Source organism: Burkholderia sp. A2, assembly GCF_001729305.1.
GTDB classification, from domain to species: domain Bacteria; phylum Pseudomonadota; class Gammaproteobacteria; order Burkholderiales; family Burkholderiaceae; genus Burkholderia; species Burkholderia sola.
Map to the genome: position 1 here is coordinate 56616 of NZ_LZXX01000002.1, position 57671 is coordinate 114286.

Sequence of the window (57671 nt, forward strand, 5' to 3'; positions counted from 1 at the left end):
CGATCGAACGCATCGAGCACGTCGCGCGACGCGGCGACGCGGATTTCCAGCACCAGCGCCGGCTCGGCTTCGCTCATCCGCCGCAGCAGCATCGGGAGATCGGCGCCGACGACGTGGTGGCTGACGCCGATCACCAGCCGTCGCTGGCTCGTGCCGAACGCGCTGATTGCGCCATGGTGAGCGGCCACCAGTTCGCGCGCCGGCTCCAGGAACGCGGTGCCGTCGGCCGACAGGCGAACCTGCCGCGGCGTGCGTTCCAGCAGGCGGCGGCCGAGCCCGTCTTCCAGCCGCTTGATCTTCAGGCTCACCGCGGACTGCGTGGTGTCCAGCGCTTCCGCGGCTCGCGTGAAGCTCTTGAGGTCGGCGGTCAGCACGAAGGCCTGCACGGCCTCGATGTCGAGCGTTTTCATCGCATCCTCATCCATTTAAAAATCGAATCATTGAAATATTCTGGCATCGTATTTTCAAATGGATCAAGGTCTTCTACGCTGCGTTCATGCCGTCCGTTTCTTTCGCCAGGAGTCGATCATGCTGACCGCGTACTACGTGCACCGCCTGCCGGCGGACTACGACCTCGGCATCATCCGCCAGCGCGTGCGCGAGCGCGGCCGCCTATGGGACGACACGCCGGACCTGCTGTTCAAGGGATTCCTGCTGCGCGAGGCAGGCCGCCACGGCGCGACGGAAAACGGCTACGCGTCGTTTTACCTGTGGCGCAACGAACAGGCGTTCGCGCGGTTCGTGACGGACGGCCGCTATCGGGTCGTGACGGACAGTTTCGGCCGTGCGCCGATCGACACCCGGGTTGCGCTCGACGCGCGCAAGGGCAGTGCGTCGACGGGACGCTTCGCGCGTCTGGAAACGATCGAGATTCCGGCGGATGCCGATCTCGATGCGGCCCTGGCGCGGGAGATCGAACGCAATCGCGAAGCGGCGACACGGCAGGGTGTGGTCGCGGCAGCCGTCAGCCTCGATCCGCTGCGCTGGCGGCTGACGCGTGCGCTCGTGACGGAACATGAGCCGGACGACGGCGGCGCAGGTACGGTGTACCAGGTCCTGCATCTGGCGAGGCCGCTGCTCGACACGCTGGAAGCGGGCGGTGCGTGATGGCCGGCATCGTGTCGCGATTGCCGGCCGGCGTGGTGGTGGCCGCGCATCTGGCGGGTGTGGTGGCCGGCATCGCCGCGATTGCGGCGCTTGCGACGATGCTGGCGCTGCTGTTCAGATAAGGCGCTTCGGCGCAGTGGTGGTTCAGAAGGGGCGCCGCGCATGCGATGCGCGGCGCCCCCGGTCGCTTCATCGTCGCTTGCTCAGTGGCCCTGCAAGCGGATATCGCGCGACGACGCGCCGACATACACGGTCCCGCCCGGGACGACGCGCCAGCCGTTGCGCGCCGTATCCCACACGCTCTGCATCCGCGGCGACACGGTCACGCGCACGCGCCGTGCCTCACCAGGATTCAGCCGGATCTTTTCCCAGCCGACCAGCCGCTTCGGCGGCTCGTCCTTGTACGGCACGCCGAGATAGACCTGAGGTGTTTCCGCGCCGGCCACGCGCCCGTCGTTGCGCACGGTAAACGCGACGCTCAGCGAGCCGTCCCATTGCTTCGACACCGACAGACCCGAATACGCGAAGTGCGTATACGACAGGCCGTAGCCGAACTCGAACATCGGCTTGATGTTGCGTGCGTCATACCAGCGGTAACCCATGTTCAGCTTTTCCGCGTACACCGGGTCGGTGTCGAACGTGCCGTTTTGCCCCCACGTCGGCGAGTCCTGATCGCGCGCCGGGAAAGTCACGGGCAGCTTGCCCGACGGATTGACCGCACCGAACAGCACGTTCGCGATCGCCTTGCCGCCGGCTTCGCCCGGATACCACGCCTCGACGATGGCCGACACGTTGTCCTTCCACGGCATCAGCACCGGGTTGCCGCTCTGGACGACGACGATCGTATGCGGATTCGCGCGCGCGACGGCTTCGACGAGCGCATCCTGGTTCGACGGGTTCGCGAGGCTCAGGCTCTGCAGATCGCCGAAATCCTCGCCGGCCGGCTGCGCGACCACGACGATCGCGACATCCGAGCGGCCCGCGAGCGCCGCGGCCTGATCGATTTCCTGCTGCGTGTACGCGCGGAACGGCGACTGCTGGTCGCTGTTGCCTGCATACGTGACCTGTGCGGCCGGCGCCAGCGCGCGGATCGCCGCGACGATCGGCACGTCGACCTTGAGCCACGGATTGCGCCACCAGCTGCACCCGGTCGACGATCCGAACGTCAGGCCGCCGCAGCCGGCGAACGAACCCGATACGGGATCGCGCGTGTTGCCCGAGCCGCCGCCGGACAGCACGGCCGCATCCGCATGGCCGCCGATCACGGCAATACGCGACAGCGCCGACGCGACCAGCGGCAACTGGTTGCCGTCGTTCTTCAGCAACACGATCGACTGCTCGGCGGCCGCCTGCGCGAACCGGTTGCCGGCCGCGAAATCGATCGTGCCGCCGCCCTGGGCCGGATCGTCCATCACGCCGACACGGATCATCACCGCGAGCTTGCGGCGCACCATGTCGTCGAGGCGCGCGGTCGACACCGAGCCGTTCGCGATCGCCTGCTTGACGGCCGCCGGCGTCAGGTACACGCTCGGCCCGACGTCTTCTTCCTCGTCGAGCCCGGCGTTGATCGCGGCGGCGGTGCTGTGCGTGGCGCCCCAGTCGGACTGCACCTGGCCCTGGAAGCCCCACTCGTTCTTCAGCACGTCGTTCAGCAGGTGAGGGTTCTCGCACGCATAGGTGCCGTTCAGGCGGTTGTAGCTGCACATCACGCTGCCGGGCCGCCCTCGCTTCGCGGCGATCTCGAATGGCAACAGGTACAGCTCGCGCAGCGTACGCTCGTCGATCTGCGTATTGCCGCCCATCCGGCCGTGCTCCTGCTCGTTGCCCGCGTAGTGCTTGATCGTGGCGATGACTTTCTGCCGCTGCGTGGCGAGCGTGCGTTCGGCGAGCAGGTCGCCGGCGAGCAGCGGATCCTCGCCGAGATACTCGAACAGGCGGCCGCCGCGCGGCTCGCGCGCGAGGTTGGTGCCGCCGGCGAGGCCCATGCCGAATCCTTGCGCGCGCAACTGGATCGCGACTTGCTTGCCGAAGTCGTACGACAGCCGCCGATCCCAGCTCGCGGCGACCGCGATCGTGGCCGGAAACGTCGTGCTGGCTTGCGACGTGCTGCCGGAGCCGGTCGCCGAATCGACCATGTTGAGATCGGGAATGCCGAGCCGCGGCACGCCCTGGATGTAGCCGGCGCCGCCGCCCGGCACCTTCGACATTTCGTATTGCGAATGAATGAATTGAAGTTTTTCGTCGAGCGTCATCTTGCGCACGAGCAGGTCGGCGCGCCGTTGCGCGGCGGCCGACGCGAACGTGTCGGTGGCGTCGGCCTGCGCGTTGAAATCGGCGTCGCCGGCGTAGGCGGTGGTGCAGAGGGTCGCTGCCAGCACGACGGCCGGCCAGAGTGTGTCCCGCATGTTGCTCTCCATGATCGTATTGCCGGTTGTTCGAATGATGTCTGGAGCTGCGTACATCCGGTGGATTCGCACCGGACGCATTCGGCTGACGATGCAGGGTGGTTGCGCGTCGGCATGCCAGCCAGGCGGGGAATCGTTACGGCCGGTTGGGCTCGATCGGTGAATGCGGGCGGCGACGCGGACCGCCCGGCACTGTCGAATCGGGTGTAGCGATTCTCTGCTGCGACCAATGGTATGAATGTAGTTTGACTACAGCATCAGTGTTTCTACCGATCCGTGTGATCTTTATTTCGTAGGGGCGCGCGGCGAGGCGGAAAGGCAGTCATCGTTGCCGATCGGGCATGCGCGGCGGAGTAAGAAGTACCTGGGTGCGCGAGCGTGCGGCACGGTTTGTTGCGTCCGCATCGAACGGGACATCGCCGGATGCAAGTCGCCTCGTGGGGAAACTTGGGCGGCACCGACGGTGCGCTAGCTGCGTCGAGCGACGGGACTACCGGGCATCGGAATCCCGGCGCGGTAGACGACGGTTGCGAGTGCCGCGGCGACCACGGCCTCGGCCGTCAGCACGGCGACCGCGGCGCCTTGCTCGGCGAAATACTTGGCGAGCACGGGTACCAGCACGATGTTCAGAATGCCCGATGACATCAGGATTCGCGTGAATGCCGACTTCATCCCGAGCGGCAGCATCGTCTGCACACCGAACAGGTCGGTCATGCCGGCCATGAACGGAATGAAGGCCATCCAGCGCAGCACCTGGACCGTAGGTTCGTACGAAGGGCCATACAGGATGCGCACGGCCAGCGGCGCGCCGAAGAAGATCACGAGCGAGATGCCGAGCACCATCGCGACCTGGACGACGAACAGCTTGCGCAGGAACGAGAACGCATCGTTGCGCGCGTGCCGCATCAGGTAGCTGATGCGCGGATAGGTGGCCGCCTTCAGCGGTTGCAGCATGCTGAGCGCCGCGCGGATCAGCTTGTCGCCGGCGGCGAAGTAGCCCGCCGCGACGTTGCCCGATACGAAGCCGAGCAGCACGGTGTTGGTCGACGCATAGAACGCGATCGACGTGGACGCGAGAAACACCTGCCAGCCGCCTTTCAGCGATTCGGCGATGTCGGTCGCGCCGACGCGCACGAAGTCGATTTCACGGTTGAAGTACAGATAGGCAGCCAGTGCGATCGCGGACAGCGTCGGTACCGCTGCGTTGACGATCATCGCGCGGTCGATGTCCGCCGGGCTGTGCACGAGCGCGAACATGGCCGGCAGGCTCAGGATGCGCCCGATGAACAGGATCATGCTGAGCGCGCGCAGCTTTTCCATTCCCTGGAAATACCAGCCCGGCGTGAACGCCACGCCGGCGACCATCCCGAACCCGATCAGCAGCAGGTCGCGGTCTTCACCGAAGCGCTCGACCGCAAAGGTCAGCGCAACGAGCACGATGAAGCAGATCACCGCGATGCCGATCTGCGCGTATAGCGTCGCCCAGAAGATGCGCGAGCGTTCGGCGCGGTTGTCGCGCGCGAGCGCGATGCGTGGCGTGGCGGTCAGGTCGAAACTGTAGCTCGTGCAGTTGGTGAGATACGCAATGACGGCGAGCGAGAACGCGAGCTGCCCGTAGCCTTCGGGCCCGAGGGCGTGCGTCAGCAGCGGTGCGATCAGGAGCGGCACTGCGTACATCGAAATCTGCAACGTCAGCAGCAGCAGGAAATTCTTCTTGAGGTTTGACATTCGCTCGGTCGGCGCCGTGAGTGTCGCAGTGCGGCGGCATGGGGCCGCGGTGCGCGTGCATCCGGTCGGCGCTGACCCGGGTTGCATGGGTTGGTGGCGCGTCCGGCGTCGCCGGGCACGGCCACATCACATCGTATGGCGGCCATGATACGGGCCGCGCGGGACGACTATGTTCGCGAGCCTACCGTTCGCGGATTCCGTTCGTGCGCGCGGCGTGAAGCGCGGCACGGCGCGCGTCGTGGTGCGTTGTCGTCTCGCGACGGCGATGAATCTATTTGTAAGCTGCCGCACCGAAGGGCGCCCGAACCGAGTGCTTTAATCGATCGCACTGTTTTGGTTCACGGTGCAAACCGCCTGACGATGCCTCGGGCACGCAACATCACCTCCCGTGGGCGTGGGGAGCAGGGCAACGCATGGAACCGGGCGGGCCGCGCAGGGGCGCGGCGGGGGCCGCTGCCGCGCGTTCATCGACGAGCCGCACGAGCGTGGATCGCTCGTTCCGGTGGCGCGGCCCGAACGCGTGTCCGCGTCCGATAAAAATACCGATCCGAGGAGTACCGATTGAAGCCGATTACGTTCGGCAGCTGCGTGGGGTGGCTGCACGAAGGACAGACGACACAAGGTGTGATCCTGTGCGAATCGTTGGGGCACGAGGCATCGTGGACGCACAAGCTCATGCGGGCGATCGCCGAGCGCCTTGCTCGCGACGGCGTCACGGTGTTGCGATTCAACTATCCGTGCACCGGCGATTCCGCGGGCGACGACCGTGACGCCGATCGGCACGCCGCGACCATCGGCAGCATTCACGATGCGATCGATCTGCTGCGCGACCAGGTCGGTGTCGGGTCGCTGACGCTCGTCGGAATTCGTGCGGGCGCGCTGTTCGCGATGCTGGCCGCCGCGGGGGACGGCCGGCACCCGTCGCCGCGCGTCGACGCATTGGTGGCGCTCGCGCCGGTCGTGCGCGGACGCGCTTACCTTCGCGAGATGTCGTTCGTGCATCGCCAGTGGCTCGACGTCACGTCGCCCGCGATTCGCATCGCGCATCGTGACGAGCCCTGCATGAACGTGCTCGGGCACCGCTTTCCGGACGATTTCGTCGCTGCGCTGAAGGCGGTCGATCTGTGCGACGTCGTGCGCGATGCCCCGAGGCTGCCTGATGCGATGCTGCTGATTCAACCCGATCAGGACGGACCTGCGTTGCGCGATGCGCTGCTGGCGCGGGGCGTGAACGTGGCGGCCGATCCGTTTCGCGAATGGCCGACGACGATGCTGGACGGTACGCGCTCGCGCCTGCCGCTCGCAGCCATCGACACGCTCGCGCGCTGGATCGGCGAACGTGTGCCGCGCACGGCCGCGGGCGTCGACCCGATGTGGCGGCATGATCCACCATGGAACGGCGAATCGGCCGCCGCGCTCGACATGACCGACATGACCGAGCAGGTCGTCGCGGTCGGGCCGGACCGTTTGGTCGGCGTACTGTGCCGTCCCGCCGAGACCGGGCCGGCGAATCCCGCCGCTCCGGCGCTCGTGATCGCGAACACGTCGACGAATCCGCGAAGCGGCGAAGGGCGCTTCAGCGTGCGCCTCGCGCGGACGCTTGCACGCGCCGGCGTCACGACGCTGCGGATCGACGTGAACGGCGTCGGCGACAGCGGGGCGGCCGCGCTCGACGACCAGTCGCGCGTCGTGTATTCGGCGCAGTCGAGCGACGACGTGGCGGCCGCCGCCGACTGGCTGCGTGCGCTTGGGCATCCTGACGTGGTCGCGGCCGGCATCTGTTCCGGCGCCTATGCGGCATTGCATGCGGCCGTGAAGACGCCGTCGCTCGGCGGCGTGATCGCGATAAACCTGGCGCGCTTCGTGTGGCCGGCCGGGCTCTCGCTCGATGCGGTGCAGAAGCAGCGGAACAACTCGGTGCGCGGCTACTGGCTGTCGGTGCGCGACTGGCAGAAGTGGAAACGCCTCGTGCGCGAACGGCGCGATTTGCGGCCGATCGTGCGCGCCGTCGCCGCCAATGCGATCGCGCGAGTCAGCGTGCCGGTGAAGGAGGCGGCCGCGCGCGTCGGCTGGAAGCCGCGCGCCGGCACCCCACGCGGCGTGATGCACGTGCTTGCGCAACGCAATGTCCGCACGACGCTGGTATATGGCGCGCTCGATCCCGGCATCGACGATGTCCGGCGCCACTTCGGCGCGATCGAGCATGCGTTCAGGCGCTCGCGTCACGTACGGCTGCACCTCGAGCCGCAGGTCGATCACGCGGTGTACGGCGCGGTCGGCACGGACATCGTGATCGAGCGGTGCTTGCAGGCGCTCGGCCGCGACTTGACGAGGCCGGCCGTGCACGTTGCCGATCCTGTCGTGCACGAAGCGGCTGCGGGATCGTACGCAAACGTGTCGGTCGGCAGGCCGTGATGCGCGCCGTGCCGCATGCGTCGGCGCTTTGGGGCGCGATCCCCCGCGTCGTATGAAGATCGACGTTCGGTGGGGTCGCTCACAGACGCGCCGTTCGCCGTAGTGTCCAATCGCTTATCGATGCATGCACGGTCATGCCGCGGCATGACCGGCAGGGATGGGTCAGTCCCGATCGCCCGGCTCCGCATAGGGTGATTTCGCGTAGGGCGATGCGTACAACGTGTCGCTGCGCCATACGTCGTCGGCGGGTGCATTGGCGACCTGCGCGCGATGTGGCCGCGCCGGCACGAGCGGCCGGCGCAACGTGACGCGGGCCCGCGTGTCGGGCTGGACGGCGGCGCTCGCGGCTGAACCGGCGATCGCGGGTGCTGTCGCCCCGGATGCAGCCGCGGACGCTGTCGCAACGGGTTCGGCGGCCGCACTCGGGCCGACGGCTTGCGCCGAGCGTTGTGGCGGCACCGGCGCAACGAGCGTCGACGACGCGAAGGGCGGTGTGTCGGCAGGACTGCCGGGCAGCGTTTGGGCGCCGGCGGCACAGACGAAGCCGGTCGACACGATGCAGACGAAGGGCGCAAGCGATGAAGAGAAGTTCATGACGGATCGTACGGAGTGACGTGCGGTGAAGAGGCCGGTGCGGCATGCAAGCTGCAATGCAAGCCGCGCTGGGCAAGCGTAATGCCGGAATTCGCCGCGTTCGGCGGGTTACCGCACAGTTTTGGAAGAGCACCATGTCAATCACCACGCAACCGGAATCGACGCGCGGCACGCCGCGGCCTGGCGCCCGTCGCGCGCCGTGGCTGTCGCGCATGGCGATCGTGGCGGCCGCATGCGCGCTGAGCGCATGTGCGCTGTCGCCCGGCATGACTTACCGCGCGCCGGCGGAGCGCGACGCGAATGCGCGCGTGAGCGCCGACGCATCGGGTTCGGGCGGCCTCGACGGCGTGCAGAACGTGTCGAGCGAGGATCTGATCGAGATCACGCCGGCATTCGTCGCGCAGCACCATGCGGGACGGCCGGCCAACGTCGACGCGGAGATCCGCCAACTGTTCGGCAAGCCGACGCCGTACACGATCGGCCCCGGCGACGTGCTGAGCATCATCGTATGGGACCACCCCGAATTGAACCTGCCGACGACGCAGACGGTCGGCGGCGGCGACGGGGTCGGCGCGAGCTCGGTCGCGACGGGCTATACGGTCGATGCGACCGGCAACGTCCAGTTTGCGTACGCCGGCCTCGTGCACGTGGCGGGATTGACCGAGGCACAGGCGCGCGCGCTGCTGACGAAGCGGCTCGGAGAATACGTGCGCAAGCCGCAGCTCGCGCTGCGCGTGCAGAGCTACCGCAGCAAGCGGGTCTATCTCGACGGCGAAGTGCGCACGCCGGGTCTGCAGATCGTCAACGACATGCCGATGACGCTGCCCGAGGCGATCGACCGCGCGGGCGGTTTTACGCCGACGGCGGATCGCTCGCAGGTTTCGGTGACGCGCGGCGACACGACCGTGAACGTGAGCCTGCCGGCACTGATCGCCGCGGGCGTGAACCCGTCGAACATCCTGTTGCGCGACGGCGATCTCGTGCGCGTGCGCGCGGCGAGCGACGCGAAGGTATTCGTGCTCGGCGAGGTATCGCGGCCCGCGACGCTGACGTTGACCGACGGGCGGATGAGCCTCGGCGAAGCGCTCGGCGACACGGGGGGCGTGAGTCAGTACACGTCGGACGCGCGCCAGGTGTTCGTCGTGCGCCGCGGGCCCGACAACCGCCCGCGGGTGTACCACCTCGACGGCAGCTCGCCCGCGTCGTTCGCGCTCGCCGACCAGTTTCCGCTCGAGCGGCGCGACGTCGTGTTCGTCGATGCGTCATCGCTGGTGCGCTGGAGCCGCGTCGTGAACCTGCTGATTCCGTCGTCCGCGCAAGGTGCGCTGACGGCGAAAGCCATTTCGCCGTGATGCCCGAGGCGAATTTCGTGACCGCGACCGTACGTCGCGCCATACGGGACTGATGCTGCATGAACACTTCGACCCTGCCTGACCCGCACAGCGGGCACATTCTGCGGCCGTCCTATCCGGTGCGCCGCTACTGGAGCATGCTGTATGGCGGCCGGCGACTGATCGTTTGCACGGCGCTCGCGGGTGCGCTCGCGGGCGGTCTGTATGCGCTGTTCGCGGCTCCCGTTTACCGCTCCGACATCCTGTTCCAGGTCGAGCAAAGCCAGACCGATTCGAAGCAGACGTCGCCGCCCGGCGATCCGTCGTCGGTGTTCGATCTGAAGACCGATGCATCGACCGAGATCGAGGTGCTCAAATCCCGTGCGGTGCTCGACCGCGCGATCCAGAGCACGAACCTCGCCCTCGACGCACGGCCGCATTACCTGCCGCTGATCGGCTGGCGCTTCGTGAACGCGGCCGACGGGCTGTCGTCGCCGCTGCCGGGGGGATATGTGTATGGCACCGAGCGCATCGACGTGCCGACCTTCGACGTGCCCAAGCGCCTGCTCGGCAAGCGTTTCGCGCTGACCGTCGGCGACGACGGCGCGTACACGCTGCAGCGCACGGGCTTTTTCGGCCGGAAAGGACCGGTATGGCAGGGCCGCATCGGCCAGCCGCTGCACATCGAGACGCCGCAGGGGCCGATCGACGTGTTCGTGCGCGACGTGGCCGGCCAGCCCGGCGCACGCTTCGACCTGACGCGCTACAGCGACGAAGAGGCGACGACGTGGCTGCAGAAGAACGCGCTGATCTCGGAGCGCGGCAAGCAGTCGAACATGATCGGCGTGACGCTCGACGGCATCGATCCCGTGCACGACAGCCGTGTGCTGAACGCGATCGGGGAGGCGTATCTGGCGCAGAACACGCAGCGCAAGTCCGAGGCGGCCGACAAGCTGATCCGATACATGGACGGCCAGCTGCCGCAACTGAAGGCGCAGCTGGAAGCGGCGGAGAGCCGCTTCAACGCATTCCGTGCCTCGCACGGGACGGTCAATACGAGCGATGAGGCGCTGGCATTGCGTCAACAGTCGGTCGACATCGAGACGCGTGTCCAGACGCTGCAGCAGCGGCGCGAGGAACTGCTGACGCGCTTCATGCCGAAGCATCCGGCCATCGTGGCCGTCGATGCGCAGCTCGCCGATGCGCAGCACTCGCTCGACACGACCCGCAAGCAGATCCAGCAACTGCCGACCGTCGAGCAGGGCGTGCTGCAACTGCAGCGCGACGTGGCCGTCGATACCGCGCTGTACACGAACCTGCTCAATACGCGCCAGCAGATGGTCCTCGCGCGCGCCAGCAAGACGGGCACCGTGCGGATCGTCGATACGGCGAAGGTCGCCGAACAACCGATCGGTCCGCATCGCGGGGTCGCGGTGGCCGGCTTGCTGATGATCGGCCTGCTGGCGGGCGCGGCGATCGTGGTCGCCCGGCAGCGTGTCGTCGGCACGATCGGCGACGCGGAGGAAATCGAATGGGCGACGGGTTTGCCGGTGTTCGCGACGGTCCCGCACAGCGCCGTCGCGGCACAAGCGGAACTGCGGTCGAAGGTGCGCCGGCGCGGCCAGCGCATGCTGGCGACGCAGGCCGAGGCTCAGGACGCGGCGCTCGAAAGCCTGCGCAATTTCCGGGCGTCGCTGCAACTGTCGATGCCGACCGCATCGAATCCCGTCGTGCTGATTTCCGGCCCGACGACGGGCGTCGGCAAGTCGTTCGTCGCGGCCAACATCGCGTCGCTCGTTGGCGCCGCGAAACGGCGCGTCCTGCTGATCGATGCCGACTTGCGCAAGGGCTCGCTGCACGACCGTTTCCGCTATAGCCGCGCGCCAGGGCTGTCCGACGTGGTGGCGGGCACCCACACGCTCGACGACGCAATCAAGCGCGGCGTCGCACCGGGCCTGGATTTCATCGCGATGGGCAACGTCGTTCCCGATCCGGGCGAACTGCTGTTGCAGCCCGCGCTCGCGGAACTGATCGAGCGGGTCGCGTCGCGCTACGACATGGTCGTGCTCGACGGCCCGCCGTTGCTCCCGGTTGCCGATGCGCTGGTGCTCGGGCGCCTGGCGGGCACCGTGTTTCTCGTCGCGCGGAGCGGCGTGACGACGTTGACGGAACTCGACGAAAGCGCGCGGCGGCTCGAGCACGCGCATATCGGCGTGCGCGGCGTGATCCTGAACGACTACAAGGGCGCGCCGGGACGGTACGACTACGGCTACAACGACGCGAACACGCATCAGGCCACGTCCGGGTTGACGGGGATGATGGCGTCGCGGCAACGGGCGGAACGCCCGTCATGAACCGGCGAGTGGGCGGGGTTGGGTCCGCCGGGCCTCGGCAAGACCCGGCGACGCTGCGCAGGATGGCGCGCGTGCGCGGTGCGGCGGGCGGTTACACGGGCTACTGGTGGGAAGATCCGGCCCGGCTCGTGCTGATGTTCATCCTGCCGTTGTACGGATTGCTGTCGCTCAGCCTGCTGGGCGACCAGAAGTCGATTGCGCGAATCTATTTCGACGGCTACTACGCGTTCGCCGGCGCGCTGTTCCTGATGGTGGTGACGGCGACGGCGTGGCTCGCGACGACCGAAGCGCGGACGCGGCGCGGGCCGCCGGAAACGCCCGTCGAAGTGCCGCCGCGCGTGCTCGATGTCCTGTTTGCACTCGCGCTGTTCGGCAATCTCGTGATGATGAGTGGGATCATCGCGCGTCCGGCGCTGCTGCTCGAGTTCCTGCACGGACAGGCTACCGCGTACGACATGCTCCAGCAGATCGGTCGCATCACCGGGTTGAGCTCGTTTACGCAGGCGACGTCGCCGTTCGTCGCGCTCTATTTCTACGTGTTCCGGACGCCGGCGAAAGGCCTGAACCGCTACAAGATCTACATGGCCGTGCTCGCGGTGCTGACGCTGCTGCGCAGCTTCCTCTTCGCCGAGCGCCTCGCGTTGATCGAGATGGTGATGCCGCTCGCGCTGATGGTCGTGCGGTTCCGGCTGCACGGCCGGTATGCGCGGCTGCTGACGCTCGGGCCGTACGCGGCGATCCCGCTGTTGTTCGCGCTGTTTATCGCGAACGAGTACAACCGGTCGTGGGAAGCCTATTACGTCAATGTCTACGACAACATCTTCGATTTCGCGCTTGAACGGCTCGGCCTGTACTATTCGACGTCGCTGAACAATGGGGCGGGGATGCTTGCCGTGCTCGGCTGGGGGCAGGGCCATCCGATGTTCACGTTCGACTGGCTGATGCGCTTTCCGGTGATCGGCGCGACGTTCCAGCCGTGGTTCGATTCAAGCGACAGCTTCAACCTGTTTCTGAACAGCTACGCAGACCCGGAATTCAACAATCCGTCCGGGATCTTCGTCCACTTCTATGAATGGGGCTGGTTCGGGCTGCTCGACGCGGCCGTGCTGGGCTGGATCGTTGGCCGAAGCTATGCGGGCTGGCGCAGCGGCAACGGGTTCTGGTGTTGCGCGCACGCGGTGCTCTACGTGTCATTGATGGAAATCATGCGTACGCCAAATCTGTTCAGCGGACGCAATTTCCTGCCGATCGTGCTGCCGATCATCGTGTTCCATTGGTTCGGGAAGCGGCCGGCGAGCGTTGCGCCTTCCGCCACGCGTACCGCATCCGGGCGCGGGACGCGCACCTCGGAAACGAACGGGCGCGACGGCAGTGCAACGGCCTAGCAACGCACAGGGCGTCCGCCCTCAGGATGACCCTGAAGCTCAAGCGGTACGCGTTCGTGCCGCCGTGTCGCGTCCTGGCCACGACGGGAAACCGGCAATGTGCGCGACCCCTGTCCGCAATGCGACCAGATAGACGCCGATCGGGATCGCGACACCGGCCAGCGTGCCGAGTACGAGGTGTGCCGCAAGATCGGTGACGCCGGCGCGTATCAGCACGATCCGTACGGCCGCCATCGCGAAGATATGGGTCAGGTAGATCGGCATCGATGCGCAACCGATCGCCGCCAGCCATGCCGCGCGTGCCGGCTGTGACGCATACCGATGCGCGAGTTGCAGCGCCAGCGCGATGCCCGAGAACGCAGCGGGAAGCGCCCAGATGCTCGTCGCGCTACCGAAGCCGTGAGCGAATACGACCGCCGCGACGAAGGCCGTTGCCGTGGCGGCGCATGCGGTTGGCCCGCTGTTGCGCGCGAGCCAGCCGGGCAATGCCTGCGACGCGAGGACGCCCGCCACGAAGAACGGTGCGTTCATCAGCGTGATCGACAGGATGCCCCACCGCGTCGCCGCGCCGAGCACCAGCCCGAGCACCGCGCATCCGGCGAGCCAGCCGCGCGCCCGCGATGGCATGGGCGAACGTGTCGCATCCGGCACGGCCGCCGCGAAAGCCCGGATGCCGAGCATGCAGAGCATCAGCGCGTACAGGAACCAGAACTGTGCGAACGGTCGCCAGCCGATCGCCAGCAGGTCGTCCAGCGTGAACGGATGATTGGTGCCGTGCGACGCCATTGCAATCTGCACGGCACCCTGCGCAATCGACCACAACAGGTACGGATACACGATCGTCCTGATCTTCGACCACAAGAAACCGTGCGGCGCCCGGCGCAGCGAGCTGCAGACGTGCAGGCCGGACAGGAAGAAGAACAACGGCATGTGGAACGTGTAGATCACGTAGTCGTTCCACGCGAATGCCGTGTCGGCCGCGCCTGCCGGCACAAGGTCGGCGGAAACGGCACCGCGCAGCACGTGTCCGTATACGACAAGAATGATTCCCGCGCCGCGGGCGACATCGAGGCTGGTTTCGCGAGCAGTCATGATGAAGGGGCGGCCGGCCCGTCAGGTTCCGCACCGCCGAGAAATCGGACAGTCGTTCACTGTATGGCGGGCCCGTGCGCAGGACAGTGCGGTGGGCGACAGTGGGTCGTCGTGCAGCCCGACGGATGGCCTACAGCCCCTCGAATATGGCCTTCATCATCTCGGCGCTTCGGCTCCAGCGATACTTCTCCGCGTGCAGGCTTCCCTTGCGTTTGAGTTCGGCCCTGAGTGCGTCGGAATCGAGCAGGCTCCGCAATTTCCGCGCGATGTCGTCCTGCGAGTACGGATCGCAGTACAGCGCCGCATCGGCACAGACTTCCGGCAGGGCCGCCGATTTGCCGACCACCACCGGGCAGCCGTAGCGCATCGCCTCGAGAGGCGGTATGCCGAAGCCTTCGTAGATCGACGGATACAGGAAGCATGCGGCGTTCTGATACAGCGCCTTCAATTGTTCGTCGCTGATATAGCCGACGTACTTGATGTTCGGTTCCGCCGCCGGCATGAGGTCCTGCTGGCCGAACACGGTGGTGTTCTGCATCCCGACGATGACGAGATCGACCGACGGATCGTTGATCTGCCTGAACGCCGCGATCAGCCGGCCGAAGTTCTTGGTGGGATTCATGCTGCTGACCGCGAGCACGAACCGGTTCGGTGTCAGCGCATGCTTGTCGAGCACGCTGGTGTCCGGTTCCAGGGTGTCGAGATGATCCGCACCGAGCGGTACGACGCTGATCTTCTCCGCGGCAACCCCGCAGTGATGCGCGAGGCGATCCCGCGAGAAATAGGAGTTGGTCAGCACGCAGACGGAGGTGCGCGCCAGGATCCAGAACATGATCCGGTACCACACGCGAAACGGGCGCGAGAAATGCGCGGGGGTGTCGAACACGGCCGCGTCATGCATGTAGATGATCTGGTTGCCGATGAAAATGGATGCCGAATTGCTGAGATTGACGATGCGGCCGCGGCGCGCGAACAACGGGAGGACCAGTTGCTCCCAGACCACGCCCTTGTAAAAGCCGACTTTGACCGTCTTCGCTCCGCTTACCTCGATGCCCGGTTGCGGAGGCACCAGCACGGTTACCGGATCCTGCGGCTGAAACTTGACCAGTGCGGCGATCAGCTCGCGTGCGACGCGTTGCACCCCGGTTGTCTTCTGCGTGGTGAATCGGCCGTTGTATACGAGTGGCTTCGGTTTCTTGAACGAGATCATGTCCATAAGGGGATATCGAAATCAGGCTTTGACGTGATCCGCGGCAACCGGCTTGAAGTCGCGCGTGTCGACGCGCGGCTCGTCGGTGCCGAGTCCGTAAAGCGCATGCCATTGCCGGAAGATCGCGCTCATCGAAAATCGCTGAATGGCGCGATTTCGCGCAGCCTGGCCCATCTGCTCGCGAAGCTGGCGATCGTCTCGGAGGGCGGTCACGTACTCGACCATCTCGTCGGGGGTCGACGCGACATAGCCGGTCACACCGTGAATCACCACGTCGCGATTGCCGACGACGTTCGTCACCACGGCCGGGATTCCGGCAACCTGCGCTTCGATCAGCGCGACCGGCATGCCTTCCCAACGCGAGGTCTGGACATAGATGTCGAGTTCCGACGTCAACGCCAGCGCGCGCTCGCGGGTCACCCAGCCGCTGCATGCGACGGCCTCGCGCGCGGCGGAATCCGGGATCTCGGCCGCGTTGCCGCCGATCCACAGAAACTCGACGCCGGCGCCATGCAACGTGTCGGCGAGTCGCACGAATGCTTCATGATTCTTCTGGAACGACGCGCGGCCGCTCATCCCGATCACGATCTTGTGGTCGTCGCGCGTACGGCGGGCCGGAATCTCCGCGACGTTCACGCCGTTTTCCACCAGGACCGCCGATCTCGGCCTGACTTTTCCGTTGATCTCGCCGAGCTCGCTGCCCGAGCACGCGACAATGGTGCCGCCGATGCGCGCCGCGATGCGCTCGAAGCTCAGATAAGCGAACTGCTTGATGGGCGACACGTCGCAGCGCAGGAATGACAGGCCGTGCGGCGAGTAGAGGACCGTTGCATTCGGGGTGGCGATCCGGGCAGCGATGCGTCCCAGCACACCGGCCTTCGACGAGTGCAGATGAATCGCGGTCGGCTTGCAGTCGCGCAGGTTGCGGACGAGGGCATGCACGCTCTGCAGATCCTGCCGGACGTTGACCTCGCGCACCATGTCGACGTAGACCAGCTTCACGTCGGGCCGGAACAGCGTCGAGAAATCGGTCGGCGTTTCCGGCCGGATCGAGTGCAGCACCGTCACGTCGACGCCGGCCGCGGCCGCATGGTTGGCGAGATAGGTGAGCATCGACAGCACGCCGCCGCCGAATGCTTCGGCAATATGAACGATCTTTTCTTGGGTCATCTCTCGGTCTGTCGATTCGGTCGCGCTGTTCGTTACCCAGTGCGACGATGGGGGCGGCGTATCGTCAATCCGTCGGCGGGTTACGCAAACCGGACGTCCGATGCATTACGCATTCCTGATTGATTGATGCGTGATCATCGCCGCCATTGCTTCCCGTCCATCGTGCCTGGTGGCGCGAACACGCCACGCGACCGCGATATCTGCCGCCACGCATGCATCAACTGGTGAGGACCATTGTGGAGCGCATGCCGTACGCACTCGGTGCGATGGCTAACCGAACAAGCGAATCGGCCGCCGCGGTCGCGCTCGGATGGTATTCATCGCACGCCGGCGCGTGGGGCGGGCGACTTGCGAACGCGAGCGAGCGGATTGGACAGATAGCGGATCGCGCGATTGCTCAGCGTTGACGATGGCAGCAAACACGCGAGCGACAACACGGTGACCGCCGCCTTCTTGGCCGGGCGCCAGAACGGGTTGCGCAGCACGGTGTGCCAGTAGCGCCCCGATTCGCACAGGAACCAGCGCCAGCGCCGCGCCAGCGGCGCGCGATACAGCGTGCTCGCAAAGCGTGCCTTCTCGATGGCGAAGTCGAGTGGGGCCATCGGCAGCGCTTCCCGCAACCGCGTGCCGGCGAGCGTGCGCAGGATCGACCAGCGGCGTTCGGCCTTCAGTGCACCGGTTGCCGCGTCTTCCGAGTTGGCGAGCGCGAGGGCCGGGCCGTCGGACGCGCTTGCGTTCGACTGCTGGTGCATGCGATAGCCGCCGAGCGTCGCATCGATCATGTGGACGGCACCGAGCAGCGCGATGCCGTAGATCGCATAGAAATCGGCGCCATGCAGATTGTCGGCAGTGACGGGTACCGGAAAGATGCGTTTGAGCGCAGCGACCTGATACGCATTGCCCGATGCAGGCGGCGACGGGTACAGCCAGCCCGCGCGCAACAGGCGACCGCAATCCGTATCGACTACCGACTGCGGTACGCTCGCGCCGGTTCGCGCGCCGTCGTGCGCGATCACGTCGAGCCGGAAATGGACCTTCACGAAATCGCCGGATGCGAACGCGGCGAGCACGCGTGCCGCGGCGTCGGCATAGAGCAGGTCGTCCGCGTCGAGCAGGATGACGTAGCGCGACGTGACATGCTCCAGCGCCCGGTTGTACGCGGCAACCTGACCGCGATTCTCCTGGAACACCGCGGCAATGCGCTCGCCATACGAGCGAATGATGTCGCGCGAATCGTCGGTCGACCCGTCATCGACGATCAGAACCCGGACGCCGTGCGCGGTCTGCGCGAGTGCCGAGTCGATCGCGTCGCGCAGGTACTTGCCGTGGTTGTAGTTGCAGATTGCGATGGTCAGGTCGGTCATGTGCTGAAGTCGGACGGGCGGCGCGCGGACGATCGGGCTCATGATACGGATCGCGCGGCTGCGCACAGTTCGCGAGCCTACCGTTCGGGAATTCGCGCGCGTGGAATATCGCGTCGTCGATGCGGTGCCGGGGCGCTTGGTCTGATGACGCACCGACGCCGTTCGGAGCCCGTGATCTAATCAACGTTGGAGCGTCGCCGCTTTTGTCGGCTTGGCGGACAGGCCATGCAGTCGGCCTTCAATGCATGCGGTTCGGCGCGCACGAAGACTTGCCAGGGAAACGATACGATATGCATGAGTTGCAACGCCTGTTGCGCATTGTGGTCGCCGGCATGTGCATGGCGGGCGCGCTATCGTGGCCGGAACTCGCCGCGCCCGCGACCTCCGCGACCCAACCGGCCGCACTTGATGCGCCCGTACCGGACGCGTACGTGCGTCCGGATCCCGCCGGGGCCGATCAGGGCGACGCGCTGCAACGTGAGCTTGACGCGCTGCGGCCGGGGCAACGGCTCGTATTCGCACCGGGGCGGTATGTCGTCAGCCGGTCGCTCGTCGTGCGACAGGCACGTGTGGTGCTGTCGGGATTCGGCGCGACGCTGATCGCGACAGCGCCGAACGATCAGACGATCGAGTTGCGCGGCGACGGTACGACGCTCGTCGGGTTCCGGCTCACGGGAACCGGCACCACGCGTCTCACGACGCCGGAGTCGACGAAGATCGAGGTCACGGGGCGCGACGTGCAGGTGCTCGACAACATCGTCGACGGTGGCGCAGGGGCCGGCATTTTCGTGTTCGGCGGCGCGGATGTCGCGATCGTCGGCAACGAGGTGCTGTCGACGCTGGCGGACGGCATTCACATGACGCACGGCTCGCACAACGTGCTGGTGCAGGGCAACGTCGTGCGTGGAACCGGCGACGACATGATCGCCGTCGTGAGCTACCAGGCGGAAGGCGTGCTGACCCGCAACGTGATGATTACCGGCAACTCGCTGGAGGGCAACCCGTGGGGCCGCGGCATCACCGTCGTCGGCGGCGCGAACGTTACGATTTCAAACAACATCGTGCGCAACGTGCAGGTCAGCGCCGGGATTCTCGTCGCGCAGGAGGACAGCAACCGCACTGTCGGTTCGTCTGACGTCCGGGTCGAGCGCAACGTGATTGCCGATATCCAGACCGCGACAGGCCGGACCGATTTGCGTCCGCTCACGCAGCAAGGGGCGATCGAGGTCAGCACGTGGTCCGGTTCGGTATCGCGGGTGACCGTGATCGGCAATCGCGTTTCGAATGCGCGATTCGATGGCATTCGGTTGTGGGGCAACGTGTCGGACGTACGGCTGGCGGACAATCAGCTGTCGGGAATCGGCGGCATGCCGGTGCGGGTCGGGCCTGAACCGGATTGCGCAGCCGGCGCGGCCGCGAGCGCGTCCGCGAACAATCGCGCAAGAAGCGCTCCGTGCGCGCGCGCGCGCCTGTCCCGGCCGGGCGCGCCCGACGCCCTCGGCGCCGATGCGTCGCTCCTCCCGCGCGTGCGCGAATCCGTCAGACGGGTGCGCTGGTCCCAACGCGGCATCGATTGATCGTGCATGCGGTGCGCGGCCAACGCGCCGGCGCGATTCCCATGCACCGGTCGAACGGCATCGCGTTCCGCCGCTTCCTCCCGACGCTCGTCCGATTAGCCCGGTTCGCCGGCCGAGAGCGGTACGACCGGCGTGGGCTGCGCGGAAGCCGCCCTTGTCGATGACTGAGCCGTCCCGACGACTGCCCGCCCATACTGATCGTCGAACCGCACGATATCGTCCTCGCCGAGATAGTTGCCCGATTGCACCTCGATGATTTCGAGCGGAATCCGGCCGGGATTCTCGAGTCGATGCACTTCGCCGACGGCGATATACGTCGATTCGTTCTCGCACAGCAGGAAGGTCTCGGCGCCGCGCGTGACCTTCGCGGTGCCGCGCACGACGATCCAGTGCTCGGCACGGTGATAATGCATCTGCAGCGACAGCTGCCTGCCGGGTTCGACGACGATCCGCTTCACCTGGAAGCGCTCGCCGAAATCGATCGAATCGTAATGGCCCCACGGCCGTTGCACCTTGCGGTGCTCGCTCGCCTGCGGGCGCTGGTCAGTCTTCAGGCGCGCGACGATGTTCTTCACGCGCTGCACGTCGTGCTTGTTCGCGACCAGCACCGCATCGGCCGTCTCGATCACGACGACGTCCTTCATCCCGACGCACGCGATGAGGCGGCCTTCCGAGCGCACGAGGCTGTCCTGCGTATCCTCGAACACGATCGGCCCGCGCGCGACGTTGCCCTGATCGTCCTTCGGCATGATTTCCCAGATCGCATCCCACGTGCCGACGTCCGACCAGCCGGCCGCGAGCGGCACCACGATGCCTTCGATGCCGAGTTCGCCGTGTTGCGCGAGGCGCTCCATCACCGCATAGTCGATCGAATCCGACGGGCACGCGTCGAAGGCCGCCGCATCGATCCGGAAGAACGGATCGTCGGCGACGCCCGCGCGCCATGCGTTCTCGCAGGCGGCGTGGATGTCCGGCGCGAGCGCGCCGATCGCCTTCAGCCAGACCGATGCGCGCGTGACGAAGATCCCGCTGTTCCACCAGTAATCGCCCGATTGCAGATAGCGTTCGGCGAGCGCCGCATCGGGTTTTTCGACGAAACGCCCGATCGCGTAGCCGCCCTGGCTGCCGTGGCGGCCCGAGCGCGGCTCGCCGACCTGGATGTAGCCGTAGCCCGTCTCCGCGCGGCGCGGCAGCACGCCGAGCGTGACGATCGCGCCTTCCTGCGCATAGCGCGCCGCGCGTGCGATCGCGTCCTGGAACGCGCCGACATCGACGATCACGTGATCGGCCGGCATCACGGCGAGCACGGGGTCGTCCGCGAGCGCGCTGGCGTCGAGCGCGGCCAGCGTCAGCGCGGGCGCGGTGTTGCGCGCGGCCGGCTCCAGCAGGATGCGGGCGGGCGCCGAGCGGCCGTGCACCTGCTCGGCGCTCATGAAGCGATGCTGTTCGCCGCAGACGAGCAGCAGCGTGTCGCCGAGCGACGCGTTCGCGATGCCGTTCAGGCGGCGCGCCGTCGCCGACAGCGGCGACTCGTTCGAGACCAGCTCGATCAGTTGCTTCGGATACTGCTCGCGCGACAGCGGCCACAGCCGCGTGCCGGAGCCGCCGGCCAGAATCACCGGCAGGATGCTCGGCAGATCGGGTTCGGGAACGGGGCGAAGGGTGGGGGTCATCGGTTCGCTCCGGTGTCGACGGGTAGTCGGGTGCGCGCGCGGCCGTCGGCGCGTGTGTCGTCGTTGCGCGAGACCGAAACAGCTCGCGACAGCAGGTGACGCAGTGCGCCGGCTGCACGGTCGGCCGACCGTACCAGGCCGACGAACGGCGCACCCTGTTCGAGATACGGGCCGTACGCCTTGCGGAATCCGAACTGTTTGTAGAACGCCTGACGCGGCGCGGGGACGTGCGTGCGCACCGCGGTGTCCGGCCATGCGGCCTGCGCGGCGGTGAGCGCGCGCCCGATCAAGCGTTCGAGCGTGTCGTCGTCGCGGCAGCTTTCGCTCGTCAGCACCTTGTCGATCACGACGTCCGGATCGATGTCGTCGCCAGGCAGGATGCGCGCGTACGCGGCGACTTCCGTGGTGTCGCCGTTGCGCACGCTCGCGTAGACGTGCAGCGCGCCCGCGTCCTTGCCGTCGATGTCGAGATGCGTGTGCGCGTCCTCGACCACCAGCACGGCGTTGCGCGCGCGCAGGATTGCATAGAGATCGACGGCGCTCAGGTGTTCGAATTCACAACAATGCCATTCCATGATGCTGTCCTCGCGTGATGCCTTCGGCACGCCGCGCCGCACGGACGAGATCGTTCCGTGCGGCGCGGCGATCTTCATCATCCGGATGCATGGTGCGGCAGTCTGTTCGAAAGCGTACTCACGCTCCGGATTCGCATGCACGGCGCGGGATACGACGCGACGTGCGCGTTACGGGAGCGTCGCAATGTGCGGTAGCACACACCGTCGGGGCCGGTGCCTTTTCATAATTGCTTCGTCGTGGCGGCCTGCAATGAAGCGTGGCCGGCCGATATCGCGCGCAAACAAGTCACCCGGACGCGGGACCGACGATTGCGGTCGTTCGCGACCGGCCGATCGCGCGCCTGCACCGCCGTGGTGATCTGCCGGTGCGTCTGCTCCGGCCAACGCGTGCGCGGTGGGCGATCGCGCCGGCAGGGCTGTCATGTTGCACCGCACGGCACACGGGCGGGCGTCCGAGGCCCGGGACCCGAGCGTGTCGGCCGGAATTCGCGAAAGGGGGCTGCGCGGCGCGATGCCGGAGATTACGACGTGTAACGGCCGGGCGGCCCGCGCGCCGGCGCAATGCGATGCGGCGGCCGTCCGGCCAGCGCGATTATGTGGGCCGCGCGCGCGGTCCCGCGCACTTTGGGGAGATTTCGGTGAAAATCGCAGGTAATCGTTAGTATCAATGTTGCGGAAAAGTAGTATTTGCCACTGATTGACGGGAATGGTCGGAGATAATCAAATCTCAGTGGTCAAAAGCGCGCAGCGCGGGGCCATGGGCAGCGTAACCGACTGATTCAGGATTATCTTTTGGTAACAAGGTCATCTCGAAACGGGGTGTAGATTCAGGTGCGGATGAAATGGGGCGGTCGATCCGGGCGCGGTTTGGCAGCCCTCCGGTTCAGCATCGGGCGCGAGTGTCGTGTACGACGCGACGCACATGCGGAAGGAATTTCCGTTTGCCGGCGTGCCCCGCCTGACGGCGGATCGCTTCAAAGCCGGAATGTCATGGCTCCCGCAGCCGCGCATTCCGTTCGAGTTTGATGACAACGAGGCCGGATGACATCCGGCTCGACCTCCGGGGGTTTTCGCCGTGTGCAGTTTCGATCTTCGCCAAAGCTGCGGAAACGCAGCGCGGAAGGGCGGCCATGCGCCGCCGGCCGCAGCGCACGCGAACGGTTCGCGGAGTGCAGAGAGTGACGGTTCGTTATGAATATGCCAATAACGCGCGATAAGAGCGCCGGCGCGGGGAGCGGTAACGGGCAGCGTCCGCTGATTTACTGGACGCAGTCGCCGTCCGTGATGCTGCGAAAGGAATTGTCGCGTCGCGACTGGAAAGTGACGGTCGTCGCGCATGCGAACGAGTTGCGCGACACGTCGGGCGAAATTACCTGCGGCATTCTCGACCTGAGCGGCGGCCATGCCGATGCGATCGGCAGCATCGCGTCGACCTGCGCGTCGATGCGCGACGTCGTCTGGGTAGCGCTCGTGGACGTCGGCCAGACGGCCTCGCCGAACGTGCGCGCGCTGCTGCGCGACTACTGCTTCGACTACGTCACGCTGCCGGCGTCGCACCAGCGGATCGCCGATACGGTCGGCCATGCCTACGGCATGGAGTGCCTCTTCGCGCGCGATCGCGAACAGCTCGAATCGGAGGAAAAGGGCATCGTCGGCACCTGCAGCGCGATGTTGCGGCTGTTCGATACGGTGCGGCGTTTCGCGCGCACCGACGCACCGGTGTTCGTGTTCGGCGAAACGGGAACCGGCAAGGAGCTTACGGCCGTCGCGATCCACCGTCATTCGGAGCGACGCAATGGCCCGTTCGTCGCGGTCAACTGCGGCGCGATTCCGCCGCATCTGTTGCAATCCGAACTGTTCGGCTATGAGCGCGGCGCGTTTACCGGCGCGAACGCGCGCAAGATCGGCTACGTCGAGGCCGCGAACGGCGGCACGCTGCTGCTCGACGAAATCGGCGACCTGCCGCATGAAAGCCAGGCGAGCCTGCTGCGGTTTCTGCAGGAACGTTCGATCCATCGTCTTGGCGGCAGCGATCCGGTGCCGGTCGATGTCCGGATCGTGTCGGCGACGCACGTCGACCTGCGCGATGCGATGGAGGAAGGGCGTTTCCGCGCCGACCTGTTCCACCGGCTGTGCGTGATGCGCATCGACCAGCCGCCGCTGCGCGCGCGTGGCAAGGATATCGAACTGCTCGCGCACCACATGCTCGAACGTTTCCGCGGCGATGCGCGCCATCGCGTGCGCGGGTTTTCGACGGATGCGATCACGGCGCTCTACAAGCACGACTGGCCGGGCAATGTCCGCGAACTGATCAATCGGGTGCGCCGTGCGGTCGTGATGACGGAGGGGCGCCTGATCACCGCGCAGGATCTCGAGCTCGAATACTGTCTCGATGCGGCGTCGCCGTCGGTCGCCGACATCCGCAAGTCGATCGAACGCGAGGCGATCGAAACCGCGTTATTGCGGACGCGCGGGCGCGTCGCCGCGTCGGCGCGCGAGCTCGGCGTGTCGCGCGCGACGCTGTATCGCTGGATGGAGGCGTACGGCATCGAGCGACCGCGCGGAACGGGCTCGTCCGACTGATACGCGGCAGCATGACGCTCGCGCCGGTCGCGAGCGTCGTGTCAGCCGGCCTGCGTGGCGCGCACCGCGCGCGCGGCGTTGACGGCCCGGATTTCGACCGTGGGCGGCACGTTGTCGTCCTCCACCGCGGGCTTCCCGTCGGTTCGCAATGGAATGAGCGCGATGCGCGCCGGCGTGCCGGGCGCGAGATGGAACCAGTCGTCGCTCGGCATGAAACCCGGCGCGTCGATCTGCACGTGGCGAACGACGTGTCGCGTGTCGATGTCGACGTGCCACGTCGCGCCGGTGCGCGACACGCATGCCTCGATTCCGGGTTCGCGACGCGCCAGCACGGCCGGATGCGTGCGGGACGGAAAATGGAACGCCTGCGACAGCAGCGTGCCGTCGTCGGCGCGCAGCGTCGCGACGACCGTATCGTGTTCGCAGGGGCCGAAGCGGTACGCGTAGGTCCAGTCGAAGAAGCGGCCGAGCAGTTCGGCCGAGCCGAGCCGTACCGTGTCGTGCGCGGCGATCCGCACCGGGGAGCCGGCCCGTGCGACCGGCGTGCGGCCGTCGCGCAGCGCGACCAGCTCGATCGCGGCCGACAGCGGAGCCGGGCGCTCGTTGACCACATGCACGTCGAGCCCGTTCAAGCCTTCGTCGACGAGCAGCACCTGGATCGGCTGCAGCACCTGACGCAGCGCATACCACGCCGATTTCGGCCGGTGCACGGCGTCGATCACGCCCCATCCGGCGCCCGGCATCACGTCCTGGAACTGCCACACGAGCGCGCCCGCGCAACGCGAACCGGTGCGCCGCCATTCGGAAAACGTTTCGCGCATCACGTCCGCGATCACCGCACGCGACAGCTCGACATAGCGTGCCGGGTCCTCGCGCCGCAGCCGGTCGGGCGCGACGTCGTACAGCGTCTGCAGGTAATGGTCGCGAATATCGTCGAAGTCCCACGACGTGCCAGGGTCGCGTGGCACGGCCGCCTTCCAGCGCGGTTCGTGCACGCCCGGCCAGCCGAGTTCCGCGAGCGTCGCATCGCACGGCACGTTCGCGAACGCGAGGCATTCGCTCGCAAAGCGCACGTCCGCGCGGCGCGCGTCGTCGAGCGGGCGCAGGTACGCGCCGACGCCGTAGTAGTGCGACACGCGTTCGCGCGGCACGAACGGCAGCACGCCGCCGTCGGGCGAATCGGGCACGTACGGGACATCGGGGCGGTGCGCGGCCGCGTGGCCGGCCAGCCGGTCGGCCGTCAGTTCGAGGAAGCGCTGCTTCGGCCCGAGTCCCGACATCGCGGCCTGCTGCGCGATCTCGCTGCCGCCGCACAGCACCGCAAGCGACGGCGAAGCGCCGTGACGCGAGAGGAACTGGCTCGCTTCGCGATCGACGTTGGCCGCGAACGCGGGATCGTCGAGCGCGTAATCGAAGTTCGCGAAACCGAAGTCCTGCCAGACCAGCAGCCCGAGCCGGTCGCACCATGCGTGGAACGCGTCGGCCTCGTAGGTCATCGTGCCGCCGACTCGGATCATGTTGAAGCCGGCGTCGCGCGCGAGCCCCAGCAGGCGGCCGTAGGTCGCGTCGTCCGCGTGCAGCGCGAGCGGCGCGGCGCTGCTCCAGCAGGCGCCGCGCGCGAATACAGGCACGCCGTTGATGCGCAGTCCGAAACCCTTGCCGTCGGCGCAGGAGTCGACGTCGATCGTGCGAAACCCCGCCGAGCCCAGCGACCGGCGTGCATCGCCGATATGCAGCGCGATCTCGTAGAGCGCCGGTTCGCCGTGCGTATGCGGCCACCAGCGGCGCACGTTCGGTATCGCGACGCTGGTGCGCAGCCGGTCCGCGCCGGCCCGTTCGAGCGTCGCGTGATGTTCGCCGCACGACAGCCGCGCCGCGAACATGTCCGGCAGCGGCGCGGCGAACGTCAGTTCCGCATCGAGCCACCCCGTGTCGCCTTCGACGCGCGCATGCAGTTTGCAATCGGTGAGAACGGGCCCGTCGGCCGGATCGAGCACGTCGACGGGCCGCCACGGGCCGGTGGGCACATACGGCGGAAACCAGCCCGGCATATGCCCGAACAGCGACGTGCGGATCGTGCGCAGCGTGGCCGGTTCGGCGAGCCGCGTACGCCAGCGCGCGCGGCGCGGCGCGCGCGCGTCGCGCAGGTGCGGCGCGAGCGCGCGGAAACAGACGGTCAGCCGGTGCGTGCCGTCGAGCGCCACGGGCACGTCGTGCGCGACGAACATGCTGTCGGAGCGGAGGATCGGCGTGTCGTCGAGCCAGGCCTGCGCGAGCGTCGCCAGGCCGTGAAAGCGCAAGATGCGCGGCCCGCGCCCGCGCAGCTCGAGTCGGTACCAGTGGTCGCGCTCGTCGAGCGACGCGGCTTCGTCGAGCCGGCCAGCCAGCGCGAGCGCCTGCGCGACCGTGCCTGGCACCGGCGCCGTGATCCAGCCGTCATGGTCGGCCGGAAGGTCGCGCGGCGCCCGCGCGGCGCCCGCGGCCGTCGCCAGCATCGACCACGCGGGCTGGGGGCGCGCGCGCGTCACCGCATGGCCGGCACGAGCGCCGTGTCGGCGCGCACGGGCGTCACGTGCCGCAGCGGCGCGCCGATCTGCCGCGCGCACGCGACGAGGTCGGCGTACGCGGCCTCGATCGCTTCGAGCGTCGAATCGCCGCGTTCTTCCTTGCCGCGCGCGCACGCGCGCGCGAGCCGAAATTCGAGCACCATCGCTTCGGACGCGATGCGATCGCACGCGGCGCGGATCTCGGCGAACGGCCCGGTGCAGCCGCTCGCCTGCAGCCAGCGCGCATAGTGGCCGAACAGTTCGAAATTCGCGCCGAGCTGCCGCACTGAATTGAACGAATACGCATGGAAGCGTTCGAGCGGTGCTTCCGCGAGGATCCGCGCGTCGGTCTGCAACTGCCGGCGGAACGCCGCGATCGGATCGACGACCGGCAGGCGCCGCAGGTGGCGCTGCAACGCGGCGAGCGAGGCTTCGCACAACGCGCGCTCGTCGAGCGGCGCGAAGCGTCGCTTCGCGCATTCGACATACGGCGGCAGCGTCATCGGCGAGCTGCCGCCGATGAGCCCGTTGTAGTCGAAATCCTCGGCGACGTAATAGCCGCTGTTGTGGAAGTAGCCGATCTGGTGCTTCTCGCGGTCGATCGCGTCGATGCCGATCGTCGTCTTCGTGTGCTGCGTGCGGTAGCTGGTGCCGCGCGTATCGGGCAGGAACCACGCGTCGACCTCGACGATCATCAGGTGGCCACGCGCGACCTGCGTCTCGATGTGCTGGTCGAGCGGCTCGTAGATCGAATGCTCCTGCACGACGATTCCGTAGAGCCGCTCCAGTTCGTCGTGCGGAAACTTGAAGAACGTGAACTGGTCGCCCTCGAAATCGAGCGCGATCGTAAACGGCAGCGCTGCATACGGATTGAGGCCCCACCACCGGAGCACCTCGAGCCACATGTCGACGTAGCAGTTGGTCTGCTTCCAGACCATCTCCTGACTGTGCAGCGGGTGCGGCCGGTAGTGACGCGCGCGGTGGCGTACGCCTTCGAACGACGCGTCTTCGCCGTCGCGGGAAACGAACCTCATCGCGCGCCCCACAGCACGTCGCGCACCTCGCTCGGCCATGCGTCGATGTCGAAGCCGTGGTGGCGGAACAGCGCGAGCGTGAGCCGCTCGAGACCGAAGCCGACGCAGCCCGTGTGCGCGACGTCGTCGGTCGCGGTGCGGATGTCCCACAGCAGCCCGAAGTGGTCCATGTGGTAGTTGAAGCTCAGGCACGCAGTCTGTCGGTCGTCGTGCTCGATCGGAATCAGCAGCTCGAACTTCAGGTTCTGCTCGCGCTGGCTGTTCGCGACGATCTTGCCGCCGCGCCCGAAGAACGGGTCGTTCGCGAGATCGATCGCATTCGGCAGGCGCAGCGCATCGATCATCCGCGTGCCGCGTTCGATCCAGGTCTCGCGGAACGAGACGATCTGCTCGGGCGTGCCGATCCGCACGTACTCGCGCATCCGGAACAACTGCATGCGGGTCGGGTCGAGCGACGGTTCGTGACGAAAGCAGTACGAGAACACGTCGACGATCCGGCCGTCCGCGGGCAGCGCGCCCGCGCGCGCGACGACGGGATACACGGGATAACACGCGGCCGGCGTCATCACGACGTAGGTCGGCTTCTGGTTTTCGGTCCAGTCGTCGCCGCGATCGAGGCATTGCAGCACGCGCTGATGCTGGCGTTCGTCGCCGCAGAACGCATGTACGCTGCCCGCCAGTTGCGGGAAGCTCTTCATGTATTCGCTGCGCTCGAACTCGGTGCGGCTCATCGCCGGCGGGAAGCGCAGCACTTCGGCCTGCTGGTCGGCGCCGAGGCGCGTGACGAACGCGTCGAGCGCTTCGACCACGCGCTCGAATCGTTCGCTGCGGCCGAACAGGCCCTGGATGCCGGTCGAGACCAGCAGGCCCGCGTCGATCAGCGCGTCGCGCAGCGGATTGACGCCCGCGCGGTCGAGCGGTGCGTCGGCGGGAGCGGAGGGGGCGGGAGCGGCAGAGGGCACGGCGAGGCGATCGTTCACGTATGTTTCTCCAGCGTCGCGGGACGCAGCGCGAGCAACAGGCTCGCAGTGTTGGCGGCAATGCGGTCGTTGCTGATCATCAGCGGCGCCGCGTGCAGGTCGCGAATGTGGCGGCCGATGCTGAACGGCGTGCCTTGCTTGTAGCCGGCCATCCCGCAGATCATCATCGCCTGGTGCGCGACCTCGAGCGCGGTCGCCGACACGTAGGTCTTCAGCGTATTGATCTCGGCGGCCCACGCCATGCCGGCCGACCACGAGCGAGCCGACGCGTTCGCGTGGAGACGCAGCACGTTGTCGACGCGCGCCTGCATCGCCTGCAGCAGCGCGAGCGATTCGGCGATGCGCCGTGAGGCGGGCGACGGTGCGCCGTCGGTCTGGCGCGCTTGCGCGCGGAAGAACTGGTGCGCGCGATGGAACGCGTCGCCGGCCACGCCGATCCACACCGCGGCCCACAGGATGTGCGAGACCGGCACCATCGTTTCCTCGGCGATTTTCGCGAACGGCACCGGCAGGCATTGCACGGCGGCGCCCTGTGCGTCGAGCACGAAGCCGTTGCTGCACGTGCCGCGCATGCCGAGCGTGTCCCATTCGCCGCGGCGCGTGAGCGTATAGCCGTCGCGCAGCAGCGTGACGAGCACCTGCTCGGAAGCCGGCGCGTCCGCATCGCGTCGCGCGGTGGCGAGAATGCCGTCCGCGTAGTCGCCGTACGAGATCGTCGGTGCGGATTTGTGCAGCCGGAACCCGCCGCCGTCGATTTCGAGTGCGCACTGGCTCGCGCGCAGGTTGCCGCCGACGCCGTCTTCCGACGTGGCCGACGCGAGCAGCCACTGGTGACGCACGAGCTGCTGCAGGAACAGCTTGTGCCAGCCCTGGTCGGCGGCATGGTCGACGATGCACGCCACCTGGATCTGGTGCATCGCGAACACCATCGCCGACGATGCGCACGCCTGGCCGAGGATCGAGCAGGCCGACGCGATGTCTTCCAGCGACGCGCCAGCGCCGCCGAGATGGGCCGGCACCATCGCGCCGAGCAGCCGGCGCGCGCGCATCGCCTCGATTGCCTCGACGGGGCAGCGCGCGTCGCGATCGACCGCATCGGCATGCTGGGCGGCGATCTGCGCGACGGCATGCGCGGCCTCGTCGAGCCGATGCGAATCGCTGTCGGACGCGAGTTCGGGAAGCAGCGCGCTCATGCGGAGTGCTCGGTGCGTTGCAGCGTGGCGATCGTGTCCGCGAGCGCGTCGATGCTGCGGAACAGGTTGCGGTTCAGCATCTCGTCGGGAATCTCGATGTTGAACTGCTTTTCGATCGCGAGCATCAGCTGGATCGTATCGAGCGAGGAGAGGCCCGCTTCGTAGAGGTCGTCCCCGTCGCCGATCGAGTCGATCGCGGCTTCGAGGTGGGCGACGTGCTTCAGGATGGTTCTGATTTCGTTTTTCACGTGCTGCTCCGGCGTGCGTGGTGTCGTCCGCTCGGGCAGACGCGCGACAAGCGCTGACATCCCCCGGCAGTCCGGCATCAGTAGACCATCGGCAGACACGGCGTTCTGTTCGCCACCCTACAAACGGCTGACCCGGCACGCGGGCGGCGCCGAAGCGCCGCCCGGTCCGGTGAGCCGATCACGTGCGCGACGCGGCCGGCACGCCGGAGTCGGCCGACAGGATGCGCTTCATCTCGTCGCGCACGATCGCGCGGCAGCCGCACGACATTTTTTCGAGGCCGTCGAGGTCCGCGAGCTCGATCGAGCTGCGGTATTGCCGGATCAACCCGAGCTTCTGGATTTCGCCCGCGGCGTCCGTGACCGTTTCGCGTCGCACGCCGAGCATTTGCGCGAGCATGCTGTGCGTCACCTGGATCTCGATGCTGCGCGTGCGGTCGAACGCGAGCAGGAACCATCTGCATAACTGATGTTTGAGCACGTGATGACGGCTGCAGAACGTGATCTGTGCGACTTGCGCCATCAGCAGCCGCACACAGACGAACACGAGATGGCGGATCACCGGCGACGCCTCGAACGCGGTCGCGAAGACGCGCCGGTCGAGCCGGTAGACGAAGCCGTCGCGGCACGCGACCGCGCGGCAGGGCATCCGGCCGCTGCCGCCGATCACGTCGTCGCAGACCACGCTTTCGCTGCCGATCTCCGCGACTTCCAGCGTCATGCCGCCGGACGACACGTACTGCAGCGAAATCGCGGTCGTGACCGGCAGGTAGACCGCGGCGAGCATTTCGCCGGGTTCGCAGAGCACTTGCCCGGATTTCAGGTGAACGAGTTGCAGGTGGGGCGTCAGCGTGGCGAGTTCGTCGCGGTCGATGGCCGCGAGAAACCGGTTGGCGTCAAAGCTGTGGGAAAGCTCGATCATGCCGTTCGCATAAGCGACGGCGTCGGTGGCCTGATGAGTCACGGCACATCCTCGCAGGTGGGCGGTCGCGCGTCGTTGCAGCGAATCCCGGAACGGAAATCGCACGACCGTGCGGACTTTTGTTGATCAAAAAACGGAATGACGATACTCGCGAAAAAGGCTAGCACGCAATTGAAATCGGCCAATTCGGGCTTTTGCCATTTCACAAAGTTTGACGATTCCGACTGCGCGCAAACGTTATATCGATTTAAGGATTCCTTTCTGTGGAATTAATTATCCGGAAATGGAATCGTGAACCTGCTTGTCATTCTATGTCGACCGGAATCAATCGGACAACGTGACGAATCGTACCGCGGAAGTAGCGGGAAGACATTGAACATTATTTGACAAATAAATGGGGCTCGCCATATTTTTCATTTATATCAATAGCTTGCGGGCGATATGTGCGGTAGAGGACAGAGCCTGGAATGAGTGTGCCGATTCAAATTTGAGACAGTTTGAAACGGGCATGTGCGGTGCGGCGATGCCGGGAAATGCTGCGCCGCACATCACGGAAACAATTGAAAAACGGCTGTAAGTATTTGAACGATAAGCATCGCGGCCGTAACGCCGCGTCATGATCCAGCGCGCGGGAATTGATCAGTCGAATGCGTGCTGTGTCCGCCGCATGGGGGAGTGTCCGGAAATGAGACGTTTTTTTGGTTTTTGGGTCCGTTATTCGGCGGCTCTAAATCGGATGTGATTCATATATTAAGGACGGGCGGCTATTGGCACGTAAATCGCTTATTCGGGCTGGCGTGTCGAAACGGGGCAGTCGACTCAATTCGGCGTTGACAAGCCGATGATCAGTCGGATTCAGGGTTGTGGGCCGCAACCGTTGTCAATGTCCGGGCGCGCATCGCGATAACGAGTTCCGTGCCTGCCGCTGGTGGCGCGGACGATAAAAGGGATACAGACATGCTTCATCTTCACTCGAGCTATTCGGCGAACGCCATCCTTGCTGCCCTCCCGGAGGACAGCATCCGCGCCATCGCCCCGCATCTCGAACTGGTCAGGATCAAGGCCGGGATGCTCGACCGGGTCGGCGAGCCGATGCGTCATCTGCATTTTCCGACGACGGCGATGATGTCGGTGCAGCACCTGATGGAGGACGGTGCGATGGTCGAGGTGGCGGTGGTCGGCCGCGAGGGCGTGGTCGGGCTGGGGACGCTGGTCGGCGGTATCGCCGCGTCGAGCCGGGTCGAGGTGCGCATCGGCGGAATGGCCTATCGCGTGCCGAGTTGCGTGATGCGCGCCGAATTCGAGCGGTCGGCGCAGACCTACCGGTTGTTGCTCAATATCTGCCAGGCGACGATGGCGCAGATCTCGCGCAGCGCGCTGTGCAACCGGCATCACTCGGTCAGCGAGCAGCTCAGCCGCTGGCTGCTGCTCGCGCACGACCGGATCGACGGCGACGAGCTGGCCGTTACCCAGCAGACGATTGCGAACATGCTCGGCGTGCGGCGCGAGGGCGTGACGGAAGCGGCCGGGAACCTGCAGGAAGCCGGGCTGATCCGGCAACGCCGCGGCCGCATCACGGTGCTCGACCGCGACGGCCTCGAACATCACGCGTGCGAATGCTACAACCTGATTCGCGCCGACTATCGGCGGTTGCTCGGCACGCGCGAGCATGCGAGGCCGGCGACGATTCGCCCGCGCATGCCGGACACGCACCGCGGATTCCCCGCACATGGTGCGTGACGATGCAGTCGATGTCCGGTGGAACGAATGCGATCCGGCGTGCCGCGATCGCGGCGGCCGACGTCGTGCTCGTGCTGGCCGGGGCGCTCGCCGCCCAGGCGGCATCGGGGCTCGGCTGGCATGCGCTGTCCGACGCGCAGCGCGGCGCGATCGCGCTGCTGTGCGTGCTGACGGTGGCGCTGCTGCCGCGCTACCTGCGCACCGTGCGCGGCGGCGTGGTGGTGCAGGGCGGCGTGCACGTGCTGACGCACACGCTGGTGGCGGTCGTGTGCGCGAGCGTGCTGACGGTGGCGGGCACGATGTGGATCATGAATCGCGGCGGCACGGTGACGACCCGCTGGATCGCGCGCACGGTGCTGGCCGGCGACGCGACGCTGCTGCTCGGCCGTGCGGCGCTGCTGGCGCTCGCGCTGACGCGTGGCGACCCGCGTGCGCGGCAGCGCCGCGTTGCCATCGTCGGCGCGACGGCATACGGGCGCGTGGCGATCGAGCGGATGCAGCTCGCGCCGAACGGCCCGTTCACCGCCGCATGCGTATTCGACGACGATGCGCCGGCCGCCGCGGGCGGCATCGGCGGCGTACCGGTGATCGCCGACTGGAACGCGTTGCGCGACCGGATTCGCGGCGGCGACATCGACGAGGTGTGGCTCACGCTGCCGATGTCGCACGAGTGGCGGATCCAGCGCATCGTGCGCGAGTTGCGCGACGAGTTCGTCGAGTTGCGGCTGTTGCCCGACGTGCGGCAGATGGCTGTCGTCGATCGTTCCGCGACCGACGTGCTCGGCATGCCGGCGATCAATCTCGCGACCACGCCGCGCTCCGCGCCGGAGCTGTGGGCCAAGTTCGCGTTCGACCGACTGTTCGCGTTCGGCGTGCTGATTCCACTGCTGCCGCTGCTGACGATGCTCGCGATCGCGGTCAAGCTGTCGTCGCCGGGACCCGTACTGTTCCGGCAGCGCCGCAAGGGCATCGACGGCCGCGAATTCGACATCCTGAAGTTCCGGACGATGCGCGTGCATCGCGCGCAGCCGGGCGTCGTGCGGCAGGCGTCGCGCAACGATTCGCGCATCACGCGCGTCGGTGCGTTCCTGCGGCGCACGTCGCTCGACGAGCTGCCGCAGTTCTTCAACGTGCTGTTCGGGCAGATGTCGGTGGTCGGCCCGCGTCCGCACGCGATCGAACACGACGACTTGTATCGGCAACTGATCGACTGCTACATGTATCGATACCGCGTGCGGCCCGGCATCACCGGATGGGCGCAGGTGAACGGCTATCGCGGTGAAACGCGCAAGGTCGAGGCGATGGCGGCGCGCGTGAAGTTCGATCTGTTCTACATGCAGAACTGGAGCTTCTGGTTCGACATCAAGATCATCCTGATGACGGTGGTGCGCGGCTTCATCGGACGCAACGCGTTCTGAGGATTGCGAATGATTGCAGCGGCGCCGCGCGAGCGATCGATCGTATCGACCGCGCGATGGCGGTTCGCCGGCGCGGAAAGAACCGAGCCGACCGCGCGGGAAATTGCTGCGCTGCGGTTGTGCCAACGCGCTTCGACGCGCGCGCCGCAAGGCGGGATTGCGCGTCCGTCCCCAGTTTTCGCACCGCTGTCGCCGCGTGAACGGCACGCTGATTCCGGTCAACACACGCGTGTTCAATGGGTTTATCCTGCGTCGAATGCGTCCGGCGTTTCGCGCGTCCGGCCGCCCATCCGGATGCGACGGCGCAGGTCATGCCTGCGCGCCGCGCACCGGTGCGATACCGCGCGCCGCTCTTGTTTCGCGCGGAACCCGGAACAGGAGAGACGGCCATGTCGCTCGACCCACAACAACGGCAGACGCTGAAGCAGCGGCTGAACGAGAGCGAGCAGGCGCTGCGTGCGGAGATCCGCGCGAGCGAAGACCAGCGCGCGTCGGAATCCTATGCGGAGCTTGCCGGCGCGGCGCCGGACGAGGGCGACGAGGCGAACGCGGACCTCTTCGTCGACGTCGACCATGCGTTGATCGGCATGAAGCTGACCGAACTGCGCGCGGTCGGCCGCGCGCAGCAGCGGATGCGCGACGGCAGTTACGGCGAATGCATCGACTGCGACGGCTCGGTCGGCTACGAGCGCCTGCTGGCGCGCCCGACCGCCGAACGCTGCACGCACTGCCAGTCGCTCTACGAGCGGCGCTACGCGACGACCCCGCGCGCATCGCTCTGACGTCGTGCGTGCGTACGATCGCCGTCTATGGCCGCGACATCCCGACGACGATCGCGAACGGCGACAATCCCGGGAAGATTCCGTCGATCGGGCGCGGCCGGCTGACGTGGCATGATGTGCTGAACACGCGCACGCTCGCGCAACCGCGGCCGCTGCTGGCGCGCACGACGGGCGGCAGCGGCACGAAGCGGAGCCGGCCGAAGCGTGCGTGAACGCGTCGCGGCCGGCGGTGACGCGTTCGACTCATGCCGGCAAGGTCATCCGAGTACGCCGGTCGCCGGGACGTAGGGCAGGCCGAGCGCCTGCGCGACCGCTTCGTACGTGATATGGCCGTCGCACACGTTCAGGCCCGCGCGCAGATGCGGATCGTCGAGCATCGCCTGTTTCCAGCCCTTGTCGGCGAGCGCGAGCGCATGGCCGAGCGTTGCGTTGTTCAGCGCAAAGGTCGACGTGCGCGCGACCGCCCCGGGCATGTTCGCGACACAGTAGTGGACCACCCCGTCGACGACGAAGGTCGGCGCCGCGTGCGTGGTCGCATGCGAGGTCTCGAAGCACCCGCCCTGGTCGATCGCGACGTCGACGACGACCGCCCCCTTGCGCATCGTCGCGATCATGTCGCGCGTGACGAGCCGCGGCGCCGATGCGCCCGGCACGAGCACGGCGCCGATCACGACGTCGGCATCGCGCACGGCTTCGTCGACCGTATGCGCATTCGAGCAGACGGTCGCGATCCGGTTGGCGAACACGAGATCGAGCTGGCGCAGCCGGTTCACGTTGGTGTCGAGCACGGTGACGCGTGCGCCCAAGCCCACCGCCATCTGCAGCGCGCCGGTGCCCACGACGCCGGCGCCGAGCACGACGACGTGCGCGGCCGGTACGCCCGGTACGCCGGCCATCAGCACGCCGCGGCCGCCGCGCGGGCTTTCGAGGTGGGTCGCCGCGACCTGGATCGACATGCGGCCGGCGACTTCGCTCATCGGTGCGAGCAACGGCAGGCCGCCGCCGGGGCCCGTCACGGTTTCGTATGCGATGCAGACCGCGCCGGATTTCACGAGCGCGGCGGCCTGATCGGGATCGGGCGCGAGATGCAGATACGTGTAGAGGATCTGGCCGCGCCGCAGCATCGCGCATTCGGCCGGCTGCGGCTCCTTGACCTTGATGATCATGTCGGCGCGCGCGAAGATTTCGTCCGCGCCGTCGCTGAGCAATGCGCCCGCGGCCGTGTAGTCGTCGTCGAGCAGGCCGATCGCCGCGCCCGCGCCGCGCTGCACGAGTACGCGATGGCCGTGCCCCGTGAGTTCGCGCGCGCCGGCCGGCGTGAGGCCGACGCGGTATTCGTGGTTCTTGATCTCTTTCGGCACACCGATCAGCATGAGTCGCCTCCATGGCCTTCGTTATCGTCGTCGTGCGGGCAGCCGGTTGCACGGCGGCGTGCCGATCGCAGTACTGGAATAACAGCGTAGTGGCGCGCGGAGGGAAGTCAAGCAGCCGGCTTGCGCGACCACGCATCCGCACTGCAGCGCAGCAGGCGCGGCGACCGGTTGCGACCGGACGTCGCAATGCGCGCGTGGCCGGGTTTCGGTATCGTCGTGCGTGGCGCGGGCCGGGGCCGCGTGCCGAATCCTTTCGGCAACACAACGAGACGAGGACATCGATCGACATGACCAGTGCGTATTTCAGCGTGCCGACGCTTTGCGCCATCGCGCTCGTGCACGTCTACTGGGCGTTCGGCGGGCGGCTGGGCAAGCGCGCGGCGATTCCGGAGCAGGACGGCGTACCGCTGTTGCGGCCGACTGCCGTCGGCACGCTTGCGGTCGCGGCGGCACTGCTGGGCGGCGCCGGCGTGGTCGCCGCGCGTGCCGGCTGGCTCGGGCGCAATGCGCATCCATGCACGGTCGCGTTCGCAGTCGTTGCGCTCGCATTGATCTTCGCGGTGCGGGCCGTCGGCGATTTCCGCTACGTCGGCTTCTTCAAGCGGATTCGCGGGTCGCGTTTCGCGCGGATGGACACGCTGTATTACTCGCCGCTGTGCGCGGCGCTGGCGTTGTCGATCGCGTCGATGTTCTGGCCGTGGTGAATGGCGGCCGGCGCACGGCTCACTCCGTGCGCGTGTCGTCGATCCACTCGAGGTATTCGGCCGGTACGGCATCGGTCAGCCAGACGCCGTTTTCGGCGACGAAGAACGTATGGCCCTGCCGATGCATGCGCCGCGCATCGACTGCGAGGATCGCGGGCACGCCGTAGCGCGCACCGACGGCCAGCGCCGTGCGGACGTCCGCCGACAGGTGTACGTGATGACGGGCGCCGGCTTTTAGCCCTTGCGCGCGAATCGAATCGAGGAAGCGCGTCGCCGTGCCGTGATAGAGACGCGCGGGCGGTTGCGCGGCCGGATACTGGCGCTGCACGGCGGGCGTCGAATGACCCTGTACCGCGCGGATGCGTTGACCGTCATCCGACAGCGCGAAGCGCTGCTTGTCGCTGGTTGCGCACACGCTTTCGATCGTCGCGCGATCGAGCCGGCGTCCGTGACGGGCGGCGCCGGCAATCAGTGCGTCGATGTCGGCCCAGCCTTCGGCGTCCAGTTGCAGGCCAATGGCCTGCGGCTCGTGGCGCAGCACGTAGCTCAAATATTTGCTGATGCCGGTCGCATCGGGCGCCGGCTGTTTGTTTTTCTGGGTATTCATGAGTTGCGGAGGCTATCAGAGCGCGCTGCAACTCGATACCGTCATCTGCTCGGCGTCGCCGGAAAGCGACACGCGCGCGCCGCAGCCTGATCGTTCTCCCGACCGGCGAGGCTGCCGCGATCTCGCCATCCTTGCACATTCCGGCTTCAAGATTTCCCATTGTTGCTAATTTCGATGCACTGAATTGCATTGAACCCCCTAGCAATGGAACCGGTTCCATATATAATCGCCCGCACTCGTCGCCGGACCCGAAAGAGGGTCGTGCACGTTGCGCTTGCCGTGTGCAGACGCGACGTCTAAGTTGAACAAGGGTTCGGGCGATGGCGGACAGATGCAGGCCGATGCCGGTATTTGTCCGACGATAGGCCCGAGAACAGGGCAATCCGTGCAGCCCGCCGCCGGCATCCGGGGCGATGCGCGGCTGCAATTGGGGGCCCCGCTAGTCGCGGCTAGCCCCCTACATCGAGGTTGTGCGCAACACACGAAAGAACAGGGCGACCGGCCGCCTGCGGCACGGCTGCCTGCCGGGCACGCTGCATGCGGAATGCGCGCGTCCGAACCCCGATCCCCAACGATCAATATCCGACCATGTCCACGCCACCTGACAAACCCAATTCGCGTCGCCGTTTTCTGCGCACATCGGTCGCGCTCGTGCCGATCGCGTCGGTCGCCGGCTGCGACCTGCGCTCGTCGTCGCCGTCCGCGACGACGGCCGGCAACGCGTCCACTGCGTCGGCCAGCGCCGACCGCGCGCCGTACAAGCCGACCTTTTTCGATGCGAAGGAATGGGCGTTCGTCCAGGCCGCCGTCGACCGGCTGATTCCGGCCGACGCCGAAGGCCCCGGCGCGCTCGAAGCGGGCGTGCCCGAATTCATCGATCGCCAGATGGAGACGCCGTATGCGCACGGCGCGACGTGGTACATGCAGGGGCCGTTCCAGCAGGGCGTGCCCGAGCTCGGCTACCAGTTGAAACTGGTGCCGCGCGACATCTACCGGCTCGGCATCGCGGCGGTCAACCGCTATTGCGAAAAGGCGCACGGCAAGGCGTTCGCGGATCTCGACGCGCCGACGCGCGACGCCGTGCTCGGCGCGCTGGAGAAGGGCGGCGCGCAGATCGACGACGTCCCGCCCGGCGTGTTCCTCGGCCAGTTGCTGCAGAACACGCGCGAAGGCTATTTCTGCGATCCGGTGCATGGCGGCAATCGCGACATGGCCGCGTGGAAGATGATCGGTTTCCCGGGCGCGCGCGCGGACTTCATGGATTTCGTCAACCAGAGCGGCAAGCCCTATCCGTACGGCCCCGTCTCGATCAACGGGGAGCGCAGCTGATGGCCGCAGACAAGAAGCCGCATGTCGATGCGGTAATCGTCGGCTTCGGCTGGACCGGCGCGATTCTCGCGAAGGAACTGACCGAAGCGGGCCTGAACGTCGTCGCGCTCGAGCGCGGCGAATATCGCGACACCTACCCGGACGGCGCGTATCCGAACACGATCGACGAGCTGACCTACAACATCCGCAAGAAGCTGTTCCTCGACCTGTCGAAGACGACCGTGTCGATCCGCCACGGCCTGCAGGACACCGCGCTGCCGTACCGGCAGCTCGCGGCGTTCCTGCCGGGCGAAGGCGTCGGCGGCGCGGGGCTGCACTGGTCGGGCGTGCACTTCCGGATCACGCCGGAGGAGCTGCGCCTGCGCAGCCACTATGAAGAGCGCTACGGCAAGAAATTCATCCCCGAAGGGATGACGATCCAGGATACGGGCGTCACGTACGACGAGCTCGAGCCGCATTTCGATTTCGCCGAGAAGGTGTTCGGCACCTCGGGGCAGGCGTACAAGGTCGGCGGCAAGGTGGTCGGCGACGGCAACGTGTTCGAGGCCAACCGCAGCGACAATTTCCCGCTGCCCGCGCAGCTCAACACGTATTCGGCACAGCGCTTCTTCGACGCGGCGCATTCGCTCGGCCTGCACCCGTACCGGCTGCCGTCGGCGAACACGTCGGGCCCGTACACGAACCCGTACGGCGTGCAGATGGGCCCGTGCAACTTCTGCGGCTACTGCAGCGGCTACGCGTGCTACATGTATTCGAAGGCGTCGCCGAACCTGAACATCCTGCCGGCGCTGAAGCAGGCGCCGAACTTCGAGCTGCGCTCGAAGTGCCACGTGCTGCGCGTCGACCTCGACGACACGAAGAAGCGCGCGACCGGCGTGACCTACGTGGATCCGGCCGGGCGCGAAGTGCACCAGCCGGCCGATCTCGTGATCGTGGCCGCGTTCCAGTATCACAACGTGCACCTGCTGCTGCTGTCGGGCATCGGCAAGCCGTATGATCCGATCTCGGGCGAAGGCGTGGTCGGCCGCAATTTCGCGTATCAGAACCTGTCGACGATCAAGGCGTTCTTCGACAAGGATACCTACACGAATCCGTTCATCGGCGCGGGTGGCAACGGCGTCGCGGTGGACGACTTCAACGCGGACAACTTCGACCACGGCCCGCTCGGTTTCGTCGGCGGCTCGCCGCTGTGGGTGAACCAGGCCGGCGTGAAGCCGATCAGCGGCATCGCGACGCCGCCCGGCACGCCGCAGTGGGGCTCCGCGTGGAAGAAGGCCGTCAAGGACAACTACGCGCACACGATCTCGATGGATGCGCACGGCACCAACATGTCGTACCGCGACGTGTATCTCGACCTCGATCCGACCTATCGCGATTCGTACGGCCAGCCGCTGTTGCGGATGACGTTCGACTGGAAGGACAACGACATCAAGATGGCGCAGTACGTGACCGGGCAGATGAAGAAGATCGCGGAGGCGATGGGGCCGAAGGCGATCGGCGTGTCGACGCGCGAGTTCGGCAAGCATTTCGACTCGCGCCAGTACCAGACGACCCACCTCGTCGGCGGCGCGATCATGGGCACCGACCCGAAGACGAGCGTGCTGAACCGCTACCTGCAGTGCTGGGACGTGCACAACGTGTTCGTGATGGGCGCATCCGCGCTGCCGCAGGGCATCGGCTACAACCCGACCGGGATCATCGCGGCGCTGGCCTACTGGTCGGCACGTGCGATCCGCGAGCAATACCTGAAAAATCCCGCCCCGCTGGTGACCGCATGAAGAGGACGATGAACCACCACAACGCCGCCCGCCCGGTTTCCCCGCTGCGGCGCGCGCTGGCGATCGGCACGGCATGGGCGGCATTCGGTCTCGCGGGCGGCGCCGCGTTCGCGCAGCCGGCGGCCGCGCCGGCCGCGGCTTCGGGCCCGGCGGCCGCACCTGCCGCCCCGTCGGCCGACGCGGCCCTCATCAAGCGCGGCGAATATCTTGCGCGCGCGGGCGACTGCATCGCCTGCCACACCGCGAGCGGCGGCAAGCCGTTCGCGGGCGGGCTGAAGTTCGACACGCCGATCGGCGCGATCTACTCGACGAACATCACGCCGGACTCGAAGACGGGCCTCGGCGGCTGGACCTACCAGGACTTCACTCGTGCGGTGCGCGAAGGCGTGCGCAAGAACGGCGACACGATGTATCCGGCGATGCCGTTCCCGTCGTACGCGCGGCTGACCGACGACGACATGAAGGCGCTGTACGCGTACTTCATGCACGGCGTCGCGCCGGTCGAGCACGAGAACCGCAAGGTCGACATCGTGTGGCCGCTGTCGATGCGCTGGCCGCTCGGCATCTGGCGCAAGCTGTTCGCGCCGTCGCCGAAGCCGTTCGACGCGGCGTCGTACCCCGACCCGGTGGTCGCGCGCGGCGCGTATCTGGTGCAGGGGCTCGGCCACTGCGGCGCGTGCCACACGCCGCGCGCGCCGACGATGCAGGAGCGCGGGCTGACCGACGCCGATGGCCCCGACTTCCTGGCCGGCGGCGCGGCGATCGACGGCTGGGTGCCGACGAGCCTGCGCGGCGAGCCGCGCACCGGTCTCGGCACGTGGAACGAAACCGAGATCGTGCAGTTCCTGAAGACCGGCCGCACGCTGCGTACGGCCGCGTTCGGCGGGATGACGGACGTGGTCGGCCACAGCATGCAGCACATGACCGACGACGACCTGAACGCGATCGCGCGCTACCTGAAGACGTTGCCGCCGCGCGTGCAGGGCGAGCAGCCGCACGTGTACGACGCGGCCGCGGCGAAGGCGCTGCAGACGGGCGACGCGAGCAAGCCGGGCGCGGCCGTCTATCGCGACAACTGCATGGCCTGCCACCGCAGCGACGGTCACGGCTACACGCGCGTGTTCCCGGCGCTCGCCGGCAACGCGGTCGTGCAGGGCGACGATCCGACGTCGCTGATCCACGTCGTGCTGGAAGGCAGCGCACTGCAGGGTACGCGCACCGCGCCGTCGACCTTCACGATGCCGCCGTTCGGCTGGCGGCTGTCGGACCAGGAAGTCGCGGACGTGTCGAACTTCGTGCGTACGAGCTGGGGTAACACAGGCGCGCCGGTGACGGCCGCGCAGGTCGCGAAGGTGCGCAAGAGCGTGCCGTCGACGCGGCCCGAGCCGCCGCCCGGCGCGCGGTTCCCGCAAGCGTCGCGCTGACGGGAGCGGCGGGGCGTGAGCCCCGCCTGCCGCCGCGTTGACGCCCACGCGCGGCGGCCCGCGACGCCTTTCCCTTCGCCGGGGTTGTACCCCGCGCCGCGCGCAACGCCGTGAAATTTTCCCCGGCTGCGCGCCATTCTTCCGCCTCATCCCTTATCCTTTCACTCTTGAACCTTACTAAATAGTTACAAGAGCTTGGGAGGGGGGATGCCTCATGACGTCAGCCTGATTGCGTTGCTCGCGGCCGGTTTCGGTCTCGCGATGATCTTCGGTTACCTCGCGTCGCTGCTGAAAATGCCGCCGCTCGTCGGCTATCTGCTCGCCGGGATCGTGATCGGCCCCGGCACGCCCGGTTTCGTCGGCGATCTGTCGCTCGCGCAGCAACTCGCCGAAGTCGGCGTGATGCTGCTGATGTTCGGCGTCGGCCTGCATTTCTCGCTCGGTGATCTCCTCGCGGTGCGCAAGATCGCGCTGCCGGGCGCGATCGTCCAGATCACCGTCGCGACGCTGCTGGGCGGCGGGCTCGCGCTCACCTGGGGCTGGAGCCTCGGAGCGGCGCTCGTGTTCGGGCTCGCGCTGTCGGTCGCGAGTACCGTCGTGCTGCTGCGCGCGCTCGAAGGGCGCGGGCTCGTCGAGACGGTCAACGGGCGCATCGCGGTGGGCTGGCTGGTCGTCGAGGATCTCGTGATGGTGCTCGTGCTGGTGCTGCTGCCGCCGGTGGCGGGGCTGCTCGGCGGCACGCCGCCCGGCGACGCGCATGCGGCCGGCGGCAGCGTGTGGGGCACGCTCGGCGTCACGATGCTGAAGGTTGCCGCGTTCATCGCGCTGATGCTGGTGGTCGGCAAGCGCGTGTTCCCGCGCATTCTGTGGCTCGTCGCGCGCACGGGTTCGCGCGAATTGTTCACGCTTTGCATGATTGCCGCGGCGGTCGGCATCGCGTTCGGCGCGGCGAAGCTGTTCGACGTGTCGTTCGCGCTCGGCGCGTTCTTCGCGGGGATGATGATGCGCGAGTCGGAATTCAGCCGGCGCGCGGCCGACGAGACGCTGCCGTTGCGCGACGCGTTCTCGGTGCTGTTCTTCATCTCGGTCGGCATGCTGTTCGACCCGAAGGTCCTGATCGAAGAGCCGGTGCACGTGATCGAGGTCGCGGCGATCGTGCTGGTCGGCAAGACGCTCGCGGCCGTCGCGCTCGTGATCGCGTTCCGCTATCCGCTGAACACCGCGCTGACGGTCGGCGCGGGCCTTGCGCAGATCGGCGAATTCTCGTTCATCCTCGCGGGACTCGGCCGCGCACTCGGGCTGCTGTCGGCCGAGGGGCAGAGCCTGATTCTCGCGGTCGCGCTGATCTCGATCGCGATGAACACGCTGTTGTTCGCGATGATCGATCCGGCGCTCGCGTGGATCCGCAAGCATTCGGCATTCGCACGCAAGCTCGAGGCGCGTGACGATCCGCTCGCCGCGCTGCCGATGTCGACGCCGCAGACGCATCTGACCGGGCAGGTCGTGATCGTCGGTTACGGCAAGGTCGGCACGCGGATCGCGCATGCGCTGGACGAGCGCGGGATCGCCTATGTCGTCGTCGAGCAGAATCGCGAGCTCGTCGAGAAGCTGCGCGCGGACGGCACCGCGGCCGTGTCGGGCGACGCGATCGAGCCGATCGTGCTCGTGCAGGCGCATATCGCCCGCGCCGGGATGCTGGTCGTCACGCTGCCCGACGTGTTCGACGTGCGGCAGATCGTCGAGATCTCGCGCACGCTCAACCCGACGCTCGAGGTCGTGCTGTGCACGAACAGCGGCGACGAGGCCGCGCTGCTGTCGAGCGAGGGCATCGGCACCGTGTTCATGGGCGAGACCGAACTCGCACGCGGGATGACCGAGCACGTGCTCGGCCGAATGGCGAAGCCTGTCGCGGCCGCGCATTGACGGCGCGCGGCGGCGCGTCGGGCCTCGTCAGCCTGCGGTAGCCGCCTTCGCGGGCGCGGCGGTACCGGATTGCGCGGCCGTCTTCAACGATGCCGCCGGTTTCTGCGTGACGGTCGTCGCTGCCGGCGCCGCCGCTTTCGGCGCCGCGACCGTTTTCTGCGCCGCGGCGGCTTGCGCCGGCGCATTCTTCCCCGGTTCGACCGGCGCATCGGGCGGCACGCCGAGCAACTGCAGCGAGCCGCTCGTGACCGACGCGAACACCGGGCCGGCGACCGTGCCGCCGTAGTAGCCCTTGCCGCGCGGCTCGTCGATCATCACCGCGACGATCAGGCGCGGGTTGCTCATCGGCGCCATCCCCGCGAACAGCGCGCGGTACTTGCCCTTCGCATAGCTCGCGCCGACCTGCTTGCGCGCGGTACCCGTCTTGCCGCCGATCCGGTAGCCGTCGACGCGCGCGCGGCGCCCCGTGCCGCCTTCGCCGACCGCCATCTCGAGCATCGAGCGGATCGCGGCGGCCGTTTGCGGCGACGTCACGCGATGCCCGCGGTGCGCGTCGATCGTCTGCTGGTCGGTGCCGTTCTTCAGCAGCGACACCGGGTGCAGCGTGCCGTCGCCCGCATAGGCAGTGTAGGTCTGCGCGATCTGCAGCAGCGACATCGACAGCCCGTAGCCGTACGCCATCGTCGCCTGCTCGATCGGCCGCCAGCGCTTGTAGCCGCGCAGCCGGCCCGACGCGACGCCCGGGAAGGTCAGTTCCGGCGCGCGGCCGATCCCGTACTCCTGGTATTTGTTCCAGATCGTTTCGGCGGGCAGGTTCAGCGCCAGTTTCGCGAGCGCGACGTTGCTCGACTTCTGCAGCGCTTGCGATACCGTCAGCGACCCGTGGTTCGACGTGTCGTGGATCACCGCCGGGCCGATCTTGTAGGTGCCCGGCGACGTGTTGATGATCGTGTTCGGCGTGACCTTGCGCTCGTCGATCGACAGTGCGACGACGAGCGGCTTGATCGTCGAGCCCGGTTCGAACGTGTCGATCACCGCGCGGTTGCGCAATTGCTGGCCGGTGAGGCGGGCGCGGTCGTTCGGGTCGAAGGTCGGATAGTTCGCGAGCGCGAGGATCTCGCCGTTCTGCGCGTCGAGCACGACGACGCTGCCGGCCACCGCGTTGTTCTCGATCACGGCCGCCTTGAGCTGGCTGAAGGCGAGTTGCTGGATGCGGCGGTCGATCGTCAGTTCGATCGTCGCGCCGTGCTGCGCGGGGACGAGCGGGCGCGTGTCCGACACGATGCGGCCGAGGCGGTCGCGGATCACCTCGCGCTGGCCGGACGTGCCTTGCAGGCGCGCATTCGCCGCGAGCTCGACGCCTTCCTGGCCCTTGTCCTCGACGTTCGTGAAGCCGACCACGTGCGCGGCCGATTCGCCTTCCGGGTAGAAGCGTTTCGAATCGGCGATCTGCGTGATGCCGTCGATCGCGAGCTTGTCGAGCCGGCTGGCGGTGTCCGCGTCGACCTGCCGCTTGAGCAGCACGAACGTCTTGTCGTTGCCGAGACGCCGCTTCACCTCGGCGAGCGGCAGGTCGAGCAGCTTCGCGATCTGCGGGTAGTCGGTGTCGGCGACCTGTTTCGGGTTCGCCCAGATTTCATAGGTCGACAGGCTGACCGCGAGCATCGCGCCGTTGCGGTCGACGATGCGCCCGCGCATCGCGTCGAGCTCGATCGTGCGCTGATAGCGCTTCTGGCCCTGGCCGACGTAGAAATCCTGGTTCGCGACCTGCACCCAGAAAGCGCGCACGATCAGCGCGGCGAATGCGAGGAACACGACGACCACGATCAGTCGCGAGCGCCACATCGGCAGGCGCGCGGCGAGCATCGGATTCTTGGTCGCCGCTGCATACGGATCGGCAGGGTGGGTCTTCTTTTTCACGCTCATGCAATGGCCGGGTGGAGCCGCCGGATGGCGGCTGGTCAGTCTGAATAATGCGATTGTAATAAATGAGTAAACGCCGTGTGAGGAAAGTATGTTCCGGCCCCGCAAAAAAGGCGAACGGCAGGCCATCGGGAAGAGCGAGAGGAACGGACCGGAAAGGCGAGGCCGACGCAGGGTTTTCGCGGCGGGCGCCGATGGTGAAACGCGGATTGACTCATCGCATGCCGATTCGGGGTCGCGATTTCCGCCATCGCTCGAACGCAATCATCCCGGGCCCACGATCAATTGCCCGCGCGGCGATTATTTCTCTACTCTTGAAAATAAAAAGCGCCTCGAACGGAGGCGCCATCCATGTTGAATATCGAAATGAATATCACTACTGCCGGAATGAACCCGACAACCGTAGACGATTCATGTCAATAATACCTATCGGGCAACGGAAATAAATTCCCGGTATTCCGGCTCGGTCGTGCAGGTATCGACCGCCTGCAGGCGCCACGCGCCGTCGGGATGATCGCCGGCGAGCACCGCGGGGCCCTGTTCGCGGCGCATCGCGTCGAACGACAGTCCCTTCAGTTGGCAGACGGCATTGCCGCTGTCGGCCGCACAGAGCGCCATCGCACCTTCGATGTCGCGGACCTTGCCCCAGGTCGGAAGGTCGATGCCCTGATGTGCCTCGCGCGACCACAGACCCTCGTCGGTATCGACCCACAAGACTGCGAAGGAATGCCGGGTTGCCGATTCGCTGCCATTAATCCGAATGGTGAGGCGCATTGCATCGTCTCCTGAAAAAAGACACATTCGACCGTTTGAACTTGAACAGTCTAGATAGACTGGTGTGAAACGCAAGTGATAATCCGCAATAAATTTATATTGGGCCTATTTCGATTCCAGATGAAAGGACGTCTGACGATTCATGGTCATTCCCGACGCGTCAGCACAGGCGCGCCATACCGGCGATAGTCGTGGCCGTTCGGGCACGCGCGGCGGTCGAGACATGGGATGACAAGGCCGCCGGCCGCGTCGATCTGTCGCGCACCGGCCGCCATCGCAACCGGGCCGACCGGCGCGTTTCGGCACCGGTCGAATGCAGCCGATCGAACGTTTCATCGTTTTAATCAGATGGCCGGCACGACACACTCCGACAATCGCGTACAAATCGGCACACTTTCACGAAACTTTCGGGACAGACTTGCAAGCGGTCGGGCCCCACACTGGGAACTTCCCGATCCTGTGCCGCGGACGCCCGTCCGCGCCGGCTGCCGCCGTCTCGTGCCAGAGCGCGATCGACGCGATCGCAGGCCGCACGCCCGGTCGGGAGCCGCCGGGGCCCGCGTCGGCCCCGGCCCGGCCGGCGAGCCGGGCGCCGCCCGCAACCGCGGGCGCCGCGCCGCCCGGCCGATTCTTCGAAGGAGACTATCGTGCTGATCTGGAAAACCGCGTTGTCGCTCAACTGGCGGACGAGCCTCGTGTCGCCGGCCAGCGCACCGGTCGCGGCGGCGAACGTCGGACGGCTGGTGCTGACCGGCGCCACCGGCTTCATCGGCAGTACCGTGCTGACGGCGCTCGTCAATGCAGGGCTGCTCGAACGCATCGTCTGCGTCGTGCGCGCGCAGGACCGCGGCCATGCGGTCGCGCGGCTGCGTGAAGCCGCGTTGCGCGCGGGGCTCGCGCCATACTGGGCGTCGCGTCTGACCGATGCGAACGTGATCGTCGGCGCGCTCGGCGATGTATGGCACGGCGCCGATGCGCCGCGCCTGGCCGGCGCGACGCACGTGATTCACTGCGCGGGCCATGCGTCGCCGGCCGACGGCGCGCACCTGCAGGCCGACATCGCCGATGCGGTGCGCTTCGCCGAGCGCTTTGCGCGCGCGCCGCGCCTGCAACGCTTCGTGTACGTCGGCACGGCCTACGCGCATGCGGGCCGCGGCGGGATCGTGCAGGAAGAGGCGGAGCGCACGGGGAACGACGTCGCGCCGCAGGCCGATGACGGCCTGCCGGGCGCGGTGCTCGCGGCCGACTACCTGCACGCGAAGGCGGAGACGGAGCAGCGCCTGCGCGCGCTCGGGCTGCCGCTCGTCGTCGTGCGGCCGTCGCACGTGGTCGGCCACACGGTGCTCGGTACGCGGCCCGCGCCGAATTCGTTCTGGATGTTCCGGCTCGCGCATGCGGCGCGCCGCTTCACCGCGCGGCCGATGACGCGCATCGACATCGTGTCGGTGGACGACGTGGCTCGCGCGACGATGCTGCTGGCCGTCAAGCCGACGCTCGCGCACGACGTCTATCACGTATCGGCCGGCGACGAGGCGCCCCAGGTCGCGCAGATCGTGCGCGCGATGGACGAGGCGGCGGGCATGACCGGGGCGCCGCGTTACGTGGCATGCGCGCCGGCCGAACTGCCGCTCGTCGTGCGCGACGTGCTCGGGCGTCCCGATCCGGCGCTCGAGCGCGTGATCGGCCGGGCGCTGCAGCGCTGCGGCGAATTCGCGACGGTCGATCGTGTGTTCGACAATCGCCGCGTGCGCGACGAAATCGATTTCGAGCCGTTGCCGTTCATCGATTACGTCGAGGAATGCATGCGCACGTCGCGCGGCGTGGCGGTGACCGAGCTGATGCGCGGCGCGGTCCACTAACCGGCCACATCGCCCCGGCGCCCGTTCCCGTACGTCGCGGGCGCGGGCGCCGTCTTTATGCCTGGTTGCCGAGTTCGATGAGCCGGTCGAGCGCGCGGTAGATGTCGTCGAGGCCGTCCTGGCCGAATCGCGCTTCGAGCTGACGGTATTGCTCGTCGATGCGCGGACCGATTTCCGTCACCAGTTTCCTGCTTTGCGGCGTCAGGCTGACCAGCAGCCGGCGCTGATCCTCCTGCGCGCGCGTGCGCGTGATCAGGCCGTCGCGCTCCATCCGTTCCAGCACGCCGGTCAGGCTCGGGCTCAGGATGCAGCAGCGTTTCGCGATCTGCCCGGCTTCGAGCGCCTGCGCCGGCTCGCCGTCGAGCACGCGGATGATCCGCCATTGCTGTTCGGTCAGCGAGAATTCCTTGAGAATGGGGCGAAACAGGCCCATCAGCGTTTCGCGGGCCTCGAGCAGCAGCATGGCCAGGTTGCGATGGTCGAGCGTACGGTTCATCGGGGTGAGCAGAGGACGGGGACGCATCAATCTTAACAGCCGAAGCTGATGAATTTCGTGTATCAGGGTAATCGAGGTTGTCAGCGCCCGATTGTTTACTTAAGATATTAACTATTGACGATGCGCCGCGACGCGCGGCAGGGGAATGACGCATGGAGCTGTCTTGCACGACCGCCGCGGCGCCGCCGTTGCCGGTCGCCATCGGTACCGTCTACGGTGCGCTGCTCAACGAGCGCGCGGCGCTCGCCGCGCTCGGCGACGCGGTGAACGCACCGCCTTACGGCCGGCCGCCGCAGGCACCGATCCTGTACATCAAACCCGCCAACACGCACGCGGCCGACGGCGCCGCCGTCGTCGTGCCGGCCGGCGTCGACGCGCTGGAAATCGGCGCGTCGGTGGCCGTCGTGTTCGCGCGGCGCGCGACGCGCGTGGCGGCCGCGCGTGCGCTCGACTACGTGCACGGCTTCACGCTCGCGAGCGACGTGTCCGTGCCGCATCCGGATTACTACCGTCCGGCCGTGCGCTTCAAGTGCCGTGACGGCTTTTGTCCGCTCGGCCCGGCGATCGTGCCGGCCGCCGCGCTCGCCGATGTCGACTCGATCGGGCTGACGGTGCGGATCGACGGCAAGGTGGGCGCGTCCGCGTCGACCGCGACGCTGATTCGCCCGGTGCGCGAGCTGATCGCCGACGTGACGGCCTTCATGTCGTTCGACGCGGGCGACGTGCTGCTGCTCGGCGTGGCGGGCGGCGCACCGCATGCCCGCGCAGGCAGCACGATCGAGATCGCCGCGGCCGGGATCGGCACGCTGCGGCATACGCTGACGGCGGAGGAGGCACGATGAAGACGGCGCGCGTGATCTACAACGGCGCACTGCATGCGGCCGAACCGGCCGGCGACGGCGCGATCCGCATCGATACGGGGCGCGTGGTGGCCGAGGAGGCCGTAGTGTGGCTGCCGCCCGTCGCGCCGCGCACGACGTTCGCGCTCGGCCTGAACTACGCCGACCATGCGAAGGAACTCGCGTTCAACGCGCCGAGCGAGCCGCTGATCTTCCTGAAGGGGCCGAACACGTTCGTCGGCCACCGGTCGCTGACCGTGCGCCCGGCGCACGCCGCGCACATGCACTACGAGTGCGAGCTGGCCGTCGTGATCGGCCGGCCCGCGCGCCACGTGCGCCGCGCGCAGGCAATCGACTACGTGGCCGGCTATACGGTCGCGAACGACTACGCGATCCGCGACTATCTCGAGAACTATTACCGGCCGAACCTGCGCGTGAAGAACCGCGACACCTGCACGCCGCTCGGGCCGTGGTTCGTCAGCCGCGACGAGATCGGCGACGCGCGCGACCTGACGCTGCGCACGACCGTGAACGGCCGGGAGACGCAGCGCGGCAGCACGCGCGACATGGTGTTCGACGTGCCGGCGCTGATCGAGCACATCAGCAGCTTCATGACGCTCTCGCCGGGCGACCTGATCCTGACCGGCACGCCCGAGGGGCTGGCGGACACGCAGCCGGGCGACGAGGTCGTGACCGAAATCGAAGGGATCGGCCGGCTCGTGAACACGATCGTCGGCGAAGCGGACTACTATCGCGCCGGTTGAGGCCGTCGCCAACGAAGGAGAGCACATGACCATCAAGCACTGGATCGGCGGCCGCGAAGTGGAGAGCCGCGACACCTTCACGACGCTGAACCCGGCGACGGGCGACGTCATCACCGCCGTCGCGTCGGGTGGCGAGGCCGAGGTCGACGCGGCCGTGCGCGCAGCGAAGGATGCGTTCCCGAAATGGGCGAACACGCCGGCGAAGGAGCGCGCGAAGCTGATGCGCAAGCTCGGCGAGCTGATCGAGAAGAACGTGCCGATGCTCGCGGCGCTGGAGACGCAGGACACCGGCCTGCCGATCGCGCAGACGAGCAAGCAGCTGATTCCCCGCGCGTCCGAGAATTTCAACTTCTTCGCGGAAGTGTGCGTGCAGATGAACGGCCGTACCTATCCGGTCGACGACCAGATGCTGAACTACACGCTGTACCAGCCGGTCGGCGTGTGCGCGCTGGTGTCGCCGTGGAACGTGCCGTTCATGACGGCCACGTGGAAGACGGCGCCGTGTCTCGCGCTCGGCAACACGGCCGTGCTGAAGATGTCCGAGCTGTCGCCGCTGACGGCCGACCAGCTCGGCCGGCTCGCGCTCGAAGCCGGCATCCCGCCCGGTGTGCTGAACGTCGTGCAGGGTTACGGCGCGACGGCCGGCGACGCGCTCGTGCGGCATCCTGACGTGCGCGCGGTGTCGTTTACCGGCGGCACCGTCACCGGCAAGCGGATCATGGAGCGCGCGGGCCTCAAGAAGTATTCGATGGAGCTCGGCGGCAAGTCGCCGGTGCTGATCTTCGACGACGCCGATTTCGACCGCGCGCTCGACGCATCGCTGTTCACGATCTTCTCGATCAACGGGGAACGCTGCACCGCCGGCTCGCGGATCTTCGTGCAGCGCACGATCTACGACCGCTTCGTGCAGGAATTCGCGCGCCGCGCGAACAACCTGGTGGTCGGCGATCCGACCGATCCGGGCACCAACCTTGGCGCGATGATCACGCGCCAGCACTGGGAGAAGGTGACGGGCTATATCCGCATCGGCGAGCAGGAAGGCGCGCGCGTGGTCGCGGGCGGCGCGGACAAGCCGGCCGGGCTGCCCGATCATCTGCGCCACGGCAACTTCGTGCGGCCGACCGTATTCGCCGACGTCGACAACCGGATGCGCATCGCGCAGGAAGAGATCTTCGGGCCGGTCGCGTGCATCATCCCGTTCGAGGACGAAGACGAAGGGCTGCGGCTCGCGAACGACACGGCGTACGGCCTCGCGTCGTACATCTGGACGCAGGACGTCGGCAAGGTGCATCGGCTCGCGCGCGGCATCGAGGCCGGGATGGTGTTCGTGAACAGCCAGAACGTGCGCGATCTGCGCCAGCCGTTCGGCGGCGTGAAGGAGTCGGGCACCGGGCGCGAGGGCGGCGAGTACAGTTTCGAGGTGTTCGCGGAGATCAAGAACGTGTGCATCTCGATGGGTTCGCATCACATTCCTCGCTGGGGCGTTTGAAGGGCGCGGGCCGTGGCGCCGCAAGAACGAACGATTCCTTGGCCGGCACGCCGGCCAACAAGCATGGGACTGGAGTAACCGCTAAAGCGCCAACTCCGGTTGACCGCGAAGCATGGGACCGGAGTAACCGCTAAAGCGCTAACTCCGGTCGACCGCGTAGCATGGGACCGGAGTAATCGCTAAAGCGCTAACTCCGGTCGACAGGAGACTTGAACGATGGGCAAACTGTCCCTCGCCGCGAAGATCACGCACGTGCCGTCGATGTACCTGTCGGAACTGCCCGGCAAGCATCACGGCTGCCGTGATGCGGCGATCCGCGGCCACCGGCTGATCGGCGAACGCTGCCGCGCGCTCGGCGTCGACACGATCGTCGTGTCGGACGTGCACTGGCTCGTCAACGCGGGTTATCACGTGAACTGCAATGCGCGGTTCGCCGGCACCTATACGAGCAACGAGCTGCCGCATTTCATCCGCGACATGCAGTACGCGTATCCGGGCAACCCGGCGCTCGGCCGGCTGATCGCGGAAACGGCCACCGAGCGCGGCGTCGCGACGCGTGCGCACGAGATCGACAGCCTCGAACTCGAATACGGCACGCTCGTGCCGATGCGCTACATGAACGGCGACCAGCATTTCAAGGTCGTGTCGATCGCGGGCTGGTGCATGTGGCACACGCTCGACGAAAGCCGGCGCTTCGGCGAGGCGCTGCTCGAGGCGATCGAGAAGAGCGATTCGAACGTCGCGTTCCTCGCGAGCGGGTCGCTGTCGCACCGCTTCAACGACAACGGCAGCCCCGAGGAATCGATCCACCAGATCAGCCGCGAATTCTTCCGGCAGGTCGACCTGCGCGTGGTCGAGCTGTGGAAGCAGGGCGATTTCAAGACCTTCTGCGCGATGCTGCCCGAATACAACGTGCATTGCCACGGCGAAGGCGGGATGCACGACACGGCGATGCTGCTCGGGCTGCTCGGCTGGGATCGTTACGACCAGCCCGTCGAGATCGTCACCGACTATTTCGCGAGCTCGGGCACCGGGCAGATCAACGCGATCTTTCCGTTGCCCTGAGCGTTGCCGTCCACCATGCCTTCGAAACCGACTGGAGCGTTGCCATGCCACACATCGTCGTCGAATACACCGCGAACATCCGCGACGACGCACGCATTCCCGCGCTGCTGCGCACGATCAACGCGACGCTGATCGCGCAGGGCGGCGTGTTCCCCACCGGCGGCATCCGTTCGCGCGCGATCGAGCTGCACGACTACTGCGTCGCCGACGGCACGGAGGACGACGCGTTCGTCCACGTGACGCTGAAGATCGGCGCGGGCCGCAGCGACGAAACGAAGAAAGCCGCGTGCGACGCGCTGTTCGACGCGATCAAGGCCCATTTCGCCGAGTTGTACGCGAAACGCAGCCTCGCGTTGTCGATGGAGCTGACCGAGTTCAGCGAAAGCGGCTCGTACAAGCACAACAACATCCACGCCCGCTACAAGCGGGCCGGCTGAACCCCATTCCCGATCCGATCATGCTCGAACCCGCCATCATCGACCAGCTCGCGCACCGTCTGCACGACGCCGAGCGCGCACGCACGCAGATCCGCCAGATCTCGCTCGACCATCCCGACATCACGATCGACGACGCGTATGCGATCCAGCGCGCGTGGGTGACCCTCAAGCTCGCGGAAGGCCGCACGCTGAAGGGGCACAAGATCGGCCTGACGTCGAAGGCGATGCAGAACACGTCGCAGATCGACGAACCCGACTACGGCGCGTTGCTCGACGACATGTTCTTCGCCGACGGCGGCACGATCCCGACCGGCCGCTTCATCGTGCCGCGCGTCGAGGTCGAGCTCGCGTTCGTGCTCGGCAAGCGGCTCGCCGGCCCCAACTGCACGATCTTCGACGTGTACGACGCGGTCGATTACGTCGTGCCGGCGCTCGAGATCATCGACGCGCGCAGCCAGTCGATCGACCCCGACACGAAACGGCCGCGCAAAGTGTTCGACACGATCGCCGACAACGCGGCGAACGCGGGCGTCGTGATCGGCGGCCGGCCGGTGCGCCCGCAGGACGTCGATTTGCGGTGGGTCGCGGCGATCATGTCGCGCAACGGCGTGGTCGAGGAAACCGGGGTCGCGGCCGGCGTGCTGAACCATCCGGCGAACGGTGTCGCATGGCTCGCGAACCGGCTGTCGCGCTTCGACGTCGCGCTGGAGCCGGGGCAGATCGTGCTCGGCGGATCGTTTACGCGGCCGTGCGCGGCGCGTTCGGGCGATACGTTCAGCGTCGACTACGGCCCGCTCGGGACGATCCAGTGCTACTTCGAGTGAGGTGAGCGAACGATGCAGATTCCGTCGAATGTCTTCAAGGCCGCGCTCGCACGCGGCGACGCGCAGATCGGCCTGTGGCTCGGCCTCGCGAATCCGTACAGCGCCGAAGTGGTCGCGGGCGCCGGTTTCGACTGGCTGCTGATCGACGGCGAGCATGCGCCGAATACGGTGCCGACAATCCTCGCGCAACTGCAGGCGATCGCGCCGTATCCGTCGCATCCGGTCGTGCGCGTGCCGTGGAACGATCCGGTGATCGTCAAGCAGGTGCTCGATCTCGGCGCGCAGACGCTGCTCGTGCCGATGGTACAGAGCGCGGACGAAGCGCGTGTGGCGGTGGCCGCGACGCGTTATCCGCCGCATGGGATGCGCGGCGTCGGCAGTGCGCTCGCGCGCGCGTCGCGATGGAATCGCGTCGGGGAGTACCTGCATCGCGCGAACGACGAGATGGCCGTGCTCGTGCAGGTCGAGACGCGCGCGGGGCTCGATGCGGTCGACGCGATTGCGCGGGTCGACGGCGTGGACGGCGTGTTCATCGGGCCGGCCGATCTCGCGGCCGATCTCGGCCATCTCGGCCACCCCGGGCACCCGGACGTGCAGGCCGCGATCGACGGCGCGATCCGCGCGATCAAGGCGGCCGGCAAGGCGCCGGGCATCCTGAGCGCGGATGAAGCAGCCGCGCGGCGCTATCTGGAAGCGGGCGCGTTGTTCGTCGCGGTCGGCGTCGATACGACGCTGCTGGCACGGAGCGCGGAGCGGCTTGCCGCGCAGTTCAAGGGGATTGGCGGTGATGTCGTGAAGAAGGGCGACGGCACGTATTGATGCAGCGGCGGGCTGTGTTCGTGTGCCGACCGCCGGCCTTTCGCCGTGCGGCTTCATTCATGCGCATGGCCGCACCTATCGCTGCGCTTGGCTTCCCGCCTCCATATACTTCCCCGGCGTCGTCCCCAGCGCACGCCGGAACATGTCGATGAACGCGCTCACGTTGTCGTACCCGAGATCGAGCGCGATCGTCGTCACCGGCACGCCGTCGGCAATGCGCTCCAGCGCCCGTAGCAACCTGGCCTGCTGACGCCACTGCGCGAACGTCAGCCCCGTCTCGGCGACGAAGCGGCGGCTCATCGTCCGCGCGCCGATGCCGGCCCATTCGGCCCATTCCTCCAGCCGCCGGTCGTTCGCGAGATCCGCGGCCAGCGCATCGGTGATCTTCACGAGCCGCGGGTCCCGTGGCCGGACCAGCCCCAGCGCCTCGGCTTCCGATGCCGCGATTTCATCGAGGATCACGTCGGCGATCCGCGTCTGCGCGGCATTCAGTTCGGCATCGCCCCAGCTTGCCGCACGCTGCACGGCTTCGCGCAGCAGCGGCGTCGTGCGGATCGCGCGCGGCGTCGCCGGCAGCGCCGCGCAGCGGGCTTCGGCGACGAACGCCGACCAGCCCGAAATCGGTCCGAACGAGCGCAGCGAATGCCGGCAATGCGGCGGAATCCAGATCGCGTGGATCGCCGGTACGACCCATTCCTGGTCGTCGAGGCCGATCGTCACCAGCCCGCTCAGCGCGCCGACGAGCTGGCCGCGCGCATGCGAATGCGGCGCGGTGATGCGCGGGTCGCGTTGCGACAGGACGGCGGCGACCACGAACGGGCCGTCGTCGGACGTGACGAAGCGGGCGGGCAGGAGCGGATCGGACATGGCCGGATATCGGTATCGAATGGCTATTATACCGGAGATTGGCCGGCTTCGCACGCCTACACTGCATTCCATCGATGACAACCGGAGTAAGACGCGATGCGAGCCGAACAGATGCTTCCCGACCATGCCGACCGGATCGATGCCGGCGGTACGACGATTCGCAAGGGCACCGTTGGTGCGTTTCTGGTCAATGCGCGTGTATTGATCGACCCGAACGCCGCGCCGGAGGAGCGGGCGCGCGCGGAGGCGGATGCGATCGATGCGTTGCCAGCACTGCGCGCGCTCGGCCTGTTCGACGTGCTGGAAGTACGCGATCCCGCGCTGCGCGCGTGGCTCGATGCCCGGTAAAGGCCCGTTCTCCAGAATTGAAGGAACCAGCATGAAAGCAGCAGTCGTTGAAGGCGCTGGACAGCGCCCGGTTTATACGGCGTTCGAACCGCCGCGCGCGATGCCGGGCCACCGCCTGATCGACGTGACGGCGTCCGCGCTGAGCCGCATCGCGCAGGGACGTGCGGCGGGGACGCATTATTCCTCCGTTGGCGGTTATCCGTTCGTCGTCGGTGTCGACGGCGTGGGGTGTCTCGACGATGGCCGGCGCGTCTACTTCTTCGGCGCCCCGGTGCCGTTCGGGGCGATGGCCGAACGCACGATCGTGCCCGATACGCAATGCGTGCCGCTGCCGGACACGCTCGACGATGTCACCGCCGCGGCGATCGCGATTCCGGGGATGTCGTCGTGGGCGGCGCTGACCGAACGTGCGCGGCTCGTCGCGGGCGAGACGGTGCTCGTCAACGGCGCAACGGGCACGTCGGGGCGGCTCGCGGTGCGGATCGCGAAGCATCTCGGTGCGGTGAAGGTGATCGCGACGGGCCGCAACGCGGCCGCGTTGCAGGCGTTGCTGAAGGCCGGCGCGGACGCCGTCGTGTCGCTGCAGCAGGACGAGGCCGATCTGGC

The 57671-nt window shown here is 67.3% G+C and carries 49 protein-coding genes (2 of these 49 cut by a window edge); 27 read left to right on the top strand and 22 right to left on the bottom strand.

Annotated elements, in window-relative coordinates:
* Window positions 1-410 carry the beginning of a LysR family transcriptional regulator gene (locus A9Z05_RS00280; RefSeq protein WP_069616583.1) on the bottom strand. Its footprint begins 448 nt before the window's first position, so 410 of the gene's 858 nt are visible here — the first part of the coding sequence; its start codon is at window positions 408-410; its stop codon lies off the left edge, out of view.
* A 118-nt stretch (window positions 411-528) separates the two neighbouring features.
* Here A9Z05_RS00280 and A9Z05_RS00285 point away from each other — a divergent pair, with 118 nt between their 5' ends.
* Together A9Z05_RS00285 and A9Z05_RS37330 are read left to right on the top strand one after the other, a co-directional pair.
* Complete coding sequence (locus A9Z05_RS00285) at window positions 529-1107, top strand: DUF4865 family protein (protein ID WP_176730120.1); 579 nt, start codon at window positions 529-531, stop codon at window positions 1105-1107.
* Window positions 1107-1229 carry a hypothetical protein gene (locus A9Z05_RS37330; protein WP_256121801.1) on the top strand — a complete coding sequence of 41 codons (123 nt, stop codon included), beginning with the start codon at window positions 1107-1109 and terminating at the stop codon, window positions 1227-1229. Before A9Z05_RS00285 ends, A9Z05_RS37330 begins: the two co-directional genes overlap by 1 nt.
* A gap of 81 nt (window positions 1230-1310) precedes the next feature.
* Here A9Z05_RS37330 and A9Z05_RS00290 read toward each other — a convergent pair whose 3' ends face one another.
* Entirely contained in the window at window positions 1311-3512 is a 2202-nt protein-coding gene (locus A9Z05_RS00290) for a glycoside hydrolase family 3 C-terminal domain-containing protein (protein ID WP_069616383.1), read from the bottom strand.
* A 468-nt stretch (window positions 3513-3980) separates the two neighbouring features.
* Entirely contained in the window at window positions 3981-5240 is a 1260-nt protein-coding gene (locus tag A9Z05_RS00295) for an oligosaccharide flippase family protein (RefSeq protein ID WP_069616384.1), read from the bottom strand.
* Window positions 5241-5801: 561 nt separating this feature from the next.
* Here A9Z05_RS00295 and A9Z05_RS00300 point away from each other — a divergent pair.
* Window positions 5802-7655: a serine aminopeptidase domain-containing protein gene (locus A9Z05_RS00300; RefSeq protein WP_069616385.1), complete on the top strand. Its 1854-nt coding sequence runs from the start codon at window positions 5802-5804 to the stop codon at window positions 7653-7655.
* A gap of 162 nt (window positions 7656-7817) precedes the next feature.
* On the opposite strand, the gene A9Z05_RS33815 is transcribed toward A9Z05_RS00300, so the two are convergent.
* Window positions 7818-8306: a hypothetical protein gene (locus A9Z05_RS33815; RefSeq protein ID WP_249190216.1), complete on the bottom strand. Its 489-nt coding sequence runs from the start codon at window positions 8304-8306 to the stop codon at window positions 7818-7820.
* Between the two features lie 77 nt (window positions 8307-8383).
* Here A9Z05_RS33815 and A9Z05_RS00310 point away from each other — a divergent pair, with 77 nt between their 5' ends.
* The 3 genes from A9Z05_RS00310 to A9Z05_RS00320 are packed head-to-tail and all read left to right on the top strand — an operon-like array spanning window position 8384 to window position 13319.
* On the top strand, window positions 8384-9601 hold the full coding sequence (locus tag A9Z05_RS00310; protein ID WP_069616386.1) for a polysaccharide biosynthesis/export family protein: 1218 nt from the start codon (window positions 8384-8386) through the stop codon (window positions 9599-9601).
* Window positions 9602-9660: 59 nt separating this feature from the next.
* Window positions 9661-11934 (top strand): polysaccharide biosynthesis tyrosine autokinase, encoded by a 2274-nt coding sequence (locus tag A9Z05_RS00315; protein ID WP_069616387.1) that lies wholly within the window; start codon window positions 9661-9663, stop codon window positions 11932-11934.
* Complete coding sequence (locus A9Z05_RS00320) at window positions 11931-13319, top strand: oligosaccharide repeat unit polymerase (protein ID WP_069616388.1); 1389 nt, start codon at window positions 11931-11933, stop codon at window positions 13317-13319. Before A9Z05_RS00315 ends, A9Z05_RS00320 begins: the two co-directional genes overlap by 4 nt.
* Before the next feature lie 39 nt (window positions 13320-13358).
* On the opposite strand, the gene A9Z05_RS00325 is transcribed toward A9Z05_RS00320, so the two are convergent.
* The 4 genes from A9Z05_RS00325 to A9Z05_RS00340 all read right to left on the bottom strand — a co-directional run bounded on the left by A9Z05_RS00325 (window position 13359) and on the right by A9Z05_RS00340 (window position 18155).
* Complete coding sequence (locus A9Z05_RS00325; protein WP_069616389.1) at window positions 13359-14411, bottom strand: acyltransferase family protein; 1053 nt, start codon at window positions 14409-14411, stop codon at window positions 13359-13361.
* A 130-nt stretch (window positions 14412-14541) separates the two neighbouring features.
* Window positions 14542-15621 carry a glycosyltransferase family 1 protein gene (locus A9Z05_RS00330; RefSeq protein WP_069616585.1) on the bottom strand — a complete coding sequence of 360 codons (1080 nt, stop codon included), beginning with the start codon at window positions 15619-15621 and terminating at the stop codon, window positions 14542-14544.
* 21 nt (window positions 15622-15642) lie between these two features.
* Window positions 15643-16791 carry a glycosyltransferase gene (locus tag A9Z05_RS00335; protein ID WP_069616390.1) on the bottom strand — a complete coding sequence of 383 codons (1149 nt, stop codon included), beginning with the start codon at window positions 16789-16791 and terminating at the stop codon, window positions 15643-15645.
* 317 nt (window positions 16792-17108) lie between these two features.
* Window positions 17109-18155 carry a glycosyltransferase family 2 protein gene (locus A9Z05_RS00340; protein ID WP_069616586.1) on the bottom strand — a complete coding sequence of 349 codons (1047 nt, stop codon included), beginning with the start codon at window positions 18153-18155 and terminating at the stop codon, window positions 17109-17111.
* A 290-nt stretch (window positions 18156-18445) separates the two neighbouring features.
* Between A9Z05_RS00340 and A9Z05_RS00345 the strand changes: the two genes are divergently transcribed.
* Window positions 18446-19732 (top strand): right-handed parallel beta-helix repeat-containing protein, encoded by a 1287-nt coding sequence (locus A9Z05_RS00345; RefSeq protein ID WP_069616391.1) that lies wholly within the window; start codon window positions 18446-18448, stop codon window positions 19730-19732.
* Between the two features lie 95 nt (window positions 19733-19827).
* Here A9Z05_RS00345 and A9Z05_RS00350 read toward each other — a convergent pair whose 3' ends face one another.
* Window positions 19828-21405, bottom strand: coding sequence for a mannose-1-phosphate guanylyltransferase/mannose-6-phosphate isomerase (locus A9Z05_RS00350; RefSeq protein WP_069616392.1), 1578 nt, complete (start codon window positions 21403-21405; stop codon window positions 19828-19830).
* Window positions 21402-21980, bottom strand: a complete 579-nt coding sequence (locus tag A9Z05_RS00355; protein WP_069616587.1) for a drug:proton antiporter — start codon at window positions 21978-21980, stop codon at window positions 21402-21404. The genes A9Z05_RS00350 and A9Z05_RS00355 overlap by 4 nt, the downstream gene beginning before the upstream one ends.
* 1191 nt (window positions 21981-23171) lie before the next feature.
* On the opposite strand from A9Z05_RS00355, the gene A9Z05_RS00360 reads away from it, so the two are divergent.
* Complete coding sequence (locus A9Z05_RS00360) at window positions 23172-24563, top strand: sigma-54 dependent transcriptional regulator (RefSeq protein WP_069616393.1); 1392 nt, start codon at window positions 23172-23174, stop codon at window positions 24561-24563.
* A gap of 41 nt (window positions 24564-24604) precedes the next feature.
* Here A9Z05_RS00360 and A9Z05_RS00365 read toward each other — a convergent pair whose 3' ends face one another.
* From A9Z05_RS00365 to A9Z05_RS00390, 6 genes are all read right to left on the bottom strand, one after another.
* The gene (locus tag A9Z05_RS00365; protein WP_256121802.1) at window positions 24605-27058 is read right to left on the bottom strand and encodes a glycoside hydrolase family 2 protein; all 2454 of its coding nucleotides are present in this window, start codon (window positions 27056-27058) and stop codon (window positions 24605-24607) included.
* Window positions 27059-27087: 29 nt separating this feature from the next.
* Window positions 27088-28143: a DUF1839 family protein gene (locus A9Z05_RS00370; RefSeq protein ID WP_069616589.1), complete on the bottom strand. Its 1056-nt coding sequence runs from the start codon at window positions 28141-28143 to the stop codon at window positions 27088-27090.
* Window positions 28140-29123 (bottom strand): amino acid--[acyl-carrier-protein] ligase, encoded by a 984-nt coding sequence (locus tag A9Z05_RS00375; RefSeq protein ID WP_069616394.1) that lies wholly within the window; start codon window positions 29121-29123, stop codon window positions 28140-28142. Before A9Z05_RS00375 ends, A9Z05_RS00370 begins: the two co-directional genes overlap by 4 nt.
* A complete protein-coding gene (locus tag A9Z05_RS00380; RefSeq protein ID WP_069616395.1) occupies window positions 29120-30316 on the bottom strand; it encodes an acyl-CoA dehydrogenase family protein in 1197 nt (398 codons plus the stop codon). The genes A9Z05_RS00375 and A9Z05_RS00380 overlap by 4 nt, the downstream gene beginning before the upstream one ends.
* On the bottom strand, window positions 30313-30564 hold the full coding sequence (locus A9Z05_RS00385; RefSeq protein ID WP_006490451.1) for an acyl carrier protein: 252 nt from the start codon (window positions 30562-30564) through the stop codon (window positions 30313-30315). The genes A9Z05_RS00380 and A9Z05_RS00385 overlap by 4 nt, the downstream gene beginning before the upstream one ends.
* Window positions 30565-30742: 178 nt before the next feature.
* Window positions 30743-31525 carry a Crp/Fnr family transcriptional regulator gene (locus tag A9Z05_RS00390; protein ID WP_176730121.1) on the bottom strand — a complete coding sequence of 261 codons (783 nt, stop codon included), beginning with the start codon at window positions 31523-31525 and terminating at the stop codon, window positions 30743-30745.
* Between the two features lie 915 nt (window positions 31526-32440).
* Between A9Z05_RS00390 and A9Z05_RS00395 the strand changes: the two genes are divergently transcribed.
* The 4 genes from A9Z05_RS00395 (at window position 32441) to A9Z05_RS00410 (ending at window position 35635) form a co-directional block, all read left to right on the top strand.
* The gene (locus A9Z05_RS00395; protein WP_069616396.1) at window positions 32441-33223 is read left to right on the top strand and encodes a Crp/Fnr family transcriptional regulator; all 783 of its coding nucleotides are present in this window, start codon (window positions 32441-32443) and stop codon (window positions 33221-33223) included.
* Between the two features lie 11 nt (window positions 33224-33234).
* A complete protein-coding gene (locus A9Z05_RS00400) occupies window positions 33235-34641 on the top strand; it encodes an undecaprenyl-phosphate glucose phosphotransferase (protein ID WP_069616591.1) in 1407 nt (468 codons plus the stop codon).
* A 389-nt stretch (window positions 34642-35030) separates the two neighbouring features.
* Window positions 35031-35423: a TraR/DksA family transcriptional regulator gene (locus A9Z05_RS00405; RefSeq protein WP_069616397.1), complete on the top strand. Its 393-nt coding sequence runs from the start codon at window positions 35031-35033 to the stop codon at window positions 35421-35423.
* 8 nt (window positions 35424-35431) lie between these two features.
* Window positions 35432-35635, top strand: a complete 204-nt coding sequence (locus A9Z05_RS00410) for a hypothetical protein (RefSeq protein ID WP_069616398.1) — start codon at window positions 35432-35434, stop codon at window positions 35633-35635.
* A gap of 45 nt (window positions 35636-35680) precedes the next feature.
* Here the strand turns inward: A9Z05_RS00410 and ald are convergent, their stop codons facing one another.
* The gene (gene ald, locus A9Z05_RS00415; RefSeq protein ID WP_069616399.1) at window positions 35681-36796 is read right to left on the bottom strand and encodes an alanine dehydrogenase; all 1116 of its coding nucleotides are present in this window, start codon (window positions 36794-36796) and stop codon (window positions 35681-35683) included.
* A 287-nt stretch (window positions 36797-37083) separates the two neighbouring features.
* On the opposite strand from ald, the gene A9Z05_RS00420 reads away from it, so the two are divergent.
* The gene (locus A9Z05_RS00420; RefSeq protein WP_069616400.1) at window positions 37084-37500 is read left to right on the top strand and encodes a DUF3995 domain-containing protein; all 417 of its coding nucleotides are present in this window, start codon (window positions 37084-37086) and stop codon (window positions 37498-37500) included.
* 19 nt (window positions 37501-37519) lie between these two features.
* Here the strand turns inward: A9Z05_RS00420 and A9Z05_RS00425 are convergent, their stop codons facing one another.
* Entirely contained in the window at window positions 37520-38107 is a 588-nt protein-coding gene (locus A9Z05_RS00425; RefSeq protein WP_069616401.1) for an RNA 2'-phosphotransferase, read from the bottom strand.
* 588 nt (window positions 38108-38695) lie between these two features.
* Between A9Z05_RS00425 and A9Z05_RS00430 the strand changes: the two genes are divergently transcribed.
* The 4 genes from A9Z05_RS00430 to A9Z05_RS00445 all read left to right on the top strand — a co-directional run bounded on the left by A9Z05_RS00430 (window position 38696) and on the right by A9Z05_RS00445 (window position 44561).
* Window positions 38696-39436, top strand: a complete 741-nt coding sequence (locus A9Z05_RS00430; RefSeq protein WP_069616402.1) for a gluconate 2-dehydrogenase subunit 3 family protein — start codon at window positions 38696-38698, stop codon at window positions 39434-39436.
* Complete coding sequence (locus A9Z05_RS00435; RefSeq protein WP_069616403.1) at window positions 39436-41214, top strand: GMC family oxidoreductase; 1779 nt, start codon at window positions 39436-39438, stop codon at window positions 41212-41214. The genes A9Z05_RS00430 and A9Z05_RS00435 overlap by 1 nt, the downstream gene beginning before the upstream one ends.
* Window positions 41211-42638, top strand: coding sequence for a cytochrome c (locus tag A9Z05_RS00440; RefSeq protein WP_069616404.1), 1428 nt, complete (start codon window positions 41211-41213; stop codon window positions 42636-42638). The genes A9Z05_RS00435 and A9Z05_RS00440 overlap by 4 nt, the downstream gene beginning before the upstream one ends.
* A gap of 207 nt (window positions 42639-42845) precedes the next feature.
* Window positions 42846-44561, top strand: a complete 1716-nt coding sequence (locus A9Z05_RS00445) for a cation:proton antiporter (RefSeq protein WP_069616405.1) — start codon at window positions 42846-42848, stop codon at window positions 44559-44561.
* 27 nt (window positions 44562-44588) lie between these two features.
* On the opposite strand, the gene A9Z05_RS00450 is transcribed toward A9Z05_RS00445, so the two are convergent.
* Together A9Z05_RS00450 and A9Z05_RS00455 are read right to left on the bottom strand one after the other, a co-directional pair.
* Window positions 44589-46487 carry a penicillin-binding protein 2 gene (locus A9Z05_RS00450; protein ID WP_069616406.1) on the bottom strand — a complete coding sequence of 633 codons (1899 nt, stop codon included), beginning with the start codon at window positions 46485-46487 and terminating at the stop codon, window positions 44589-44591.
* Between the two features lie 423 nt (window positions 46488-46910).
* Entirely contained in the window at window positions 46911-47258 is a 348-nt protein-coding gene (locus tag A9Z05_RS00455; RefSeq protein WP_069616407.1) for a DUF3564 family protein, read from the bottom strand.
* A gap of 647 nt (window positions 47259-47905) precedes the next feature.
* On the opposite strand from A9Z05_RS00455, the gene A9Z05_RS00460 reads away from it, so the two are divergent.
* Window positions 47906-49117: an SDR family oxidoreductase gene (locus tag A9Z05_RS00460; protein ID WP_069616408.1), complete on the top strand. Its 1212-nt coding sequence runs from the start codon at window positions 47906-47908 to the stop codon at window positions 49115-49117.
* A gap of 55 nt (window positions 49118-49172) precedes the next feature.
* Here A9Z05_RS00460 and hpaR read toward each other — a convergent pair whose 3' ends face one another.
* Window positions 49173-49613 carry a homoprotocatechuate degradation operon regulator HpaR gene (gene hpaR / locus A9Z05_RS00465; protein WP_069616409.1) on the bottom strand — a complete coding sequence of 147 codons (441 nt, stop codon included), beginning with the start codon at window positions 49611-49613 and terminating at the stop codon, window positions 49173-49175.
* Between the two features lie 152 nt (window positions 49614-49765).
* On the opposite strand from hpaR, the gene A9Z05_RS00470 reads away from it, so the two are divergent.
* From A9Z05_RS00470 to hpaI, 7 genes are all read left to right on the top strand, one after another.
* Window positions 49766-50455, top strand: coding sequence for a fumarylacetoacetate hydrolase family protein (locus tag A9Z05_RS00470; RefSeq protein WP_069616410.1), 690 nt, complete (start codon window positions 49766-49768; stop codon window positions 50453-50455).
* Window positions 50452-51216, top strand: a complete 765-nt coding sequence (locus A9Z05_RS00475; protein WP_069616411.1) for a fumarylacetoacetate hydrolase family protein — start codon at window positions 50452-50454, stop codon at window positions 51214-51216. Before A9Z05_RS00470 ends, A9Z05_RS00475 begins: the two co-directional genes overlap by 4 nt.
* A gap of 25 nt (window positions 51217-51241) precedes the next feature.
* A complete protein-coding gene (gene hpaE / locus A9Z05_RS00480) occupies window positions 51242-52705 on the top strand; it encodes a 5-carboxymethyl-2-hydroxymuconate semialdehyde dehydrogenase (protein WP_069616412.1) in 1464 nt (487 codons plus the stop codon).
* Window positions 52706-52921: 216 nt separating this feature from the next.
* Complete coding sequence (hpaD, locus tag A9Z05_RS00485; RefSeq protein WP_069616413.1) at window positions 52922-53770, top strand: 3,4-dihydroxyphenylacetate 2,3-dioxygenase; 849 nt, start codon at window positions 52922-52924, stop codon at window positions 53768-53770.
* Between the two features lie 44 nt (window positions 53771-53814).
* Window positions 53815-54207, top strand: coding sequence for a 5-carboxymethyl-2-hydroxymuconate Delta-isomerase (locus A9Z05_RS00490; RefSeq protein ID WP_069616414.1), 393 nt, complete (start codon window positions 53815-53817; stop codon window positions 54205-54207).
* Window positions 54208-54227: 20 nt separating this feature from the next.
* Window positions 54228-55031: a 2-oxo-hept-4-ene-1,7-dioate hydratase gene (gene hpaH / locus A9Z05_RS00495; RefSeq protein ID WP_069616415.1), complete on the top strand. Its 804-nt coding sequence runs from the start codon at window positions 54228-54230 to the stop codon at window positions 55029-55031.
* A gap of 12 nt (window positions 55032-55043) precedes the next feature.
* On the top strand, window positions 55044-55850 hold the full coding sequence (hpaI, locus tag A9Z05_RS00500) for a 4-hydroxy-2-oxoheptanedioate aldolase (protein ID WP_069616416.1): 807 nt from the start codon (window positions 55044-55046) through the stop codon (window positions 55848-55850).
* A gap of 75 nt (window positions 55851-55925) precedes the next feature.
* On the opposite strand, the gene A9Z05_RS00505 is transcribed toward hpaI, so the two are convergent.
* Window positions 55926-56717 (bottom strand): helix-turn-helix domain-containing protein, encoded by a 792-nt coding sequence (locus tag A9Z05_RS00505; RefSeq protein ID WP_069616417.1) that lies wholly within the window; start codon window positions 56715-56717, stop codon window positions 55926-55928.
* A gap of 96 nt (window positions 56718-56813) precedes the next feature.
* On the opposite strand from A9Z05_RS00505, the gene A9Z05_RS00510 reads away from it, so the two are divergent.
* The gene (locus A9Z05_RS00510; RefSeq protein WP_069616418.1) at window positions 56814-57065 is read left to right on the top strand and encodes a hypothetical protein; all 252 of its coding nucleotides are present in this window, start codon (window positions 56814-56816) and stop codon (window positions 57063-57065) included.
* A 31-nt stretch (window positions 57066-57096) separates the two neighbouring features.
* Window positions 57097-57671: the 5' portion of a zinc-binding alcohol dehydrogenase family protein gene (locus A9Z05_RS00515; protein ID WP_069616419.1), read on the top strand. 385 nt of this gene lie beyond the right edge of the window; only the first 575 of its 960 coding nucleotides appear in the window; its start codon is at window positions 57097-57099; its stop codon lies beyond the right edge, outside the window.

Bases quoted from the DNA above. Each gene is read 5' to 3' on its own strand.
- A9Z05_RS00475 (WP_069616411.1), top strand. From the start codon at position 50,452: ATGAAGACGGCGCGCGTGATCTACAACGGCGCACTGCATGCGGCCGAA.
- A9Z05_RS00365 (WP_256121802.1), bottom strand. From the start codon at position 27,058: ATGCTGGCGACGGCCGCGGGCGCCGCGCGGGCGCCGCGCGACCTTCCG.
- A9Z05_RS00330 (WP_069616585.1), bottom strand. From the start codon at position 15,621: ATGATCTCGTTCAAGAAACCGAAGCCACTCGTATACAACGGCCGATTC.
- A9Z05_RS00380 (WP_069616395.1), bottom strand. From the start codon at position 30,316: ATGAGCGCGCTGCTTCCCGAACTCGCGTCCGACAGCGATTCGCATCGG.
- hpaE (WP_069616412.1), top strand. From the start codon at position 51,242: ATGACCATCAAGCACTGGATCGGCGGCCGCGAAGTGGAGAGCCGCGAC.
- A9Z05_RS00285 (WP_176730120.1), top strand. From the start codon at position 529: ATGCTGACCGCGTACTACGTGCACCGCCTGCCGGCGGACTACGACCTC.
- ald (WP_069616399.1), bottom strand. From the start codon at position 36,796: ATGCTGATCGGTGTGCCGAAAGAGATCAAGAACCACGAATACCGCGTC.
- A9Z05_RS00335 (WP_069616390.1), bottom strand. From the start codon at position 16,791: ATGACCCAAGAAAAGATCGTTCATATTGCCGAAGCATTCGGCGGCGGC.
- A9Z05_RS00420 (WP_069616400.1), top strand. From the start codon at position 37,084: ATGACCAGTGCGTATTTCAGCGTGCCGACGCTTTGCGCCATCGCGCTC.
- A9Z05_RS00350 (WP_069616392.1), bottom strand. From the start codon at position 21,405: ATGACCCCCACCCTTCGCCCCGTTCCCGAACCCGATCTGCCGAGCATC.
- hpaD (WP_069616413.1), top strand. From the start codon at position 52,922: ATGGGCAAACTGTCCCTCGCCGCGAAGATCACGCACGTGCCGTCGATG.
- A9Z05_RS00395 (WP_069616396.1), top strand. From the start codon at position 32,441: ATGCTTCATCTTCACTCGAGCTATTCGGCGAACGCCATCCTTGCTGCC.
- A9Z05_RS00455 (WP_069616407.1), bottom strand. From the start codon at position 47,258: ATGCGCCTCACCATTCGGATTAATGGCAGCGAATCGGCAACCCGGCAT.
- A9Z05_RS00345 (WP_069616391.1), top strand. From the start codon at position 18,446: ATGCATGAGTTGCAACGCCTGTTGCGCATTGTGGTCGCCGGCATGTGC.
- A9Z05_RS00340 (WP_069616586.1), bottom strand. From the start codon at position 18,155: ATGACCGACCTGACCATCGCAATCTGCAACTACAACCACGGCAAGTAC.
- A9Z05_RS00440 (WP_069616404.1), top strand. From the start codon at position 41,211: ATGAAGAGGACGATGAACCACCACAACGCCGCCCGCCCGGTTTCCCCG.
- A9Z05_RS00470 (WP_069616410.1), top strand. From the start codon at position 49,766: ATGGAGCTGTCTTGCACGACCGCCGCGGCGCCGCCGTTGCCGGTCGCC.
- A9Z05_RS00310 (WP_069616386.1), top strand. From the start codon at position 8,384: ATGTCAATCACCACGCAACCGGAATCGACGCGCGGCACGCCGCGGCCT.
- A9Z05_RS00405 (WP_069616397.1), top strand. From the start codon at position 35,031: ATGTCGCTCGACCCACAACAACGGCAGACGCTGAAGCAGCGGCTGAAC.
- A9Z05_RS00505 (WP_069616417.1), bottom strand. From the start codon at position 56,717: ATGTCCGATCCGCTCCTGCCCGCCCGCTTCGTCACGTCCGACGACGGC.
- A9Z05_RS00315 (WP_069616387.1), top strand. From the start codon at position 9,661: ATGAACACTTCGACCCTGCCTGACCCGCACAGCGGGCACATTCTGCGG.
- A9Z05_RS00435 (WP_069616403.1), top strand. From the start codon at position 39,436: ATGGCCGCAGACAAGAAGCCGCATGTCGATGCGGTAATCGTCGGCTTC.
- A9Z05_RS00320 (WP_069616388.1), top strand. From the start codon at position 11,931: ATGAACCGGCGAGTGGGCGGGGTTGGGTCCGCCGGGCCTCGGCAAGAC.
- A9Z05_RS00425 (WP_069616401.1), bottom strand. From the start codon at position 38,107: ATGAATACCCAGAAAAACAAACAGCCGGCGCCCGATGCGACCGGCATC.
- hpaI (WP_069616416.1), top strand. From the start codon at position 55,044: ATGCAGATTCCGTCGAATGTCTTCAAGGCCGCGCTCGCACGCGGCGAC.
- A9Z05_RS00490 (WP_069616414.1), top strand. From the start codon at position 53,815: ATGCCACACATCGTCGTCGAATACACCGCGAACATCCGCGACGACGCA.
- A9Z05_RS00430 (WP_069616402.1), top strand. From the start codon at position 38,696: ATGTCCACGCCACCTGACAAACCCAATTCGCGTCGCCGTTTTCTGCGC.
- A9Z05_RS00355 (WP_069616587.1), bottom strand. From the start codon at position 21,980: ATGGAATGGCATTGTTGTGAATTCGAACACCTGAGCGCCGTCGATCTC.
- A9Z05_RS00445 (WP_069616405.1), top strand. From the start codon at position 42,846: ATGCCTCATGACGTCAGCCTGATTGCGTTGCTCGCGGCCGGTTTCGGT.
- hpaH (WP_069616415.1), top strand. From the start codon at position 54,228: ATGCTCGAACCCGCCATCATCGACCAGCTCGCGCACCGTCTGCACGAC.
- hpaR (WP_069616409.1), bottom strand. From the start codon at position 49,613: ATGAACCGTACGCTCGACCATCGCAACCTGGCCATGCTGCTGCTCGAG.
- A9Z05_RS37330 (WP_256121801.1), top strand. From the start codon at position 1,107: ATGGCCGGCATCGTGTCGCGATTGCCGGCCGGCGTGGTGGTGGCCGCG.
- A9Z05_RS00295 (WP_069616384.1), bottom strand. From the start codon at position 5,240: ATGTCAAACCTCAAGAAGAATTTCCTGCTGCTGCTGACGTTGCAGATT.
- A9Z05_RS00290 (WP_069616383.1), bottom strand. From the start codon at position 3,512: ATGCGGGACACACTCTGGCCGGCCGTCGTGCTGGCAGCGACCCTCTGC.
- A9Z05_RS00370 (WP_069616589.1), bottom strand. From the start codon at position 28,143: ATGAGGTTCGTTTCCCGCGACGGCGAAGACGCGTCGTTCGAAGGCGTA.
- A9Z05_RS00360 (WP_069616393.1), top strand. From the start codon at position 23,172: ATGAATATGCCAATAACGCGCGATAAGAGCGCCGGCGCGGGGAGCGGT.
- A9Z05_RS00400 (WP_069616591.1), top strand. From the start codon at position 33,235: ATGTCCGGTGGAACGAATGCGATCCGGCGTGCCGCGATCGCGGCGGCC.
- A9Z05_RS00450 (WP_069616406.1), bottom strand. From the start codon at position 46,487: ATGAGCGTGAAAAAGAAGACCCACCCTGCCGATCCGTATGCAGCGGCG.
- A9Z05_RS00510 (WP_069616418.1), top strand. From the start codon at position 56,814: ATGCGAGCCGAACAGATGCTTCCCGACCATGCCGACCGGATCGATGCC.
- A9Z05_RS00325 (WP_069616389.1), bottom strand. From the start codon at position 14,411: ATGACTGCTCGCGAAACCAGCCTCGATGTCGCCCGCGGCGCGGGAATC.